The 57,671-nt window shown below is 66.8% G+C and carries 52 protein-coding genes and 2 tRNA genes (1 of these 54 running past the window's edge); 15 read left to right on the top strand and 39 right to left on the bottom strand.

The window, feature by feature from the left end; genetic code table 11:
* From A5736_RS11945 to A5736_RS11915, 7 genes are all read left to right on the top strand, one after another.
* Positions 1-25, top strand: the 3' portion of a protein-coding gene (locus A5736_RS11945; protein ID WP_076246348.1) for an acyl-CoA dehydrogenase family protein. 1,133 nt of this gene lie to the left of the window's left edge; 25 of the gene's 1,158 nt are visible here — the last part of the coding sequence; its start codon lies beyond the left edge, outside the window; the stop codon is at positions 23-25.
* Positions 26-32: 7 nt separating this feature from the next.
* Positions 33-1,139: an acyl-CoA dehydrogenase family protein gene (locus A5736_RS11940; protein WP_076246347.1), complete on the top strand. Its 1,107-nt coding sequence runs from the start codon at positions 33-35 to the stop codon at positions 1,137-1,139.
* Positions 1,140-1,143: 4 nt separating this feature from the next.
* Complete coding sequence (locus A5736_RS11935; protein ID WP_076246346.1) at positions 1,144-1,587, top strand: PPOX class F420-dependent oxidoreductase; 444 nt, start codon at positions 1,144-1,146, stop codon at positions 1,585-1,587.
* A gap of 51 nt (positions 1,588-1,638) precedes the next feature.
* Positions 1,639-2,697 (top strand): dihydrodipicolinate reductase, encoded by a 1,059-nt coding sequence (locus A5736_RS11930; protein WP_076246344.1) that lies wholly within the window; start codon positions 1,639-1,641, stop codon positions 2,695-2,697.
* A gap of 165 nt (positions 2,698-2,862) precedes the next feature.
* The gene (locus tag A5736_RS11925; RefSeq protein WP_083667353.1) at positions 2,863-3,321 is read left to right on the top strand and encodes an MmpS family transport accessory protein; all 459 of its coding nucleotides are present in this window, start codon (positions 2,863-2,865) and stop codon (positions 3,319-3,321) included.
* Positions 3,318-6,215: an RND family transporter gene (locus A5736_RS11920; RefSeq protein WP_076246343.1), complete on the top strand. Its 2,898-nt coding sequence runs from the start codon at positions 3,318-3,320 to the stop codon at positions 6,213-6,215. The genes A5736_RS11925 and A5736_RS11920 overlap by 4 nt, the downstream gene beginning before the upstream one ends.
* 36 nt (positions 6,216-6,251) lie before the next feature.
* Positions 6,252-7,139: a hypothetical protein gene (locus tag A5736_RS11915; protein ID WP_076246341.1), complete on the top strand. Its 888-nt coding sequence runs from the start codon at positions 6,252-6,254 to the stop codon at positions 7,137-7,139.
* Here A5736_RS11915 and A5736_RS11910 read toward each other — a convergent pair.
* The 10 genes from A5736_RS11910 to A5736_RS11865 form a co-directional block, all read right to left on the bottom strand.
* Positions 7,136-7,969, bottom strand: a complete 834-nt coding sequence (locus A5736_RS11910) for a DegV family protein (protein ID WP_076246340.1) — start codon at positions 7,967-7,969, stop codon at positions 7,136-7,138. The genes A5736_RS11915 and A5736_RS11910 overlap by 4 nt on opposite strands.
* A 5-nt stretch (positions 7,970-7,974) precedes the next feature.
* Entirely contained in the window at positions 7,975-8,712 is a 738-nt protein-coding gene (gene octT, locus A5736_RS11905) for a diglucosylglycerate octanoyltransferase (protein ID WP_076128307.1), read from the bottom strand.
* Positions 8,702-9,379: a glucosyl-3-phosphoglycerate phosphatase gene (gene gpgP, locus A5736_RS11900; protein WP_076128309.1), complete on the bottom strand. Its 678-nt coding sequence runs from the start codon at positions 9,377-9,379 to the stop codon at positions 8,702-8,704. The genes octT and gpgP overlap by 11 nt, the downstream gene beginning before the upstream one ends.
* Complete coding sequence (gene rsfS, locus A5736_RS11895) at positions 9,376-9,762, bottom strand: ribosome silencing factor (RefSeq protein ID WP_076128311.1); 387 nt, start codon at positions 9,760-9,762, stop codon at positions 9,376-9,378. The genes gpgP and rsfS overlap by 4 nt, the downstream gene beginning before the upstream one ends.
* Positions 9,759-10,379, bottom strand: coding sequence for a nicotinate-nucleotide adenylyltransferase (nadD, locus tag A5736_RS11890; RefSeq protein WP_369805166.1), 621 nt, complete (start codon positions 10,377-10,379; stop codon positions 9,759-9,761). Before nadD ends, rsfS begins: the two co-directional genes overlap by 4 nt.
* A gap of 80 nt (positions 10,380-10,459) precedes the next feature.
* Positions 10,460-11,908 (bottom strand): VWA domain-containing protein, encoded by a 1,449-nt coding sequence (locus A5736_RS11885; RefSeq protein WP_076128314.1) that lies wholly within the window; start codon positions 11,906-11,908, stop codon positions 10,460-10,462.
* A gap of 9 nt (positions 11,909-11,917) precedes the next feature.
* Complete coding sequence (locus A5736_RS11880; protein ID WP_076064394.1) at positions 11,918-12,793, bottom strand: MoxR family ATPase; 876 nt, start codon at positions 12,791-12,793, stop codon at positions 11,918-11,920.
* Between the two features lie 28 nt (positions 12,794-12,821).
* On the bottom strand, positions 12,822-14,069 hold the full coding sequence (locus A5736_RS11875) for a glutamate-5-semialdehyde dehydrogenase (RefSeq protein ID WP_076246339.1): 1,248 nt from the start codon (positions 14,067-14,069) through the stop codon (positions 12,822-12,824).
* Positions 14,070-14,136: 67 nt separating this feature from the next.
* A complete protein-coding gene (locus A5736_RS11870; protein WP_076246337.1) occupies positions 14,137-15,540 on the bottom strand; it encodes a mechanosensitive ion channel domain-containing protein in 1,404 nt (467 codons plus the stop codon).
* Positions 15,540-17,759, bottom strand: coding sequence for an adenylate/guanylate cyclase domain-containing protein (locus A5736_RS11865; protein ID WP_076246365.1), 2,220 nt, complete (start codon positions 17,757-17,759; stop codon positions 15,540-15,542). Before A5736_RS11865 ends, A5736_RS11870 begins: the two co-directional genes overlap by 1 nt.
* A 126-nt stretch (positions 17,760-17,885) precedes the next feature.
* On the opposite strand from A5736_RS11865, the gene A5736_RS11860 reads away from it, so the two are divergent.
* Complete coding sequence (locus A5736_RS11860; protein WP_076246336.1) at positions 17,886-18,752, top strand: ribokinase; 867 nt, start codon at positions 17,886-17,888, stop codon at positions 18,750-18,752.
* On the opposite strand, the gene A5736_RS11855 is transcribed toward A5736_RS11860, so the two are convergent.
* Positions 18,749-20,791, bottom strand: coding sequence for an NAD(+) synthase (locus tag A5736_RS11855; RefSeq protein WP_076128321.1), 2,043 nt, complete (start codon positions 20,789-20,791; stop codon positions 18,749-18,751). The two genes, A5736_RS11860 and A5736_RS11855, sit on opposite strands and share 4 nt — an antisense overlap.
* A gap of 58 nt (positions 20,792-20,849) precedes the next feature.
* Between A5736_RS11855 and A5736_RS11850 the strand changes: the two genes are divergently transcribed.
* The gene (locus A5736_RS11850; protein WP_076246334.1) at positions 20,850-21,389 is read left to right on the top strand and encodes a cysteine hydrolase family protein; all 540 of its coding nucleotides are present in this window, start codon (positions 20,850-20,852) and stop codon (positions 21,387-21,389) included.
* 35 nt (positions 21,390-21,424) lie between these two features.
* On the opposite strand, the gene A5736_RS11845 is transcribed toward A5736_RS11850, so the two are convergent.
* Positions 21,425-22,930 (bottom strand): NAD(P)/FAD-dependent oxidoreductase, encoded by a 1,506-nt coding sequence (locus A5736_RS11845; protein WP_076246364.1) that lies wholly within the window; start codon positions 22,928-22,930, stop codon positions 21,425-21,427.
* Between the two features lie 145 nt (positions 22,931-23,075).
* Here A5736_RS11845 and A5736_RS11840 point away from each other — a divergent pair, with 145 nt between their 5' ends.
* Positions 23,076-23,930: an NAD-dependent deacetylase gene (locus A5736_RS11840; protein ID WP_076246333.1), complete on the top strand. Its 855-nt coding sequence runs from the start codon at positions 23,076-23,078 to the stop codon at positions 23,928-23,930.
* A gap of 77 nt (positions 23,931-24,007) precedes the next feature.
* On the opposite strand, the gene A5736_RS11835 is transcribed toward A5736_RS11840, so the two are convergent.
* A complete protein-coding gene (locus A5736_RS11835) occupies positions 24,008-25,267 on the bottom strand; it encodes a cytochrome P450 (RefSeq protein WP_076246331.1) in 1,260 nt (419 codons plus the stop codon).
* Between the two features lie 93 nt (positions 25,268-25,360).
* Here A5736_RS11835 and A5736_RS11830 point away from each other — a divergent pair, with 93 nt between their 5' ends.
* A complete protein-coding gene (locus A5736_RS11830) occupies positions 25,361-26,011 on the top strand; it encodes a TetR/AcrR family transcriptional regulator (RefSeq protein WP_076246330.1) in 651 nt (216 codons plus the stop codon).
* A gap of 1 nt (position 26,012) precedes the next feature.
* On the opposite strand, the gene proB is transcribed toward A5736_RS11830, so the two are convergent.
* The 15 genes from proB to clpX form a co-directional block, all read right to left on the bottom strand.
* The gene (proB, locus tag A5736_RS11825) at positions 26,013-27,116 is read right to left on the bottom strand and encodes a glutamate 5-kinase (protein ID WP_076246328.1); all 1,104 of its coding nucleotides are present in this window, start codon (positions 27,114-27,116) and stop codon (positions 26,013-26,015) included.
* Positions 27,113-28,564 carry a GTPase ObgE gene (gene obgE / locus A5736_RS11820; protein ID WP_076246327.1) on the bottom strand — a complete coding sequence of 484 codons (1,452 nt, stop codon included), beginning with the start codon at positions 28,562-28,564 and terminating at the stop codon, positions 27,113-27,115. Before obgE ends, proB begins: the two co-directional genes overlap by 4 nt.
* A 42-nt stretch (positions 28,565-28,606) precedes the next feature.
* Positions 28,607-28,873 carry a 50S ribosomal protein L27 gene (rpmA, locus tag A5736_RS11815; protein ID WP_076128676.1) on the bottom strand — a complete coding sequence of 89 codons (267 nt, stop codon included), beginning with the start codon at positions 28,871-28,873 and terminating at the stop codon, positions 28,607-28,609.
* A gap of 14 nt (positions 28,874-28,887) precedes the next feature.
* Positions 28,888-29,199 carry a 50S ribosomal protein L21 gene (gene rplU, locus A5736_RS11810; RefSeq protein ID WP_076064380.1) on the bottom strand — a complete coding sequence of 104 codons (312 nt, stop codon included), beginning with the start codon at positions 29,197-29,199 and terminating at the stop codon, positions 28,888-28,890.
* A 188-nt stretch (positions 29,200-29,387) separates the two neighbouring features.
* Positions 29,388-32,171: an Rne/Rng family ribonuclease gene (locus A5736_RS11805; protein WP_076246325.1), complete on the bottom strand. Its 2,784-nt coding sequence runs from the start codon at positions 32,169-32,171 to the stop codon at positions 29,388-29,390.
* Between the two features lie 342 nt (positions 32,172-32,513).
* Positions 32,514-32,924: a nucleoside-diphosphate kinase gene (gene ndk, locus A5736_RS11800; protein ID WP_076128672.1), complete on the bottom strand. Its 411-nt coding sequence runs from the start codon at positions 32,922-32,924 to the stop codon at positions 32,514-32,516.
* 29 nt (positions 32,925-32,953) lie between these two features.
* Positions 32,954-33,355, bottom strand: coding sequence for a DUF4233 domain-containing protein (locus A5736_RS11795; protein WP_076246323.1), 402 nt, complete (start codon positions 33,353-33,355; stop codon positions 32,954-32,956).
* On the bottom strand, positions 33,352-34,800 hold the full coding sequence (locus A5736_RS11790; RefSeq protein WP_076246322.1) for a folylpolyglutamate synthase/dihydrofolate synthase family protein: 1,449 nt from the start codon (positions 34,798-34,800) through the stop codon (positions 33,352-33,354). Before A5736_RS11790 ends, A5736_RS11795 begins: the two co-directional genes overlap by 4 nt.
* Entirely contained in the window at positions 34,797-37,430 is a 2,634-nt protein-coding gene (locus A5736_RS11785) for a valine--tRNA ligase (RefSeq protein WP_076246320.1), read from the bottom strand. Before A5736_RS11785 ends, A5736_RS11790 begins: the two co-directional genes overlap by 4 nt.
* Before the next feature lie 26 nt (positions 37,431-37,456).
* Positions 37,457-38,716 (bottom strand): trans-acting enoyl reductase family protein, encoded by a 1,260-nt coding sequence (locus tag A5736_RS11780; RefSeq protein WP_076246319.1) that lies wholly within the window; start codon positions 38,714-38,716, stop codon positions 37,457-37,459.
* Positions 38,717-38,816: 100 nt separating this feature from the next.
* Positions 38,817-39,455, bottom strand: coding sequence for a transglycosylase family protein (locus tag A5736_RS11775; protein WP_076246362.1), 639 nt, complete (start codon positions 39,453-39,455; stop codon positions 38,817-38,819).
* A gap of 1,098 nt (positions 39,456-40,553) precedes the next feature.
* Complete coding sequence (gene mobA, locus A5736_RS11770) at positions 40,554-41,171, bottom strand: molybdenum cofactor guanylyltransferase (RefSeq protein ID WP_083667351.1); 618 nt, start codon at positions 41,169-41,171, stop codon at positions 40,554-40,556.
* A gap of 1 nt (position 41,172) precedes the next feature.
* Positions 41,173-42,255 carry a 2-oxoacid:ferredoxin oxidoreductase subunit beta gene (locus A5736_RS11765; RefSeq protein ID WP_076128662.1) on the bottom strand — a complete coding sequence of 361 codons (1,083 nt, stop codon included), beginning with the start codon at positions 42,253-42,255 and terminating at the stop codon, positions 41,173-41,175.
* A complete protein-coding gene (locus A5736_RS11760) occupies positions 42,252-44,213 on the bottom strand; it encodes a 2-oxoacid:acceptor oxidoreductase subunit alpha (RefSeq protein ID WP_139333272.1) in 1,962 nt (653 codons plus the stop codon). The genes A5736_RS11765 and A5736_RS11760 overlap by 4 nt, the downstream gene beginning before the upstream one ends.
* A 300-nt stretch (positions 44,214-44,513) precedes the next feature.
* The gene (gene clpX / locus A5736_RS11755) at positions 44,514-45,794 is read right to left on the bottom strand and encodes an ATP-dependent Clp protease ATP-binding subunit ClpX (protein ID WP_076057751.1); all 1,281 of its coding nucleotides are present in this window, start codon (positions 45,792-45,794) and stop codon (positions 44,514-44,516) included.
* 291 nt (positions 45,795-46,085) lie between these two features.
* On the opposite strand from clpX, the gene mmuM reads away from it, so the two are divergent.
* Complete coding sequence (gene mmuM / locus A5736_RS11750; protein ID WP_076246317.1) at positions 46,086-46,976, top strand: homocysteine S-methyltransferase; 891 nt, start codon at positions 46,086-46,088, stop codon at positions 46,974-46,976.
* Here the strand turns inward: mmuM and clpP2 are convergent.
* From clpP2 to A5736_RS11730, 4 genes are all read right to left on the bottom strand, one after another.
* Positions 46,973-47,608 (bottom strand): ATP-dependent CLP protease proteolytic subunit ClpP2, encoded by a 636-nt coding sequence (gene clpP2 / locus A5736_RS11745; RefSeq protein ID WP_076128655.1) that lies wholly within the window; start codon positions 47,606-47,608, stop codon positions 46,973-46,975. The genes mmuM and clpP2 overlap by 4 nt on opposite strands.
* A complete protein-coding gene (locus tag A5736_RS11740; RefSeq protein ID WP_076057754.1) occupies positions 47,605-48,195 on the bottom strand; it encodes an ATP-dependent Clp protease proteolytic subunit in 591 nt (196 codons plus the stop codon). The genes clpP2 and A5736_RS11740 overlap by 4 nt, the downstream gene beginning before the upstream one ends.
* 116 nt (positions 48,196-48,311) lie before the next feature.
* On the bottom strand, positions 48,312-49,718 hold the full coding sequence (gene tig, locus A5736_RS11735) for a trigger factor (protein ID WP_076128652.1): 1,407 nt from the start codon (positions 49,716-49,718) through the stop codon (positions 48,312-48,314).
* 31 nt (positions 49,719-49,749) lie between these two features.
* Positions 49,750-49,826: transfer RNA gene (locus A5736_RS11730), tRNA-Pro, on the bottom strand.
* Positions 49,827-49,959: 133 nt separating this feature from the next.
* Here A5736_RS11730 and A5736_RS11725 point away from each other — a divergent pair.
* Positions 49,960-50,030, top strand: a tRNA-Gly gene (locus tag A5736_RS11725).
* Positions 50,031-50,061: 31 nt separating this feature from the next.
* Positions 50,062-51,246, top strand: coding sequence for a serine hydrolase domain-containing protein (locus A5736_RS11720; protein ID WP_076128650.1), 1,185 nt, complete (start codon positions 50,062-50,064; stop codon positions 51,244-51,246).
* A 54-nt stretch (positions 51,247-51,300) separates the two neighbouring features.
* Here the strand turns inward: A5736_RS11720 and A5736_RS11715 are convergent, their stop codons facing one another.
* Genes A5736_RS11715 through A5736_RS11700 form a run of 4 tightly spaced genes read right to left on the bottom strand, consistent with a single transcriptional unit; the run spans position 51,301 to position 53,552 of the window.
* Positions 51,301-51,552, bottom strand: a complete 252-nt coding sequence (locus tag A5736_RS11715; RefSeq protein WP_076246316.1) for a hypothetical protein — start codon at positions 51,550-51,552, stop codon at positions 51,301-51,303.
* Between the two features lie 52 nt (positions 51,553-51,604).
* The gene (locus tag A5736_RS11710) at positions 51,605-52,408 is read right to left on the bottom strand and encodes an Fpg/Nei family DNA glycosylase (RefSeq protein ID WP_076246314.1); all 804 of its coding nucleotides are present in this window, start codon (positions 52,406-52,408) and stop codon (positions 51,605-51,607) included.
* A gap of 9 nt (positions 52,409-52,417) precedes the next feature.
* Entirely contained in the window at positions 52,418-52,897 is a 480-nt protein-coding gene (locus A5736_RS11705) for a ribose-5-phosphate isomerase (RefSeq protein WP_076246313.1), read from the bottom strand.
* Between the two features lie 31 nt (positions 52,898-52,928).
* Positions 52,929-53,552 (bottom strand): Rv2466c family mycothiol-dependent reductase, encoded by a 624-nt coding sequence (locus tag A5736_RS11700; RefSeq protein WP_076246311.1) that lies wholly within the window; start codon positions 53,550-53,552, stop codon positions 52,929-52,931.
* Between the two features lie 107 nt (positions 53,553-53,659).
* Between A5736_RS11700 and pepN the strand changes: the two genes are divergently transcribed.
* Positions 53,660-56,245 (top strand): aminopeptidase N, encoded by a 2,586-nt coding sequence (pepN, locus tag A5736_RS11695; protein ID WP_076246310.1) that lies wholly within the window; start codon positions 53,660-53,662, stop codon positions 56,243-56,245.
* Positions 56,246-56,255: 10 nt separating this feature from the next.
* Here pepN and A5736_RS11690 read toward each other — a convergent pair whose 3' ends face one another.
* From A5736_RS11690 to A5736_RS11680, 3 genes are all read right to left on the bottom strand, one after another.
* The gene (locus A5736_RS11690) at positions 56,256-56,723 is read right to left on the bottom strand and encodes a DUF5130 domain-containing protein (RefSeq protein WP_076128637.1); all 468 of its coding nucleotides are present in this window, start codon (positions 56,721-56,723) and stop codon (positions 56,256-56,258) included.
* Positions 56,710-56,937: a hypothetical protein gene (locus A5736_RS11685; protein ID WP_076246308.1), complete on the bottom strand. Its 228-nt coding sequence runs from the start codon at positions 56,935-56,937 to the stop codon at positions 56,710-56,712. The genes A5736_RS11690 and A5736_RS11685 overlap by 14 nt, the downstream gene beginning before the upstream one ends.
* A 65-nt stretch (positions 56,938-57,002) precedes the next feature.
* Entirely contained in the window at positions 57,003-57,650 is a 648-nt protein-coding gene (locus A5736_RS11680) for an HNH endonuclease (RefSeq protein WP_076246307.1), read from the bottom strand.
* Positions 57,651-57,671 lie beyond the last annotated feature (21 nt).

The following is a 57,671-nucleotide window of genomic DNA, read 5'->3' as shown; positions in this document are numbered from 1 at the left end:
CGCGTCCACCATTCTGGGATTGTGAGGCAGCCATGGACTTTCAGCTGAGCGACGAGCAGGCCCTGCTCCGCGACACCACGCGCGACCTCCTGTCGCGCAGCTACGATCCCGAGAGCCGCAACAAGATCATCGAGAGCGAGCTCGGCTGGAGCCGCGACGTGTGGAGCCAGCTCGCCGACACCGGGATTCTCGGCCTCGGGTTCGAGCCGGACGAGGCGGGCCAGATCGAGATCATGGTGGTGCTCACCGAGATCGGGCGACGGCTGGCACCCGAGCCCGTCGTGCACGCCGCCCTGGCACCCGGCGCACTGATCGCCGAACGCGGCAGCGACCCGCAAAAGCAGCTGCTGGACGAGGTTGCGGCGGGCCAAAAGTTGCTCGCGTTCGCCCATTTGGAAACCGGTCACCGGAAACCGACCGCGGCCGTCTCCACGCAGGCTGCGCGGCAAGGCGATTCGTGGACCCTGACCGGAACGAAGAACCCGGTCCCGGCCGGGGACTGCGCCGACGCCCTGGTGGTCAGCGCCGCATTGCCCGACGGCGGAACGGGATTGTTCGTCGTCGACGGTGATGCGGTCACCCGGCACCCCTATCCGACCTTCGACGGCCAGCGCGGCGCCCAGATCGAGCTGGACTCCACGCCCGCCGAGCCCCTCGGCGACGCGGCGGACGCGTCGACGGCCATCCTCGAGGCACTCGTCCGAATCCAGTCGGCGTTGTGTTGCGAAGCCGTTGGCGCGATGGAGGAAGCGCTGCGTCTAACCACCGATTACCTCAAGAGCCGCAAGCAGTTCGGCGTCACGCTCAACAAATTCCAGGCGCTCACCCAGCGCGCCGCCGACATGTACGTGTCGCTGGAGTTGGCCCGCAGCATGAGCTTCTACGCCGCGATGTCGATCGCCGACGGCAACCTCGACCCGGTGATCGCGTCGCGTGCCAAGCTGCAGATCGGCCGGTCCGCACGGCACATCGCGCAGGAGTCCATCCAGCTGCACGGCGGCATCGGCATGACCGCCGAGTATCCGGTCGCCCACTACGCGGCCCGGCTTACCGCGATCGAGCACACGCTGGGCTCCTCGCAGGACCACCTGCAAGTGCTCATCGACCACATCGCCGACTACGACTTGGTCCGGCTCTAGCGCCATGGCCGAGAAGCCGGAGCTGTCAGACAGGGTCGTCGAGTTCCTCTCGGCCGGCACCCGCACCGGGATGCTGGGTTACGTCGCGGCCGACGGCAGGCCGCTGGTCGCGCCGGTGTGGTTTGTCGTGGATATGGAGCAAGACGGTGGCGTGCTGGTGTTCACCACCGGCCGTGACACGTCGAAAGGCCGTGCCCTGGCGCGTGATTCGCGAGTCACCATCTGCGTCGACGACCCCCACCCGCCCTATTCGTTCGTACAGGTGCAGGGCGTGGCGACGACGACGGACAATCCCGGTGACGTGCTGGAGTTCACCACCAGGACCGGCGCGCGGTACATGGGCGCCGACCGCGCCGACGAATTCGGCCGCCGCAACGCCGTTCCCGGCGAACTCGTGGTGCGTGTGCGCCCGACCAAGGTGGTCGCCGGATTCGATATCAGCGACTGAACGCGACCGACCGCGACTGAGCGCGAAGCGCCTACGGCAAAGGAGCCCCCGATGAGCACCACCGGAGAAGACCGTCCATTGCGCGTGATCCAGTGGACGACCGGCAACATCGGGCGGCGATCGCTGCACGCCATCATCGGCAGGCCCGACATGGAGCTGGTCGGCGTCTACGCGCATGGGCAGGACAAGGTCGGCGTCGACGCCGCCAAACTAGCCGGCTGGCCGGAGCCGACCGGGGTGCAGGCGACCAACGACGTCGACGCGCTGCTCGCGCTGAGGCCCGACGCGTGTTGCTATAACCCGTTGTGGCCCAACGTCGACGAACTGGTCCGCCTGCTGGAATCGGGCGTCAACGTGTGCACCAGCGCGGCGTGGATCACCGGCGGCAAGCAGACGCCGCAGGACCGCAAACGCATCGAGGACGCCTGTCGCAAAGGTAATTCGACGATTTTCGGCAGCGGCGCGCACCCCGGAATGACGAACATGGTCGGCATGGTGCTGTCGGCCTCCTGCGAGCGCGTCGACGAGATCCGGATCACCGAGTCGGTGGATTGCTCGACCTACGAGTCGGCGGAAACCCAGACGGCTATGGGGTTCTCGCAGGATCCCGACACCCCTGGGCTGGCGGACAGCGTTCGCCGGGAAAGCGAGGTCTTCGCGGAGTCGGCGGCGATGATGGCCGATGCGATCGGCGCGAAGCTGGACAAGATGACGTTCGACGTCACCTTCACCGCGGCCACCGCAGATTCCGATCTGGGCTTCATGAAGATTCCCGCGGGGACGGTCGGCAGCGTCTATGGCTACCACCGCGGCTGGGAAGGTGACCGCAACGTCGTCAGCGTCGGATTCAACTGGATCATGGGCAGCCATGTGGTGCCGCCCAAGCCCCTCGAGCACGGCCACGTCATCCAGGTTTTCGGGCTGCCCAACATGCGCACCGTCCTGCACTGCCTGCCACCGAAGGATTGGACCGAGCCCGGGTTCATGGGTCTGGGAATGATCTACACCGCGATGCCGGTTACCAATGCAGTCCCGGCAGTGGTGGCCGCGAAGCCCGGCATCGCGACATTGGCGGACTTGCCGCCGGTGACGGGACGGGTTGCGCGCTAGACCGGTGCCACACCGGGCACACCCGGAGGAACGCTTCCGTCCTCTAAGGGTTAGCATACTTAGCCGAGCAAAGGTTCCTGGCGACAATGGACGTCGCCGATGACGGTGGTGAGCTTTCGGGCGGGACGGCAGGCCCGCCAGCGGTGAGCGGAAGGCGGTCTGGTGATGACTAGTCCAGGTTCAACGACCGGAGCGCTGACCCGCATATTGAAACGAGCCTGGATTCCGCTGCTCCTCGTCGCCGTTCTCGCTGTCTCGGGCCTGGTCGTGATGCGCCTGCACAAGATCTTCGGCTCGCAGGACCTCAACGCGAACGCCGGGGCCGGGATCGAGATCGTGCAGTTCAACCCCAAGGTCGTCGTCTACGAGGTGTCCGGCCCACCGGGCGCCACGGCCAACATCAACTACTGGGACGAGAACGCCAACACGCACCAGGTCAACGCCGCGCCGCTGCCGTGGTCCACCACGATTTCGACGACACTCCCCGCGGTCAGCGCCAACATCATGGCGCAAAGCGACGGCAGCAGCATCAGCTGCAAAATCACCGTGGACGGCGTCGTGCGCGAGCAGCAAAACTCCGACGGCCACAACGCCCAGACCTTCTGCCTGGTGAAGTCCGCATGAGCGACGTGAACAACAAGAGCCCGATGACCGCCGCGGACGCGGACACGGGCCCGATCCACGCCCAGAGCCCCGGCAAGCCCGCACGCGGCCACCGTCCGGCCCTCCCCCACACAATCCGCATCTTCGCGGTGCCCATCATCTTGGGCTGGGTCTTCGTGACGGTTCTGGTGAACGTCATCGTCCCCCGCTTGGAAGTCGTCGGCGAAGCGCACTCGGCGCCAATGACGCCACTGGACGCTCCGTCCATGAAAGCGATGATGCTGCTGGGCCACAACTTCCACGAATTCGATTCCAACAGCACCGTGATGATCGTGCTGGAAGGTCAGAAACCCCTCGGCGACGACGCGCATCGCTACTACGACAACCTGATCCGCCAACTGCGCCAGGATCCCCAACACATCCAGCACATCCAGGACTTCTGGGGAGACCGGCTAACCGCGGCGGGGGCGCAGAGCGCCGACGCCAAGGGCGCCTACGTCATGTTGAACCTCGCCGGCAACCAAGGCACGACGCAGGCGAACGAATCAGTGGACGCCGTGCGGAAGGTGATCGATCGCAATCAGGCGCCGCCGGGGGTGAAGGCCTACGTCACCGGTCCCGCCGCGCTGTCCGATGACATGCACCTCATCGGTAACGCGAGCCTGGCCAAGATCACCCTGTTCACCCTGGGCGCGATCGCGATCATGCTGCTGCTGGTCTATCGGTCCATCGTCACGACGCTGGTCCAGCTGTTCATGACGTTCGTCGCGTTGGCGTGTTCGCGGGGAGTCGTCGCGGTCCTGGCCTATCACAACGCATTCGGGCTGACCACGTTCGCCGCCAACATCCTGACCATGTTGGCGATCGCGGCGGGGACGGACTACGGGATCTTCCTCGTCGGCCGTTATCAAGAGGCGCTGCGCGCCGGCGAGGATCGAGAAACCGCGTACTACACCACATTTCGCGGGGTGGCGCCGGTCGTCCTGGGGTCAGGCCTGACGATCGCCGGGGCGACCTATTGCCTGAGTTTTGCGCGCCTGCCCTGGTTCAACACGATGGGCGCACCCGTCGCGATCGGCATGCTGGTCGTGGTGTTGGCCGGCCTCACGCTGGGACCGGCGGTCGTGTTCGTGGGCAGTCGCTTCCATTTCTTCGAGTCCAAGCGGGCGGTTAAGAGGGGTCGGCTGTGGCGGCGGGCGGGCACCGCGGTAGTGCGTTGGCCCGCACCGGTTCTGGCGATCAGCGCCGCGGTCGTGCTGGTCGGCATGGTCGCCCTGCCCAGCTATGTCACGAGTTACAACGACCGGTACTACCTGCCGACCTCGGCACCCTCCAATCTTGGGCAAGCGGCGGCGGATCGGCATTTCTCGCAGGCACGGATGAACCCCGACATGTTGATGGTCGAAGCCGACCATGACATGCGAAATCCGGCCGACATGCTGGTGTTGGACAGGGTGGCCAAGAACGTCATGCGCACGGTGGGCATCGCGATGGTCCAGGACATCACCAGGCCGCTGGGCATTCCGATCCAGCACAGCTCGATTCCGTTCCAGAACAGCATGCAGAGTCAGACGACGATGCAAAACATGGCGTTCCTCAAGGACCGCATGGCTGACATTCTCAAGATGGCCGACCTGCTGCAGGACCAAATCAACGTCACGCAGCGCCAATACGAAGTGTCGCAAGATCTTTCGAAGGCCGCCGACGACAGCGCAAGGACCACGGCAGAAACGTCGGAAATCACCGATACGTTGCGCAACCACATCGCGGATTTCGACGACTTCTGGCGGCCGATGCGCAGTTACTTCTACTGGGAAAAGCACTGCTACGACATTCCGCTCTGCTGGTCGACCCGGTCTCTGTTCGACTCGTTGGACGGCTTCGACCAGCTCGCCGAGAAGTTTCACGACCTCACGGCCGACATCCAGCACACCGCCACGGCCACACACGATCTGATGGCGCTGTTCCCCATGCTGATCGCGACGCTGAAGACGACCCGGGGAATCACGCTGACGTTGTACCAGACGTTCAAGGCGATGATCGATCAGATGGAGGCCATGAGCGATACCGCGATCGTGATGGGGCAGAGCTTCGACGCCTCCAAGAACGACGACTTCTTCTACCTGCCGCCGGAGGCCTTCCAGAATCCGGACTTCCAGACGGGCCTGCGAATGTTCTTGTCGCCGGACGGTAAGTCGGCGCGCTTCTTCATCACCCATCAGGGCGATCCGATGACCCCGGAAGGGATCTCGCGCGTCGCCGCGGAGCGGACCGCCGCGCAGGAGGGTCTGAAACAGTCCTCGCTGTCGGACGCCAAGGTTTATCTCGGCGGCACGGCCGCGACCTTCAAGGACATGCACGACGGCGCGAAATTCGACCTGATGATCGCGGTGGTGTCGGCCCTCACGCTGATCTTCATGATCATGCTGCTGCTCACCAGGAGCGTGGTCGCGGCGATGGTGATCGTGGGCACCGCGGCCAGCTCCATCGCGGCGTCATTCGGCCTGTCCGTGCTGATTTGGCAGGATCTGTTCGGCATCAAGATCCACTGGATCGTCGCGGCGCTATCGGTCATCATCCTGTTGGCCGTCGGGTCCGACTACAACCTGCTACTGGTGTCCCGGTTCAGGGAGGAGATCCATGGCGGGCTCAAGACCGGAATCATCCGGTCGATGGCCGGGACCGGCGGGGTGGTGACCGCGGCGGGTCTGGTGTTCGCCTTCACCATGGCGTCCATGCTGGGCAGCGACCTGCGGGTGTTGGGCCAGTTCGGATCCACCGTCTGCATTGGTCTGTTGCTCGACACGCTTATTGTGCGCACGCTGTTGATGCCGTCGATCGCTACCCTGCTGGGGCGTTGGTTCTGGTGGCCGCAGGTTGTCCATCCGCGAGGCGACAACGCGCGACGAACCTGACGCACTGGGCCGTTCGGTGCGGCTATTATCCCGACAATGGGAACGGTGGACCTTGCTGACTCCTGCGTCCTCTGGACTGGCTTCGACATATCGATCGTGGCCAGGACGTACGCGCAATTCACCGGCATCCTCGCCGGTTTCGCCTTTGTCGTCATAAATCTCGTGCTCGACCGCGCCTATCGGCGCCGCGGCGAGGGTCATTCGCCAGACCCGCGCGAGGTCGAGCATGACACCCAAGTGGGAATCGCACTGGTATGCGCGTTCCTGGGCCTATTTCTGACGACCCTGCGATATGGGTTGCTCGCCGGCGAGAGCGGTTGCGCCCTCACCAATGGCCGAGCCGGGTCCGTGGAAGTGCTGGCCGCCGTATCGTTCGGTGCGTCCATTTACATGCTGCTTTACGCGATTGTGCAGTTTATTTCGGGCACCGCGGGCGTCCTCGCCAAACACTGCGTATTTGTCCTCGCAGTCCTCGTGCCCCCGATTACCGTGTTCCTGGTTGAAGATACGATCATGCACCTCGCGCTCTCGCTGGGCGATCCGCGGACGCACCGGCCGCTTCAGCCGATGTGGGACTGGGCCAACAGGCTGTCGATTCCGATACCGCTGGCGATCATCATCGCGTGTGCCGCGTTGTGGTACATCGGAATTGGGAGGCGGCGTACGGAATCACCTCCCGGCGGCATTGCGCGGCGGATCCGAATTGCCGTCCCCTACATTACCGTCGCTGTCGTTGCGGCCGTAATCGTGCGTTCCATCATGGCGTTGCGTTATAAAGATCCGGCCGCGCATATCAGTGCTGCCGAAGCCTGGTTCTGGCTGGGCGTGCTCGTTGCCGCGTTGCTGGTTCAAAGCGCTGCGTTGTCATTTCAAAAAGGCGTGGAAGTGCCGTTTGGCGGCTCTGCGATTTCGGCCCGTGCCTAGCTCTCCGGCAATTCGAGGCACACCGCGACGGCTCCCGCACCGACGTGCAGCGCGAGCACCGGCCCCAACGGCGTGACGATCGCCGGTTCGCACTCCGGCAACCGCCGCGCCAGTGTCGCCGCCACCTCGCTCGCTCCGTCGGGGTTGGCGACATGGTGCACCGCCAACGCGGCACGACCATCGCCGACGATCCCGCAGACCCGATCGATCATCGTCGCGGTCGCGCTGCTGACCGTGCGCACCCGTTGGGCCAGAACGAGTTTGCCGTCGTCGACGCGCAGCAGCGGCTTGAGCGACAGCGCGGTGCCAAGCCACGCCGTGGCGCCACCGATCCGGCCGCTGCGCCGCAGGTTGTCCAGGCGGTGCACGACGATGAACGCGTGACTGCGGCCCACGGCCGAACTCGCGGCGGCCGCGACGGTCTGCAGGTCGCCGCCGGCCGCCGCGGCCCGTGCGGCGGCGAGCACCGCAAAGCCGGTGCCCATCGCGGCTGACCTCGAGTCGATGACCTGTATCGCCGGATCGAGGTCGGCCGCGGTTCGTTCGGCGTTGCCGTAGGTACCCGACAGCGCCGACGAGATATGCACCGCCACTACGCCGTCCCCGTCGCTGGCGGCAAGCGCCTCCTGGTAGACGTTGGCCAACTCGGCCGGCGTGGCGGCCGCGGTGGTGGCGTGCAGCTTGTAGATATCGTCTGGGATGTCGTCGAGGCCGTCGCGCAGGTCGTCGCCGTCGAGCAAGACGTGCAGCGGAACGACTCGTATCGACCACTTTTCGAGCAACTCGGCCGGCAGCCGCGACGACGCATCGGTTACCACCACCACGGACATGCGTGCTACCCGCGCGGTTTCTCGGTAGATACACCGGCTTCGGCCAGCGCCTTGAGCATGAGCTCCGCGACCGCCTGGTGGGCCTCGAAATTCCAGTGAATCCCGTCGGGGTTGCCGCGTCCACTCATAATGTGCTCGGCCACAGCGGCTTTGAGATCGACCAAGGGAACATCGTGGCTTTGCGCCCATTCGGTGATCGCCGCGGCGGTGCCCGCGCGACCGTGGTGGGCCTTGCCGTATGTCTGCGCGATGTGCACCGACGGCAGCGAGGCCACGATCGGGATCCCGGGGCGGTTGAAATCGATTGCGCCGCGGGTCTGTTCGAGGTATTCGGCGCTCAAGTGCGGCGGCAGCGCGGACCTGGCCATCGGTGAAAGCCGGGGCTGCAGCCAACCATAGCCGTCGCGGACCCAGCGCCGCAGCCACGGCGGCCGCACGTAGCGGATCAGCTCGCGCAGCGCGGTCGGCAGCACCGAGGGCAGTGAATCCATCCCGCCGGTGGCGAATATCACCGCCCCGGCCCGGGGCAGCGCCGCCCAGGCGCGTGGATCCTGGGTCGCCGCCCACCAGATGTCGCGGCATGTCCAGCCGATGCGGCCAATCAGCTCCACATCCCAATCTAGTTGCGAAGCAACGATATTGGGCCAGATACGCGAATCGTCGGAGGGCAACCCGCCGGTCGGGCCGTAGTAGGCCAGCGAGTCCGCGAAGACGAGCAGCACCGGACGTGTTTTAGAGGACATCGTTGGGCACCTGAGCCGAGGCGTTCCACACGTCGAGGCGCCAGCGGATGCTCTCGAGGTCGCGAACGTCGGAGTCGTCGGAATGGCCGGACAGCTGCACCCAACTCGCGTTGCCCATGCCGCCCAATACCGGCCAGCTCGAGACGGGAAGCTTCAGCAGCGCGGCCGACAACGCGGCGATCAGCCCGCCGTGGGCGACCAGCACCACCGGCCGGCCAGGCTCGCCCGCCCCGCCCCAATCCGGTTCGCCGGATACCAATTCGGCGATCAATGGCACACTGCGCGCGGCGACGTCGGCCCTGCTTTCCCCGCCGTGCGGTGCCCACGTCGCGTCCTCGCGCCACGCCAGCCGGGCGCCCGGCGCCTCGGCGTCGATCTGGGCGTGAGTCAGGCCCTGCCAGTCGCCCAGGTGGGTCTCTCGTAACCGCCGATCCACCCGAACCTGCAGCCCGGTCCGCTCCCCCAGCTTGATTGCCGTGTCGTAGGCGCGATGCAGGTCCGACGACACGATCAGCAGTGGCTGCAGCTTGCCCAGCACTTCGGCGGCGGCGACCGCCTGCGCGCGGCCCAGGTCGGTCAGCGCGGAGTCCAGTTGCCCCTGCATGCGGCTACCGGCGTTGAAGTCGGTTTGCCCATGCCGCAACATCACCAGGCGACGCACCCTCATCGCGCGCTCGCCGAGTCGTCGTTCTCGCCCAAATCCACCGGCACCACGGGGCAGTCGCTCCAGAGGCGGTCCAGCGCATAGAAGTTGCGGTCATCCTGATGCTGGATGTGCACGACGATGTCGCGGTAATCCAGCAGCGTCCAGCGGCCTTCCCGGGCACCTTCGCGCCGCGCGGGACGGTAGCCCGCCTTGCGCATCTTCTCCTCGACCTCGTCGACGATCGCGTTGACCTGCCGCTCGTTGGACGCCGAAGCGATGACGAAGCAATCCGTGATCACCAACTGGCCGGAGACGTCGATGACGACGACATCCTCGGCGAGCTTGGCCGCGGCCGCGCCGGCCGCCACCGTCGCCATGTCGATGGCTTCCGGGGTCGCGGTCATGCCGACCCCTCGGCGCCCGGCTTGCTATAAAGCCCGCGCTTCGAGACATATTGCACGACACCGTCGGGCATCAGGTACCACAGCGGGCGGCGCTGTTCGGCACGCTGACGACAGTCCGTCGACGAAATCGCCAGCGCCGGAATCTCGACCAGGGTCAGCGCGTCCTCGGCCAGTTCGCCCACGACACCGGTGATGTGGTCACGGCGCAGCTCGTACCCGGGCCGGCTGACCCCGACGAAGCGCGCCAGCTCGAAGAGCTCGTCCCAGCCCTGCCACGACAGAATGGAGGCCAGCGCGTCGGCGCCGGTGATGAAGTACAGCTCGGAATCGGGGTTCAGGGCGTGCAGATCGCGCAGCGTGTCGCGGGTGTAGGTGGGCCCGGCGCGGTCGATGTCGACCCGGCTCACGGAGAAGCGGGGATTGGAGGCCGTGGCGATCACCGTCATCAGGTAGCGGTCCTCGGCGGCCGACACGTGCCGGTCCTTCTGCCACGGCTGGCCACTGGGCACGAACACCACTTCGTCGAGATCGAACAGGTCGGCGACCTCGCTGGCAGCGACCAGGTGACCGTAATGGATGGGATCGAACGTCCCGCCCATCACGCCGAGCCTGCGCAGCTGCTTTTGCACGGTTTGCCAGCTTACTTGAGCGCGCGATCAGGGCCGATTCCGCAGCTCGCGGCCACGCTCGCCGGAATTCAGACGGGTAGCAGCTGGTCGATCACCGCGGCCAGCTGCTTGGCCGACCGGCACTCGTGCATCGTGATCACCTCTTGGTAGCGCGGCACCGCCGAGTCGCCGCTACCCCACAGGTGTTTGGGCTCGGGGTTGAGCCAGTGCGCGTGCCGGCTGGCGGTCACCATGTCGGTCAGCACGTCGATGGCCGGGTCGCGGTAGTTGGTGCGGCCGTCCCCGAGCACCAGCAGGGAACTGCGTGGCGACAGCACATTCGGGTGCGCCTGCAGGAACGAAACGAAAGCGTTGCCGTAGTCGGAATGACCGTCGCGGCTGTAGACGCCCGCCTCCCGGGTGATCCGCTGGATCGCCACGGCCAGGTCGGCTTCCGGCCCGAACATGTGGGTCACCTCGTCGGTGGTGTCGATGAAGGCAAAGACCCGGACGCGCGAAAACTGTTGGCGCAACGCGTGTACCAGCAACAGGGTGAAGTGGCTGAACCCGGCGACCGAACCCGACACGTCGCAGAGCACGACCAATTCCGGGCGCGCCGGTCGCGGTTTGGCTAACACCACGTCGATCGGCACGCCGCCGGTAGACATCGACTTGCGCAGCGTTTTACGCAGATCGATCGACCCGGCGCGGGCGCGGCGCCGACGCGCGGCGAGCCGGGTCGCGAGGGTGCGGGCCAGCGGAGCCACCACCCGTTGCATCTGGCGCAGCTGATCGCCGGAGGCGCGCAGGAACTCGACGTTCTCGGAAAGCTGTGGGATGCCGTACATCTGGACGTGGTCGCGGCCGAGTTGCTCGGCGGTGCGCCGCTTGGTCTCGGCGTCGACCAGCTTGCGCAGCTGCGTGATCCGCTGCGCGGCAAGCGCTTTGGCGATCTGTTCCTGGGTGGGCGTCGGCTCGTCACCGTAGGGGGCGAGGAGTCCGGCCAGCAGCTTGCCTTCCAGCTCGTCCAGCGCCATCGCCTTGAGCGCCTGGTACGACGAGAACGACGGGCCGCGGCTGGAACTGTATTTGCCATAGGCCTCCACGATCCGCGCGATCATCGCGACCAGGCGTTCGTCCATGTCGCCCAGCTCGGGATTCTCCGTGAGCAGGTCCAGCAGCATCTGGCGCATCGCCTCGACGTCGTCGGGTGGCAGGGAGTCGTCGGCCGGCGCGTCGCCGGCCTCGTCCTCGGTGACCACCGCGCGCGCCCCCAACGCCGGGGGAAACCACAGGTCGAACATGGCGTCATAGGTTTCGCGGTGATCAGGGCGGCGCAACACCGCGCAGGCGATACCTTCGCGCAGCACCTCGCGATCACCCAGCCCGAGGGTGGCCATCACCCGGCCCGCGTCCACCGTCTCCGAGGGGCCCACCGAAATTCCCTGTCCGCGAAGCGCTTCCACGAAGCCCACCAGATGGCCGGGCAGCCCGTGCGGGGCGAGCGGCCTGGTGGGGCGGATGCGGCGGACGGCCATCGGTGCTTCCTAGTTCAGCCGCAACTCGCCACTGGCGCGTTGTTGGTCGGATTGGTGCTTGAGGACCACGCCGAGCGTCTGGGCGACTACCGCGTCGTCGATGGTGTCCAGGCCCAGCGCGAGCAGCGTGCGGCCCCAGTCGATGGTTTCGGCGATGGACGGCACCTTCTTGAGCTGCATTCCGCGCAGCACACCGATGATGCGCACCAATTCCTCGGCGAGGTGCGCCGGCAGCTCGGGGACTCGGGACAGCAAGATGCGCCGTTCCAGGTCGGGGCTGGGAAAGTCGATGTGCAGGAACAGGCAGCGGCGCTTGAGCGCCTCCGACAGTTCGCGCGTGGCGTTGGAGGTGAGCAACACGAACGGCGCCCGCTCGGCCGTCAGTGTGCCCAGTTCCGGCACGGTCACCGCGAAGTCGGACAGCACCTCCAACAGCAGGCCCTCGATCTCGATGTCGGCCTTGTCGGTCTCGTCGATCAGCAGCACGGTCGGCTCGGTGCGCCGGATGGCGGTCAGCAGCGGCCGGGACAGCAGGAACTCCTCGCTGAACACGTCGCTCTTGGTCGCGTCCCAGTCTCCGGAGCCGGCCTGGATCCGCAGGATCTGCTTGGCGTGGTTCCACTCGTAGAGCGCCCGCGCCTCGTCGACGCCCTCGTAGCACTGCAGCCGGACCAACCCTGACCCGGTGGCCTGGGCGACGGCGCGGGCCAGCTCCGTCTTGCCCACTCCGGCCGGGCCTTCCACCAGAAGCGGCTTGCCGAGCCGGTCGGCCAGGAACACGGCCGTGGCCGTGGCGGTGTCCGGCAGATAACCGGTTTCGGCCAGCCGTCGCGAAACGTCGTTGATGTCCGCGAACAGCGGCACGGGCCGGGCGGGCACACTCACAATCTCAGTTCTCCTAAAGCACTGGCCGTCAGGCCGGACGGACGTGGCCGTCTCCCCACGCGATCCATTTGGTCGAGGTCAATTCCGGCAATCCCATCGGCCCGCGGGCATGCAGCTTCTGAGTGGAGATGCCGATCTCGGCGCCAAAACCGAACTGCTCGCCGTCGGTGAACGCCGTCGACGCGTTGACCATCACCGCCGCGGAATCGACGCCGTCGGTAAACCGTTGTGCAGCAGCCATATTGGTGGTCACGATGGCCTCGGTGTGGCCGGTGCCGTATTCGTTGATGTGAGCGATCGCGGCGTCGACGCCGCCGACCACCGCGACCGCGATGTCCATCGAGAGGTATTCGCGCCGCAGGTTCTCCTCGTCGGGGTCGAGATGCACCGTCACCCCGGCGTCTTGCAGCGCGGCCACCAGCCGCGGCACGGCCTCCGCGGCGATCGCGGCGTCCACCAGCAGCGTCTCGGCGGCATTGCAGACACTGGGCCGCCGGGTCTTGGAGTTCAGCAAGATCCGTTCCGCCAGCTCCAGGTCGGCGCCTTCGTGCACGTAGACATGACAGTTGCCGACACCGGTCTCGATCGTGGGCACCTGCGCGTCGCGGACCACGGCGTCGATCAGGCCGGCTCCCCCGCGCGGAATCACCACGTCGACCAGGCCGCGGGCCTGAATCAGGTGCGTCACGGTGGACCGGTCCGTAGCCGAAAGCAGCTGAACGGAGTCGGCGGGCAGGTCCTCGCTCACCAGCGAAGCCCGCAGCACCTCGACAAGGACCTGGTTCGACCTCGCCGCCGAGGAGCTTCCGCGCAGCAACACGGCGTTGCCGGATTTGAGCGCCAGACCGAATGCGTCGACGGTGACGTTGGGCCGGCCCTCGTAGATCATGCCGACCACGCCCAGCGGAACTCGCTGCTGGCGCAGCTGCAGCCCGTTGGGCAGTGTGTAGCCGCGCAGCACCTCGCCCACCGGGTCCGGCAGCCCCGCGACCTGGCGCAGGCCAGCGGCGATCCCGTCGACACGCTTGGAGTCCAAGGCCAGCCGGTCGAGCATGGCGGCCGGTGTGCCCGCGGCCCGGGCGGCCTCGATATCCTCCGCGTTTGCGGCCAGGATCAGATCGACGTGGGCGGTTATCGCCGCGGCGGCGGACTCGAGCGCCTGGTCCTTGGCTACCGTCGGCAACAACGCCAGGACACGCGAAGCGACCCGGGCGCGGCGGGCGGCATCGTGGACTTCTCGGCGCAAGTCGGGAAGCGACGGTGCTTGCAGACTCATTTAACCAGGGTATCGGTCGTTACCTGGGTGAGTTTGGCTGCCCCAGGTCCGCGCCCGGTGGCGCCGCTCACGCGACACGCTCACCGCGCCGGGCTTGGCGTACCTTGCTTTGGCGTTCTTCGAGGATGTGGCCAAAGTTCTGTAGTAGCAACGGTTCACGCATGACGAGATGCGCGAGATGTTCGCGATCGATCTCCAACGCGGTCACTTCCTCGAGCGCGTACGCGCTCGCGGTGTTCGGTTGCCGGGTCAGCGCCGTCAACCCGAGGAACGAGCCCTCGACGAGCGTGCTGATCGGCACCACCGACCCGTCGTCGGCGGTCGCGATGAGCTGAACGCGCCCCGCGACCAAGAACGTCATCCCGTCGGGCACCTGGCCGACGTATTCGACGGTTTCGTCGGCGCCGTACCGGACGAGCCTGGCGGAGGAATACAGCGAGCGCTGCTCGTCGGTGTTGAGCCGCAACGCCGGTGCCACCACGGTGCGCACCGCTTTCTCCACACGCTCGATGGTCGAGTAGTCGTCGTCGCAGTTGTCGAGGTGCAGCTCTTCCCGCCGTGCGGCGTACCAGATCCAGCGCAGAAACGTCGTTCGCGCGGCGCCGTCGTCGGCCGGTGAGCCCAACCGGATGGTCGTTCGGTATTCGCCGCCGCCGATCGGCACCGAACGCGGCACGCTGTCGCTCATCAGCTGCGGTAGCCCGAGTGCGACCCGCGACAGCATCGCGCAAACGCGGTCGGGCGGGTCCGCGACCGAAAATGTGGTCGTGATCGCCAATTTGTGGGAGCCGGGCGGGCGGCTGAGGTTCGTGAACGCCGTTGTGGCCAGCACCGCATTGGGCGTGATCCGCATCCCGCTGCCGGTGTCGATGTGCACGGCGCGCCAGTTCACTTCGATGACACGGCCGCGCACCGTCCCGGTGTCCAGCCAGTCGTTGATCCGGAAGGGCTGCTCGAACAGCATGAACAAGCCCGAGACGATCTGGCCGACGGAGTTTTGCAACATCAGGCCGATGACGACCGACGTCACACCCAGCGCCGTGAACAACCCGCCGATCCGGACACCCCAGATATACGACAGGATCAGCACCAGGCCCACACCGATCAGGGCGAAGCGTGCGACATCGAGGAAGATCGCGGGCAGGCGTTTGCGCCAGCTCTCTTCGGGCGCGGCCGCGAAAACGGTGGCGTTGAGCCCGGACAGCAGCAGCACCAGCACCAGGAAGCCGAACAGCGTGGTGAGCATCCGCACGGGGACTTCTCCGGCCGGGATCTGCGAAGCCTTGACGAGCAACAGCAGCAGCGCGCCCAGCGGCAGCAAGTAGTTACGCAGCAGGCTTACTTGCCTGGCCAGGTGGCTGTGCCGGCGGGCGAGCGTTTGCTGCAGCTCGGTAAGAATGATCAGCCCGAGCGGAAATCCGACCGCGATACCGATCGACCAGTAGAACCACGAGGAGTGAAACGTGTTCATCATCGCTCCGAGAGGCGGTACATCGGTTGGTCGGTTCCACCGACCGAAATCGTGCCGGCGGGCGTGAACTGGCGCACGTCTCGCATCGCTTCGTACACCTGGGAGCTGACGTAGATGCCGGGTTGGGGTGCGCCCCTGTGCATTTGGTAGGCCAGGCTTACCGCGGCCCCCCACATGTCGTAGACCAGGCTCGAGCCGCCGACCAGTCCGCTGATCACGTTGCCAGTGTTGATGCCGACCCGAAGGCCAAGCTCGTGACCGGTCTGGCTGTTGAACCGATCGATGATGCGACGCATTTCGACGGCGAAGTCCACGCTTCGGTGAATGCTGTCCAATCGCGGGGTGATCACACCGCAGGTGGCCAGGTAGCTGTTGTGGAACGTGCGGATCCGTTCCACGCCAAGGGTTTCGGCCGCCGAATCAAACTGGCGGAACAGATCTTCGACGATGCCGACCAATTCATGGCCCGCAAGATCGTTGGACAGCTCATCAACCCCGACAATGTCGGCAAAGATGATCGCGACGTCCTGATGCTTCTGCGCGATGGTCGCCTCACCATCGCGATAGCGCTGGACAACCGACTCGGGCATCAGCGTCAGCAGCAGGCGATTGTTTTCGTTGCGTTGCTCGTTGAGCAGCTCTTCCTTGATCGCAAGATTGCGACTCATTTCATTGAAAGCCGCAGTGAGCTCACCGATTTCGTCGTGTCCCCGTGCCGGAATGTTGATGTCGTAGTCGCCGGAGCTGATCTTTCGCGTGCCCTCCTCGAGGCGCCGGACCGGTCGCACCGCCGCCTGGGCGATGAACATCGACGCCACGCAGATGACGAAAACCAGCGTGGTGACCGCAATGACGAGGGTCTTACTGAAGTGGCCCAGCCGCGCGAAGGCGTCGGAGTCGTCGCGCGTTGCCAGGATCGACCAGTGCAGATCGGAGTTGGGAATGTCCAGCGGAGCGTAGGCTTCCAATTCCCGGTTGCCGGTGTAATCGGTGCCGGTGACGACTCCAGTTTCCCCGCGTTCGGCGGCGCGCAGACCGGCGCTTCCGACCGGCTGCACCAGCGTCGTGCCGCCCAACCGGATCGCCCGGTCCACGACGTCGGGCGGGGTGCCGGCGGCAATGGCCTCGCGCCGGTACTCTTGCGGGTCCTCCAGGAAAAGCCGCGAATCGGAACGCATCAAGTTGTCGGGGCCGGCCAGATACGTCTCGGTCGACGGGCCCATGCCGGCGGCTTGCCAATGTTTGTTGGCGGTCATGATCTGGTTGATCTTCGAGATCGGCAGCGGCAGCGCCATCACGCCGTCGATCTTGCCGTTCATGCCCACGGGCGACACCACCCACGCGGTCGGCGCGTCGAGCTGCGGCTGATAGGGCTGGAAGTCGGTGATCCAGACGAACTCTAGGTCGTTGGAGCGCAAGGCTTTTTCGTACGCTTCGCGCAGGTTTGATTCGCGATACGGGCCGGTCAGGATGTTGGTCCCGAGGTCGGGGCCTTTCATGACGCTGTACACGACGTTGCCCTGGAGGTCGATCAGCAGCGCGTCCTTATATTCGAAGCGGGTGACGATGTCTCGGAGGTAGAAGTCGAAGCGGGCATTGGCCGCCGTCCATGCGCTGCCGTCGCCGGCATCGGGCACTGGCAGCGAATCGGCGGTCGGCCGGGGCGGTGCGGTGTAGTGCGCCTGAAGGTATTTCTGCGAGGGCGAACTCGGCAGCACCGCGTTGACGTCGATCGTGCCGCCGGTCGTGCGTTTGATCGGCTGAATCATTTGAGTGTCGTAGTAATTGACGAGTTCCTGCTGCTGCGCGGGAGTGATCGTGGCGTTGGCCAATTGGTTAAAGCCCGCGGTAAGCGCCGCCGTTTCCTCGTTGATGCTGAATCCGCCGCTGTAGACGACCAGCGAATTCGTCACTTCCCGAAACAGCGCCTCCATCTGGCGCCGCTGCGACTCGCGCAATTCGATCAGCCGCTCGGCCTCCACCTGCCGCAACGCGCCGCGGCCGGTCAAGGCCCCGATGAGACCGATCACCGCGACGCCGAGGATGCCCGCGAGCAGCATCGCCACCAAGATCTTGGACTGGATGCCGAACCGGAAACGGCGCCACACAAACGGCCGCCGCGCGCCCCAGGGGGTCTTTTGGGCCGGGGCGGATTCCGGCGCGGTTTCCGTCGCCGTGTCGAGGGCCGGCTCGGTGTCTTTCAGCTCGCTAGACGTCAATGCCTTCCGCCTTTCTGGATTCGGCATCGCTAACGCAGCAGACTAGCGCGCGAAACTCAAGAAATTGGCGTTTGCACTAAGCGTTCAACGTCGAAACGCGGGACGGACGCGACTAACGTCGGTGGAATGGCACGCGTTTGTGTCGTCGGCAGCGTGAACATGGACCTGACGTTCGACGTCAATGCCCTGCCCCGGCCCGGCGAGACCGTGTTGGCGTCGTCGTTGACCTACGCGCCCGGCGGCAAGGGCGGCAACCAAGCGGTGGCCGCCGCTCGTGCCGGCGCAAGCGTGCAATTCGTCGGCGCCCTCGGTGACGATCCGGCCGCCGAACAGTTGCGGGCGCACCTCTCGGTCAATGGGGTTGGGCTCGACGGCACCATCGCGATACCCGGACCGAGCGGGACTGCGATCATCGTCGTCGACGCCGGCGCCGAGAACACCATCGTGGTGGCACCGGGTGCTAACGGACGGCTGACGTTGGCCGCCACCGCAGTCTCGGTGATCACCGGTTGCGAGGTGTTGTTGACCCAGTTGGAAATTCCGGTTCCGACGGCGGTGGCCGCCGCTCGTGCGGGGCGATCGGCAGGAGCCGTCGTCATGGTCAATGCCTCACCGGCCGGCCAGGACCAGAGCTCGCTGGCCGAGCTGGCCTCCGTCGCGGACGTGGTGATCGCCAACGAAGCCGAAGCCGACGAATGGCCTTGGCGCCCAACCCACTTGGTGACCACCTTGGGTGCGCGCGGAGCGAACTGCGTCAGCGCCGACGACGAGTTCTGCGTACCCGCCCCGGCCGTCAAAGCGGTGGACACCACCGGTGCCGGCGACGTCTTCGCGGGAGTACTGGCCGCGTGCTGGCCACGCAACTCGGGCGTGCGAGCCGAGCGGCTGCGCGCGCTGCAGCGCGCCTGTGCCGCGGCGGCGCTGTCGACACAGGTACCCGGCGCCGGCGACTGCGCACCGGATGCCGCGGCGATCGAGGCCGCGCTGCGCTAGTCCTCGGGGACTTCGCGCTCGATCTCGTCGAGCCAGATGCGCGCGGACATGTCCGACGGAGCACGCCAATCCCCGCGCGGTGACAGCGCTCCGCCGTGAGACACCTTGGGGCCGTTGGGCAATGCCGAGCGCTTGAACTGACTGAAAGAGTAGAACCGCTGCACGAAGACGCCCAGCCAGTGCCTGATCTCCTTGAGCGAATAGGACGGCCTCTTGTCCTCGGGGAATCCCGCCGGCCAGGTCCCACGCTCGGGGTCGCTCCACGCATGCCAAGCCAGAAACGCGATCTTCGACGGACGGAATCCGAAGCGCAACACGTGGAACAGTGAAAAGTCTTGCAGGGCAAACGGACCGACCTTCGCCTCGCTGCTCTGCAGCTCCTCCTCTTCACCGCTGGGCACGAGTTCCGGGGTGATCTCGGTGTCGAGCACCGACTGCAGCACCTCGCACACGTCAGATTCGAATTGCCCCGACGAGATGACCCAGCGGATCAGGTGCTGGATCAGGGTCTTGGGCACGCCGCCGTTGACGTTGTAATGCGACATCTGATCGCCGACACCGTATGTCGACCAGCCCAGGCCGAGCTCGGAGAGATCGCCTGTGCCCAGCACGATGCCGCCGCGCTGGTTGGCCAGCCGGAACAGGTAGTCGGTGCGCAGTCCGGCCTGCACGTTCTCGAAGGTGACGTCGTAGACCTTCTCGCCGCGCGAGAACGGGTGATCCATCTCCTTGAGCATCAGCGCCGCGGTGTCGCGGATGTCGATCTCGGAGAAGGTGACACCAAGCGCGCGGCACAGCTCGATCGCATTGCGCTTGGTGCGATCTCCAGTGGCGAAGCCGGGCAGCGTGAACGCCAGAATGTCGCTGCGTGGCCGCTCTTCGCGGTCCATCGCCCGCGCGGCGACGATCAGCGCATGAGTGGAATCCAGCCCACCGGAAATCCCGATCACGACCTTCGGGTAGTTCAGGGCACGCAGCCGCTGTTCCAGCCCCGCGACCTGGATGTTGTACGCCTCATAGCAATCCTGTTGCAGCCGTTCCGGATCGGCCGGCACGAACGGAAAGCGCTCGACCTCGCGCCGCAGCCCGATGTCGCCGGCCGGCGGGTCCAGCTTGAACCCGATGCGGCGGAACGATTCCGCCGACGCGCGATGGTGACGGCGGTTGTCGTCGAACGTCCCCATCCGCATCCGCTCGGCGCGAAGCAGTCCGGTGTCGACGTCGGCCACCGACCGTCGCTCCCCCTTGGGGAACCGCTCGGACGAGGCGAGCTGCACGCCGTTCTCCCAGATCATGGTCTGGCCGTCCCAGGCCAGGTCGGTGGTGGATTCGCCCTCCCCCGCGGCGGCGTAGACGTAGGCGGCCAGGCAACGCGACGACGCCGAGCGGGCCAGCAGGCAGCGGTCCTCGGCGCGCCCGATCGTGATCGGACTACCGGACAGGTTCGCCAGCACCGTCGCACCGGCCAGCGCCGCCTCCGCACTGGGCGGGATCGGCACGAACATGTCCTCGCAGATTTCGACGTGCAACACGAGGTCGGGCAGGTCGGAAGCGGCGAACAGCAGATCGGGACCGAACGGAGCCTCAATGTCGCCGAACCGGATGACGCCGCGCTCGTCGTCTCCAGGCGAGATCTGGCGACGCTCGTAGAACTCCCGGTAGGTCGGCAGGTACGACTTGGGCGCCACCCCAAGCACCGCGCCCCGGTGGATGACGACGGCGGTGTTGTAGATGCGCTGCCCGTAACGCAGCGGGGCGCCGACCACCAGCACCGGCAATAGATCGGCCGAGGCGGCAACGAGGTCGGACACGGCGGCTTCGACGTCGTCGAGCAAGAGGTCCTGCAGCACGATGTCTTCGATGGAGTAACCGGACAGCGTCAGCTCCGGGAAGACGGCCAGGGCCACGCCGTCGTCATGGCACTCGCGCGCCAACCGCAAGACCGACTCGGCGTTGGCCGCCGGATCGCCGATCGTGGTGTGGTGTGTGCACGCGGCGACCCGGACAAACCCCTGGCTATAGCAGTTGTAAAAGTCCATCGCCCTTCCATTGTCGCCTGGCCGGTGTCAATAAGCACGCGCCGGGTATCCCCAACAGATGAGCGACACCGCCGTCGTCGTCATCGACATGATGAACACCTATCAGCATCCCGATGCTGAAGATCTAGTACCCAATGTGGGCAAGATCATCGACCCGCTGGCCGATTTGGTCCGGCGCGCACGCGAATCCGACGACGTCGACCTGGTGTACGTGAACGACAACTACGGCGATTTCACCGCCCAGTTCTCCGACATCGTTCGCGCCGCGCTCGACGGCGCGCAGCCCGATCTGGTGAAACCGATCGTGCCGTCCGGGGATTGCCGCGTCATGACCAAGGTCCGGCACAGCGCGTTCTACGCCACGGCGCTGGCCTATCTGCTCGGCCGCCTCGAGACCGAGCGGTTGATCCTGACCGGCCAGGTCACCGAGCAGTGCATCCTCTACAGCGCGCTCGATGCCTACGTGCGGCACTTCCAGGTGGTGATTCCCACCGACGCCGTCGCCCACATCGACGCCGACCTGGGCGCGGCGGCGCTGAAGATGATGGAGCAGAACATGTCCGCCGAACTCACCACCGCGGCCGACTGCCTCGGCTGAGCCCGCCGCCGGAATGGCCTATCACCCGTCGAGACTCATCCACTGGCGGAGTGTGGCGCGCTGAGCGGCTGCCGGCGTTCGGCCGGGGCACGGCCGAAGACCATTGAGTCCTCGATGCGCTCGAAGCGCCTGCTGAGCACGTCACTCAAAAAGTTGTGGCTCACCTTCCACGGCCGACGCGTGCCGGATTTCGGGTGCACATGTCGACCACGCTTCACGTAACCCGATTCCAGATGGAACGTCGGCTGCTCAGGCATCTCCGTGTCGCCCAGGTGCGGATATGCATGGGTGTAACCGCGAGAGTTCATGTACGCCAATAGATTTGCGACGGACCGTGCAGTCAGGTCGGCGCCCAACGTCCAGGACGCGTTGATGTAACCAAAGCTCCAGGCCATGTTCGGAACATCCTCGAGCATGTGTCGCCTGTACAGGAAGTGCTCGTGGGGATCGATCTTCTCTCCGTCGACGCTGACGGTGACGCCGCCCAGCGCTTGCAACTGCAGCCCGGTCGCCGTGATAACGATGTCGGCTTCGATTCGCCGCCCCGACTTCAGCGCGATGCCGGTGGCGTCCAAATGATCGATGTGGTCGGTCACCACCTCCACCTTGCCGTCACTGATCACCTTGTACAGGTCACCCTCCACGATGAAGCACAAGCGCTGATCCCACGGGTCGTACGGCGGCTTGAAGTGGGTGTCGATCGGATAGCCAGCGGGCAGATTGCGCTCCGCGATGCGGCGCAGCGCCCGCTTGCTGAATTCGGGCGTCTTGCGCGCGACAACCCACATCAGCTGGGCGACGAATGCGTTGCGCCACCGAACGATCCAGTGAGCGACCCGCAGCGGCAACGCTTTCCGCAGCGCAATCGCCGTCGGCTCCTTCTTCACCGCCGAGATCATGTAGGACGGCGTGCGTTGCAGCATCGTCACGTGCGCCGCTTTTTCGGCTAACGACGGGATCAGACTGACCGCCGTAGCGCCGCTGCCGATGACCACGATCCGCTGACCGGCATATTCGAATGATTCTGGCCAGTGTTGCGGGTGGATCACCTCTCCGGCGAAGTCCGTAATACCTGGGAACGTCGGGTTATAGGGGCAGTCATAGTCGTAATAGCCGGTCCCGAAGAACAGAAATCGGCATCGGTACGTCTTTTCGGCGCCGTCCCGCCCGGTCTGCACCGTCCAGGTGTCGGTGTCGGAGCTCCAGTCGGCCGAACGCACGTACGTGTCGAATCGGATGTGCTCGTCGATGTGATGCTTGCGCGCCGTCTCGTCCAGATACTCCCAGATATGGTCACCGTCGACGATCATCTCGGGCCGTGTCCAGGGCTCCCACGGAAAGCACAGCGTGTAGATATCGCTGTCGGAACGCACGCCCGGATAACGGAACAGGTCCCACGTTCCGCCGACTCGCGCGCGCCGTTCGAGGACCGCATAGCTCAGCTGCGGGTTGCGCTCGTGTATGCGGTAGGCAGCACCGATGCCCGAGAATCCAGCGCCGATGATCAGTACGTCGAAGTACTCGGCGACATTCGGACCCATGTCACCCACCATAAGCCGAGGTCAGTATCGACGCCATCATCCCGTCGTGGCTGACCCACCGCCGCGAGGGTCAGCAGAATGCCGGCGCTGGCAGCGTGTCGGTGTACAGACGCGCACGCTCGCGCAGGGTGGTTACCCTTGAGCCGTGGACGCTCCCGAGCTGGTCGCGCTGTTGGCGGGACGCCGGGTCGCGGTGCTCACGGGCGCGGGGATATCCACCGACTCGGGCATTCCCGACTACCGTGGTCCCGACTCGCCGCCGAGCAATCCCATGACCATCGGCCAGTTCAGGTCGGATCCGGTGTTCCGGCAGCGATACTGGGCGCGCAACCATGTCGGCTGGCGGCATATGGATGACACGCAGCCCAACGCCGGGCACCGCGCGTTGGCCGCGCTGCAACGCGCCGGCGTGGTGACCGGAGTCATCACCCAGAACGTCGACCTGCTGCACACCAAGGCCGGCAGCGTGAACGTGGTCAACTTGCACGGCACCTACGCCCAGGTGATCTGCCTGAGCTGCGGCTACACCATGAGCCGTGCCGCGCTAGCCGAACGACTCGAGGCGCTCAACCCCGGATTCATCGAGCGCGCCGAAGCCATCGGCGGGTTGGCGGTGGCGCCCGACGCCGACGCCGTTGTCGCCGATACCGCGTCGTTCCGCTACCTCGACTGCCCGCGCTGCGCCGGCATGCTCAAGCCGGACATCGTCTACTTCGGCGAGAGCGTGCCCAAAGATACTGTCGCCCAGGCTTACTCGGTGGTCGATCACGCCGAGGTGCTACTGGTCGTGGGCTCGTCGCTGACGGTGTTCTCCGGCTACCGGTTCGTGCGGCACGCCGCCGCACTGGGCATACCGGTCGCGATCGTCAACCGCGGCCCCACCCGCGGCGACGACCTAGCCACCGTCAAGGTCGACGGCGGGTGCTCGGAACTGCTGACGCTGCTGGCCTCCGAACTAGGGCGGGAACTAGGAGGGACGCTGTTAGCGCCGAGCCTGTAAATCTGCAGAAGAAGTTCGAGTGAGGGTCTGCAGATTTACAGGCTCGGCGTGGGGCCTCGACGAACTCTTGCAAACGATCAGAAGGTGCAGGGCATGCTGCGCACGGCGTGGATGAAATTGCCTGCCACGTAGTTCGGATCGCCCGCCTGGATGTCGGGCAGCTGCCGGAGCAGCTCGCCGAAGATGGCGCGCAGCTGCGCGCGGGCCACATGAGCCCCGAGGCAGAAGTGCACTCCGCCGCCGCCGAAGCCGACGTGCGGGTTGGGGCTGCGGCTCAGGTCCAACCGCTCGGGGCGGTCGAAGACCTCGGTGTCCCAGTTGCCGGACGGATAGAACATGACCACCTTCTCCCCCGCCAGGATGGTCTGGCCGCCCAGCTCGAAATCCGTTGCGGCCGTGCGGCGGAAGGTCATCACGGGCGAGGCCCAACGGACGAATTCCTCGACCGCGGTGCCGATCCGGTTATCGAAATCCTCGAGCAGCCATGCCCTCTGGTCTCCGAAGTCGGTGAGTGCCTTCATGGCATGGCTCGTGGTCTGGCGGGTGGTGTCGTTGGCCGCCACGGAAAGCAACACGAAGAATGCGGCCACGTCGGCATCGGAAAGCCGATCGCCGTCCACCTCGGCGTGCACCAGGCCGCTGATCAGGTCGTCACCGGGATGCTCACGGCGCTCGGCGGCAAGCGCGCCGGCCACCTGATGCACGTAGATCTGGTTCTCGAACAACACCTCCATCGGGGTGCGGCCGTCGAGGAAGTCCGGGTCGGCCCACGACACCATGGCATCGGTGGCGCGGGCCATGTGCTCACGCTCGGATTCCGGGATCCCGACCATGTCCGACAGCGTGCGGATGGGCAATTCCTTGGCGCAGAGGTCGACGAAATCTGCGCCGCTGCCGGCCGCACGCAGTTCTTCGACGATGGTCTTGGCGTTCGCTTGGATCGAATCCTCGATGCGACGGACCTGCCGCGGGGTGAACGCGGCGCTGACCAACTTCCGCAGCTTCGTGTGCCGCGGCGGGTCCATTGCGAGGAACGACTGCGACGCTTCGAGCAGCTCGACCGGGATGCTCTCGAACATCACGCCCTTGCCGGACAGGAACGCCTCGTTGTTGCGGCTGACCGTGACGATGTCCGCGCGCCGGGTGACGGCCCAGTAGCCGGGATCGTCGGGATCGGGCATTAGGGCGTCCTCGACCGGCGGATGCCAGCTCACCGGACGCTCGGCCCGCAACACGGCGAACGAGCGCTCCCGGTCCGCCGCGGTGGTGGACCAAAACGCACGGGAGGACAGATCGATGGTGTCGTAGGCGCGGGCAATGGCAGGCGTAGCCGTCATGGGGATCCTCCAACGAACCGAAAGCCGTTCAACGACGATATGCCTAGACACTTTGTCTAGTCAATATGTCGAACAGTCGGCTATGCTCGGTAAATGCCGTCGGTCACCCGAAAGCCGCAGGCCAGGCGCGAGCACACGCGCCAGCAGCGGCGCGAGCAGATGGAGCGCCGGCTGCTCGATGCGACCGAGCGGCTGATGCGCGACGGCGCCAGCTTCACCGAGCTCAGCGTGGACCGACTAGCGACCGAGGCGAGCATGTCGCGGGCGAGCTTCTACATCTACTTCGAGGACAAGGGCCACCTGCTGCGCCGGCTCGCCGGGCAGGTATTCGCGGACCTCGCGGAGGGCGCCGAACGGTGGTGGAGCGTGGCGGGGCGGCACGATCCCGACGACGTGCGCGCGGGGATTTCCGCCATCATCGAAAGCTATCGCCGTCATCAACCGGTGCTCGTCGCACTGAACGAGATGGCCGCGTACGACCCCTTGGTCGGCGCTACCTATCGCAATCTGCTGACCGCGATCACCGGGCGGTTGGCCCGTGTCATCGAAGACGGCCAGGCCGACGGCTCTATCCGGCGCGAGCTGTCCGCCGCCACGGCGGCGAGCGCGCTGACGTGGATGGTCGAACGGGCGTGCCAGCAGAATCTTCCGAGCGCCCCGGCCTCCTACGACACGGACCTGGCCGCGACCTTGACCGAAATCATTTGGGGTGCATTGTATCTCACGCCCATGCCAGCAAAATGAGCTAGACGGTCACCAAATCGTCGGCGTGCACCGCGGGGCGGCGCAGCTCGCCGGGTAGGTCGGACGTGGACCTGCCCATCATGGTGGCGAGTTCGGCCGCGTCGTAGGCGACCACCCCGCGGGCCACCATGGTCGCGTCCGGTCCGTGCAACTCGACGACATCCCCGGCGTAGAACCGGCCCGACACCGAGGTGATACCCGCGGCCAGCAGCGAGCGGCGTTGGTGCGCCACCGCGCGCACCGCCCCCTCGTCGAGGCTCAGCGTGCCGGTCGACTCCGCGGCATAGCGCACCCAGAATCGGCGGGCCGACATCCGGGCGGGACGCGCGGCGAACACGGTTCCGGTCGAGGCGTCGGTGAGCGCCGTCGCGGCGTCGGTCGCCGCGGCCAGCAGCACCGGAACCCCCGCGTCGGCGGCCAGCAGCGCCGACGACACCTTCGACGCCATCCCCCCGGTGCCCAGGTGGCTGCCCGGGCCGGCGACCACGCCGTCCAGGTCCGCCGACCCCGCCACCTCGGGAATGAAGCGCGCCCCCGGCACCTTGCGGGGATCGGATTCGTAGAGGCCGTCGATGTCGGAGAGCAGCACCAAGGCCTCGGCGCCGACCAGGTGGGCCACCAGCGCCGAGAGCCGATCGTTGTCGCCGAACCGGATCTCGTTGGTGGCCACCGTGTCGTTCTCGTTGACGATCGCCACCGCATGCAGCGCGCGCAACCGATCCAGAGTGCGCTGCGCGTTGGTGTGCGAGGCGCGGATGGAAATGTCGTGCGCGGTCAAAAGCACCTGTCCGACCGTGCGGCCGTAGCGCGCGAACGCCGCGCTCCAGGAATTCACCAGTGCAACCTGCCCGACGCTGGCGGCCGCCTGTTTGGTCGCCAAATCCTTTGGGCGACGGGCCAATCCGAGCGGATCGATGCCGGCGGCGATGGCGCCGGAGGACACGATGACGACGTCGGTGCCCGCCTTCATGCGCGCCTCGATCGCGTCGGCCAGTCCGGCCAACCGCCCGGCGTCGAACACTCCCGACGGCGTGGTCAGTGCGTTCGTCCCCACCTTGACGACCAGACTGCGGGCGGTCCGGATGGCTTCTCGCTGCGCGCTCACGAGGCCCCACCTTCGGGACCGTGCTCGCGCCGCTGGCGTCGGGCGGCCTTGCGCTCCGCGGCGCCCACCCGTTCGGTGCGTTCCAGCCGCGCATCGGTGCCGCGGCCTGACAGCGCGACCTGTTGACCGGCCGGGGTTTGCGGCTCCCAGTCGAACGTCATCTCGCCGATGGTCACCGCGCATCCCGGCTGCGCGCCCAGCCGCAGCAGCTCCTCCTCGACACCGAGGCGTGCCAGCCGGTCGGCGAGATAGCCGACCGCCTCGTCGTTGTCGAAATTCGTTTGACCCACCCACCGCTCAGGGCGCGCGCCGGTGACGGTGAAACCGCCGTGCCCGTCGGGCTCGACGGTGAAGCCGCTGTCGTCCACCGGCACCGGGCGGATCACCGGGCGCCGCACTACCGGCGCCGGTCGCGATGCGTTGTACTCCGAGATCATCGACCAGAGCCCAAAGATCAACGGCTGCAACCCTTCCCGGGTTGCCGTTGATACCAGGAATACCGGCCAGCCGCGCGCGGCGACGTCGTCGCGGACGAACTCGGCTAGCTCACGAGCCTCCGGCACGTCGATCTTGTTGAGCACCACCGCCCGCGGTCGTTCGGAGAGGTCGACCAGCGCCGGATCCCCTTGCAGCGTGGGCGTATACGCCGCGAGCTCGGCCTCCAGCGCGTCGATGTCGGAGACGGGGTCGCGACCAGGTTCCGCGGTCGCGCAATCGACGACGTGAACGAGCACCGCGCAGCGTTCGATGTGCCGGAGGAAATCCAGGCCCAGACCGCGGCCCTGCGATGCGCCCGGTATCAGGCCCGGCACGTCGGCGACGGTGAATGCGTGCTCGCCGGCGGAGACCACGCCCAGGTTGGGAACCAGCGTGGTGAACGGGTAGTCGGCCACCTTGGGCTTGGCCGCCGAGATCACCGACACCAGCGAGGACTTTCCGGCGGACGGGAATCCGACCAAGCCGACGTCCGCGACGGTTTTGAGTTCGAGGGTGAGGTCGCGGGCCTGGCCGGGCTCGCCGAGTAGCGCGAAGCCCGGGGCCTTGCGGGCGCGCGAGGCGAGTGCGGCGTTACCCAGGCCGCCGCGGCCACCGGCGGCGGCCTCGAAGCGGGTGCCCGCCCCCACCAGGTCGGCGAGCAGCCGCCCGTTTTCGTCCAGCACGACGGTGCCGTCGGGCACCTTGACTTCCAGGTCGGAGCCGGCGGCGCCGTCGCGGTTGTTGCCCATCCCCTGCTTGCCCGACGGCGCGGTGACGTGGGGATGGAAATGAAAGTCCAGCAGGGTGTGCACCTGCGGGTCGACGATCAGGACGATGCTGCCGCCGCGGCCGCCGTTGCCGCCGTCGGGTCCGCCCAGCGGCTTGAATTTCTCCCGGTGGACCGACGCGCAGCCGTTACCGCCGGAACCCGCCCGCGCGTGGATGACGACTCGATCGACAAACCGAGGCATCGGCGGTCCTCTCAGCTACCCGCATGCACGGGCGCGGCGACCTCAGTCGGTGGTCTGCCCGGCCGCGACGATGTTGACGGTCTTGCGGCCGCGCTTGACGCCGAACACGACCGCACCGGCCGCCGTTGCGAACAACGTGTCGTCACCGCCGCGGCCCACGTTGGCGCCGGGGTGAAACTTCGTGCCGCGCTGGCGGACGATGATTTCGCCGGCCTTGACGACCTGGCCACCGAACCGCTTGACGCCCAGCCGCTGCGCGGCCGAATCGCGACCGTTGCGCGAGCTCGATGCGCCCTTCTTGTGTGCCATATCTGTCGCCTCCGCTACTTGATCCCGGTGACCTTCAGGACCGTCAGCTGCTGACGATGTCCCTGACGCTTGTGGTAGCCGGTCTTGTTCTTGAACTTGTGGATGCGGATCTTGGGGCCCTTGGTGTGCTCGAGCACCTCACCGGTCACCGCGACCTTGGCCAGCGCGGCGGCGTCGCTGGTGACCTTGGCGCCGTCGACGACGAGCGCGACCGGCAGCGAGACCTTGGCGCCCGGCTCGGAGTCGAGCTTCTCGACCTTGACTACGTCTCCGACGGCGACCTTGTACTGCTTGCCGCCGGTCTTGACGATTGCGTAGGTCGCCATCGTGGGTGCACCTCTGTTTACTCGTGGGCACGCGTCACCGGTTGCGTGCGCGTGGTGGGTCTGGGTCACGGGAGGCTGGCGCGCGGGCCTCATCTCTCCCGCTGTCGTCGGCCCGGCAGGCCTGACGACAACTGTCCAAGGGTACGTGACCAGCGGCTACAGGGTCAAACCGGCTCGCCTGACCGGGGTCAGTCCACGTGGATGGGCGGGCCGGCCGGCCTACCCGCCGCGCGGCGCCGGCGCGGGCGTCCCGCGACCAGCCCGGGTTCCCCCCCGCCCGTCTCGGCGTCGGAGTCGTCGTCGGAATCCTCGACGTCCAAGTCCTCGTCGTCGAGGTCGAGATCCTCGTCATCGTCGTCGAGGTCCTCATCATCGAGATCCTCGTCGTCGAGCTCGTCCTCATCGTCGTCGTCGGAGTCCTCGTCGGCCTCGTCGGCCTCGTCGGTCTCGTCGATGTCCTCGACGTCCTCGTCGGAGTCCTCGAACTCAGCCCGGTCGGCGTCCTCGAGGTCGGCGGGAACCTTTTCCTCGGTCCGCTCGTCGATATCGGTGGTGGTTTCCGTGTCCTCGTCGGATTCGCCGGTTTCGCCGTCGCCGCGGCCGGCCGCCATCGCTTTGAACATCGGGTGCTCGCCGGGAGCGTGTGCGGGCACCTTGGCCACCGCGGGCTCATCGGATCGACTCTTCTTCGACCGCTTGCCGCGCCGACCGCCGGACTCGGACTTGCGCCCGCTCGTGGGGGCCGAATCGACCGGGTCGCCGTGCACCAGGAGCCCGCGCCCGGCGCAGTTCGGACAGGGCGTGGTGAACGCCTCGATCAGCCCGGTTCCCAATCGCTTGCGGGTCAGTTGCACGAGGCCCAGCGAGGTCACCTCGGACACCTGGTGGCGGGTGCGGTCGCGGGCCAGCGACTCGGTGAGCCGGCGCAGCACCAGGTCGCGGTTGGACTCCAGCACCATGTCGATGAAGTCGATGACCACGATGCCGCCGATGTCACGCAGCCGCAGCTGGCGGACGATCTCCTCGGCCGCCTCGAGGTTGTTCTTGGTGACCGTCTGCTCGAGGTTGCCCCCGGACCCGGTGAACTTCCCGGTGTTGACGTCGATCACGGTCATCGCCTCGGTCCGGTCGATGACCAGCGTGCCGCCCGACGGCAGCCACACCTTGCGGTCCAGCGCCTTGGCCAGTTGCTCGTCGATGCGGTGCACCGCGAACACATCCGGTCCGGGCGAATCGTCCGGCCCGGTGGCGGGCTCATACTTGGTGAGCTTCGAAACAAGTTCCGGGGCAACGGAATTCACGTACTCATTGATCGTGTTCCACGCCTCGTCGCCGGAGACGATGAGCCCGGCGAAATCCTCGTTGAACAGGTCGCGGATGACCTTGACCAAGACATCGGGCTCTTCGTAGAGCGCCACCGCGGCGCCGGCCGCCTTTCCCTTGATCTCGGTCGCCTTGGCCTCGATCTGCTCCCAGCGCTCCTGCAAGCGGGTGACGTCCTTGCGGATGTCCTCTTCCTTGACGCCTTCCGACGCGGTACGGATGATCACGCCGGCGTTCGACGGCACCACCTCCCGCAAGATCTCCTTCAGTCGCTGGCGTTCGGTGTCGGGCAGCTTGCGGCTGATCCCGGTCGACGACGCGCCCGGCACGTAAACCAGGTAGCGGCCCGCCAGCGACACCTGCGTGGTCAGCCGTGCGCCCTTGTGTCCGACGGGGTCCTTGCTGACCTGGACGACGACATAGTCGCCGGGCTTGAGCGCTTGCTCGATCTTCCGGTCGGCGCCACCCAGTCCCGCGGCTTCCCAATTGACCTCTCCGGCGTAGAGCACGCCGTTGCGGCCGCGGCCGATGTCGACGAAGGCCGCCTCCATCGACGGCAACACGTTCTGCACGATTCCGAGGTAGATGTTGCCCACCAGGGACGCCGAGGCGGCCGAGGTGACGAAGTGCTCGACGACGATGCCGTCCTCGAGCACCGCGATCTGCGTGTAGCGCGCGCCCGGGTGCGGCGGTTCGGTGCGGACCCGGTCGCGCACCACCATCATGCGTTCGACGGCCTCGCGTCGCGCCAGGAATTCCGCCTCGGTCAGCACCGGCGGGCGGCGGCGCCCGGCATCGCGGCCGTCGCGGCGTCGTTGCCGCTTGGCCTCGAGTCGAGTCGAGCCGTTGATGCCCTTGATCTCGGTGCCGGACGAGCCGTTGGAGTCGTTGTCGTCGGCCTTGCCGGAGCGTGGGGCCCGCTCGTGTACGACGGTGTTGGGCGGATCGTCGGGTGACGGTCCGTCGTCATTGTCGTCGCCCGAACCCGACTTGCGGCGCCGGCGGCGCCGGCGGCGCCGGTTGCCCGCCTCGGACGAGCCGTTCTCGTCGTCGCCGATGTTGTCGTCGTCGGAGTCGTCGGAGTCCTGGTCGTCGTCGTCCGAGTCGGAGTCGGAAGAGTCCCTGTCGGACTGGTTGTCGGACCCACCCTGTTCGCCCCGGCCACGCCCACGGCCCCGGCGGCCGCGGCGCCGGCGCCGGTTGGCGGGCCGGTCGGCCTGATCGTCCTCGTCGTCGTCCGCGTCGGAGTCGTCGGAGTCGGCAGCGTCGTCGGCGCTCCTGTCGTCGTCACCCCGCTCAATCGGTTGCGGCGCGACAAACAGCGGCATGTAGTGCGGCCGGTCCACGGGATCTGAGCTCTGCAGCATCAGCCGGGATTCGGGCTCCTCCGCCGGTTCGCCGACCGCGGCGGACGCCGTGGCCTCCGGTTGGGCGGCGGCCAGCAGATCGCGGACCCGGATCGCGTCGTCGCGGTCCACGGTCGAATGGGCGCTACGGATCCGTCCATCCAGCGCGTTGAGCGCGTCCAGCACCTGCTTGCTGGTGGTTCCCAGCGTTCGTGCCAGCGAATGGACTTTTAAGCTTTCCGGCAGTTCCTCGTGCTGGATCGGCTCGTGTGATGGGTCTGAAGGTGGTGCACCGTTTACCACGTAGTCTCCTCAAGCCCCCGGGCGCGTCCTTTCGACGCGGCCACGCGAGGGCTTCGCTATGGGCCCGGGTCCACTTCCCCCGGACTTGTGATGGTCTCGCCCCGGGCGGCTCAGGTAAGAACTCGCTCGGCGCCGTGCTGAATGTCGGCCTGACATGCCGCGCAACACCACGGGTTCGCGATGGTCGCGCTTGTCTAAGTCTTCATTCGGGTGTCCGACGCCGGTCCGGCGACGTTCACCCAACTATAAGTATCCCACATCACGGCCCGGGTCCAGCGGCACCCGACTTCGGCGCTCCGCAAACCCACCCTGATCCCCCCGCGGCCCGCTATCGTCGCCTGGCTAAACGCCGGGAAACCACAGCGCGATCTCGCGCTTGGCCGAATCGGCCGAATCGGAGCCGTGCACCAGGTTGAACTGCGTTTCCAGCCCGAAGTCGCCGCGGATGGTGCCGGGCGTGGCCTGGTCGACCGGGTCGGTTCCCCCGGCGAGCTGGCGAACCGCCGCGATCGCTCGCGGGCCCTCCACGATTGCCGCCACCACCGGACCCGAGGTGATGAACTGCAGCAACGACTCGAAGAACGGTTTGCCCTCGTGCTCAGCGTAATGCTGGCTCGCCAGCTTCGCGTCGATGTGTCGGAGTTCGAGCGCGGCGATGGCGAGACCTTTGCGCTCGATGCGGCCGATGATCTCGCCGACCAGCCGCCGCTCGACGCCATCCGGCTTGATCAGTACCAGGGTCCGTTCCGTCACGGCGGACAGCGTACAGAATGCGGCGGCGATCAGTCGGGTGGCGGCTGGCCCTGCGGCTGTCCGTATTGCTGCCGCCGCCTGACCTCGGCCCGCAGGTAGGCGATCAGCAGCCACACACCGGCGAACAGCAAACCGATGAAGCCCACGCCGGGGTAGATCAGGAACCCGGCGACCAGCACCGCTTGCACGCCCAGGTTCACCCAAATCGCCCACGGTCGGCGCTGCAGCCCGGTGAGCAGGATCAACAGCGCGGCCAGGCCGATCAGGTAGCCCAGCGATACCGGGTTCAGGCCGCCGCCGACGGCGCCGACCACCGGGATCGCCAGCAGCACCACGATCGCTTCCAGAAGCAGGGTCGCGGCCATCACCGCGCCGAAGCTCCTCCATGGGTCTGCGGGTGGCACGGGTCCCTGCGGGCTTGGGGCGGTCATTGCGGATCGCGACCGAATAAGGTGCGCGCGGCCCCGGCCGTGACGACCGAGCCGGTGATGACGATCCCGGTGCCGGAGAACGCGCCCGCTTCGGCGTCCCCGAGCGCGGCCGCGTCGTCGACCAGGGCGGTAGCGACCTCGATGGCGTCACGCAGGTCCTCGGCCGTCGTCACGCGCTCCGGGCCGAACCGCGCCCGGGCCGCCACCGCCAGCGATTCGACGTCCAGCGCCCGCGGCGACCCGTTGTGGGTCACCACGACGGAGTCGAACACCGGCTCCAGCGCGGCCAGGATGCCGTCCACATCCTTGCCCGTCAGCACGCTGAGCACGCCGACGACGTAACGGAATTCGAACTCGTCGGCGAGCGCCTGCGCTAGCGCGGCCGCCCCGGCCGGGTTGTGCGCGGAGTCGATAAACACCGTCGGCGCGCTGCGCATGCGTTCCAGCCGGCCGGGACTGCGGACCGCCGCGAAACCGGCCCGGACGGCGTCGATGTCGAGCTGACGCTGCGCGCCGGCGCCGAAGAACGCCTCGACCGCCGCCAGGGCCACCGCCGCATTGTGCGCCTGATGTGCGCCGTGCAGCGGCAGGAAGATGTCGGAGTACACCCCGCCAAGGCCCTGCAGCCGCAACACCTGCCCGCCGATCGCCACCTGGCGATCCAACACCGCGAACTCGGAATCCTCCCGGGCGACCGCCGCGTCGGCGCGCACGGATTGGGCCAACAGCACTTCCATCGCCTCGGGCGCCTGCCGCGCGATGACCGCGACGGTGTCGGGCGCGCCGTCGGGTGCCTTGGTGATGATGCCCGCCTTTTCGCCGGCGATTCCGCGGATGTCGTCGCCCAGATAGTCGACGTGGTCGATGTCGATCGGCGTGATGACGGCCACGGGCGCGTCGATCACGTTGGTGGCGTCCCAGCGTCCGCCCATGCCCACCTCGACGACCGCGACCTCGACGGGTGCGTCGGCGAACGCGGCGAACGCCATGCCGGTCAGCACTTCGAACTTGCTCATCGCCGGCCCGCCGGCGGCCTGCGATTGCTCGTCGATCATCTGCACGAACGGTTCGATCTCCCGATACGTCGCCACGTAACGCGCGGGGCTGATGGGTTCGCCGTCGATCGCGATGCGTTCGACCGCCGACTGCAGGTGCGGGCTGGTGGTTCGACCGGTGCGCCGGTGCAACGCGGTGAGCAGCGCATCGATCATCCGCACCACCGAGGTCTTTCCGTTGGTGCCCGCGACGTGGATCGACGGGTAGCCGCGCTGCGGCGAGCCGAGCAGATCCAGCAGCGCGGTGATCCGGGTCAGGCTCGGCTCGATCTTGGTCTCGGGCCAGCGCTGGTCCAGCAGGTGCTCGACCTGCAGCAGGGACGCGATCTCGTCCGGTGTGGGCGCCATGGCGTCGGTGTCGAAGCGTCCCGGTCCCGGCGACTCGGTCATTGCAGCCCGGCCAGCCTGGCGGTGATCCGTTCGGTTTCCTCTTGGGCCACCCGCTGGCGGTCGCGGATCTTGCCGACCACCTGCTCGGGAGCCTTGGCCAGGAAGTCGTCGTTGGCCAATTTCGCGGCGGTGGATGCCAGCTCCTTTTGCGCTGCGGCCAAATCCTTTTCGAGACGACGGCGCTCGGCCGCCACATCGATGGTGCCCGACGTGTCGAGTTCGAGCATGTCTGTGCCGGACCCTTGGCGGACCTCCAGCGACGCCGACGGGGTGAAGTCGGGCCCCGGCGCGGTCAGCGAGGTCAGGGCCATCACCTGTGCGCTCAGTTCTCCCCCACCACTCAGGCGTGCCGACACCTTCTGCCGATCGGCCAGCCCTTGATCGCTGCGGAACCGCCGGATCTCGGTGACAAGCTTCTGCAGGTCGCTGATCCGTTGTGCGGCAACCGGATCCAGCGCGATACCTGAGGGCTTCGGCCATTCGGCGATGACCAGTGACTCCTGGTTGGTCAGGGCCTGCCACAGCGCCTCGGTGACGAATGGGATGACCGGGTGCAGCAACCGCAGCAGCGTGTCGAGTACCGCCGCCAGCACGGCGGTCGTGTGGGCGAGCCCTTCGGAAAGCTGCGTCTTGGCCAATTCGACATACCAGTCGCAGAATTCGTCCCAGGTGAAGTGATAAAGCGACTCGCAGGCCCGGCTGAACTCGTAGCCGTCGAACGCCGAATCGACTTCGGCGCGAACCTCTTCCAGCCTTCCCAGGATCCAGCGGTCGGCGTCGGTCAGGTCCGCAAGGTCGGGCAGCGTCGCCGGGCTGGCGCCGTTGAGCAGCGCGAACCGTGTCGCGTTGAACAGCTTGGTGACGAAACTGCGCGACGCCCGGACGTGATCCTCGCCGACGGCCAGGTCACTGCCGGGGCTGGAACCGCGCGCGAGGGTAAACCGCAGCGCGTCGGCCCCGAACTTTTCCACCCAATCGAGGGGGTCGACGACGTTGCCCCGCGACTTGCTCATCTTGCGGCCGAATTCGTCGCGGATCAGCCCGTGCAGGAACACATCGGTGAACGGAACCTGCGGGCCGCGGCTGCCGCCCACGGTGATCGCGTCGTCACCGCCGACGAAGGTGCCGAACATCATCATCCGCGCCACCCAGAAGAACAGGATGTCGTAGCCCGTCACCAGAACGCTTGTCGGATAGAACTTTTCCAGTTCGGCGGTCTTCTCCGGCCAACCGAGCGTCGAAAACGGCCACAGCGCGGACGAAAACCAGGTGTCCAGCACGTCGGGGTCCTGCGCCCAGCCATCCGGGGGTGTGTCGTCCGGGCCGACGCACACCTGTTCGCCGTTGGGCCCGTACCAGATCGGGATGCGGTGGCCCCACCACAGCTGTCGCGAGATACACCAGTCGTGCATGTCGTCGACCCAGCCGAACCAGCGCGGTTCCATGCTGGCGGGGTGAATCACGGTGTCCCCGTTGCGCACCGCGTCGCCGGCGGCCTTGGCCAGCGATTCCACCCTGACCCACCACTGCAGCGACAGACGCGGTTCGATGATTTCGCCGCTGCGCTCCGAATGCCCGACGCTGTGCAGGTACGGCCGCTTCTCCTCGACGATGCGGCCCTGCGCGGCCAGCGCCTCCCGCACCGCCACCCGCGCCTCGAAGCGGTCCATGCCGTCGAACTCGGTTCCGGTGTCGACGATAAAGGCCTTGGTGTCCAAGATGTTTGGCATCGGCAGCTCGTGGCGCAGTCCGATTTCGAAGTCGTTGGGATCATGCGCGGGCGTGACTTTGACCGCCCCGGTGCCGAATTCGGGATCGACGTGGTCGTCGGCGACGACGATGAGTTGCCGGTCGATGAACGGGTGCGGCAATGTGGTGCCGACCAGATGCCGGTAGCGCTTGTCGTCGGGATGGACGGCGATCGCGGTGTCGCCGAGCATCGTCTCGACCCGGGTGGTGGCGACCACGATGTGTGGCTCGTCGTCGTCGAGTGACCCGTAGCGGAACGAGACCAGCTCGCCCTCGACCTCGTCGTAGACGACCTCGATGTCGGAGATCGCCGTCTGCAGGACCGGCGACCAGTTGACCAACCGCTCGGCCCGATAGATCAGTCCGGCGTCGTAGAGCCGCTTGAAGATGGTCCGCACCGCGCGGGACAGGCCGTCGTCCATGGTGAACCGGTCGCGACTCCAATCCACCCCGTCACCGATACGGCGCATCTGGCCACCGATGGCGCCGCCCGACTCGCGCTTCCAATCCCAGACCTTGTCGATGAACAGCTCTCGACCGAAGTCCTCCTTAGTCTTGCCGTCCACCGCGAGCTGTTTTTCCACCACGCTCTGGGTCGCGATACCCGCGTGATCCATGCCCGGCTGCCACAGCACCTCATAGCCCTGCATGCGCTTGCGGCGCGTCAGGGCGTCCATCATGGTGTGTTCCAGCGCGTGACCCATGTGCAGGCTGCCGGTCACGTTCGGCGGCGGCAGCACTATCGAGTACCCGGGTTTGGTGCTGGCCGAGTCCGCCGCGAAGTAACCGGCGTCCAGCCACTTCTGGTAGATCGCGCTTTCCATCGCGCCCGGCTCCCACGACTTGGGCAGGTCGGCTCCGGAACTAGGACTGGCGGTCACCGGTCAATTCTAGGGATCGGCGCGGGTCACCCAGCCAGCCGGTCGACCCGCAACGACACACCGGCGTCCGGGAACCGCGCCAGCAGGGCATCGCCCATCGCGGCCGCCGGGGTCAGCACGCCCCGCAGGTCCGAGAGCTTGTCGCGATCGAACGCAAGTGCAAGTGCGCTCTCTCCCAACAACACCGAGGTCGCCTTGTAGCCGGGGTCCCCGCGCTGCTCCATTCTCGCCACATAGCGAGCGCCGCCGGTCGTTGTGGTGTACGTCTCAACCTTGTAGTAGCCGCGCTCCCGGGCCTCCGCACTGGGACCGGTCCCCGGCTCGGGCAGGACCCGCTCCACCAGGCGACGCGGCAGCAGCCGGAAGTAGCGGCTGCCCATCGCGAACATCGCGTTGCCGATGCCGCCGAAGACAGCCGACGCCACGGGCGCGACGGCCGACGACCCGAGGCTCATGTTCTCGTCGTAGCGGAAACGCCTGCCGTAGGCCCAGTCCAACAATGCGTTGCTGCGCCGCACGATCCGGGTGTTCGTGGGCGCCATCAAGAATCCCGCGGTCCACACGCCGGATAGTTCCGGCGCGAGGTCCCGGCCACGGCGCGACGGCAGGTCGGGCTGCCGGCCGAGTTCGGGCTCCGCGCCGCGGTCGGTGCTCAACGTGTAGGGGTCGGCGAGCTGGCGGCGCGCGTCGGGGTCGCTCGAGGCGGTGTGCAGGACTTCCAGCAGCGACGCGTAGGTGCCGCCGGAGAATCCGCCCCGCAGAGAGCGGACGACGAAGTGGGTGTCGCCGAGCTCGCCGGCGCCGTCTGCCTGCGCCGCGAGATGCAGCGCATAAACGGTCAGATCTGACGGGATGGAATCGAAGCCGCAGGCGTGCACGATTCGGGCGCCGGTGTCGGCCGCTTGCTTGTGGTACAGGTCGATGCTCTGTCGCATGAACGGCGGCTCGCCGGTCAGGTCCGCGTAATCGGTGCCGGCCGCGGCGCACGCGGCCACCAAGGGCAACCCGTAGCGGGTGTAGGGCCCGACCGTCGTGACGACGACTCGCGTCCGGGCGGCCATCTCCCCCAGCGACGACGGCGAGGCGGCGTCGGCGCTCAGGGTCGGCCAGTCCCGCGCGGATGCGCCGAGGGTGTCCCGGACGGCGCGCAGCCGGTCCGGTGACCTGCCGGCCAGCGCGATCCGGGCCTCACCGCCGGCGCGTGCCAGATACTCGGCGGTCAGCTTCCCCACAAAACCCGTCGCGCCGTACAACACGATGTCGAATTCGCGCGGCGTTGCGGTCACGGGCCCGACGCTACCCCGACCCGCAGATAAGTAATGCCGGGCCTTGGGCCCGGCATTACTTATACGTGCGACGGCGAGGCCGTCAGTTTTCGGCAGTCGGTCAGCCGCGGCGGCCGCAGACCGGCCAGGCGCCGATGCCCTGCGAGTGCAGAACGTTCTCGGCCACCCGGATCTGCTCCTCACGGCTGGCGCTGGACGGGGAGCCCGACCCACCGTTGGCGTGCCACGTGCTCGACGTGAACTGCAGGCCACCGGAGAAGCCGTTACCGGTGCTGATGCCCCAGTTGCCACCCGACTCGCACTGCGCGATCGCGTCCCAGTTCACGCTGTAGGCCTTGTGAGCCGGGGGCGCGTCCGGAGCCGGAGGTGGCGGAGCGTCCGGAGCCGGAGGCGGCGGTGCATCCGGCACCGGAGGCATCGGCGGGTTGCCGTCGAAGCCCGCGGGGGCGGGCGGCGGCGGAACCTCAGGCGCCGCGGGCGGCGGCGGAACGTTCGGGTCGAAGCCGGCCGGCGCGTCAACGGGCGCCAAGGCCTCCGGCACCGCGGGCGGCGGCGGAACGTTCGGGTTGAAGCCCACAGGGGCCGCGGCGTCGGGAGCCGGAGGCGGGGGCGCGTCAGGGCCCTGCCCGGTCGGGGGAACGTTCGGGTCAAAGCCCATCGGCTCCGCGTGGGCGGACGGCATCGTCACGAGCGTGCCCGTGATCGCGGCGAGGATGAGCGTCTTACGGACGTTCTTCAATATCGTTCCTTTCGCGGTGCGCGCGCGCCAAAGCAAACCCACAGCCGTGGGTTTGGGGGGTGCAGTTGTCCAAGCGGAAAAGTGCTTCGGGACGTGCCGTCTCGTTCGGGCACGACAGCGGGACTGGTCTGGCCGGCGAGCTATCGCCCACCGACCGCGGGACGGCTGTCGCCGACCGCAGCCCCGCTCACACGCGGGTCCGTGGATTCAATTTTTCGGTACTTTCCGTCACCCGTTTCGGGCTACCAGGGACCGTACGAGAACCGATTGCATTCGTCATCTCGAGAGAACGTGCATCTCAGTTTGATAACGACGTGATCACGGCGCGATAGCACAAATAATTTTGCAGGTCAGCAACCATTTATTCGACCCCATCCGACCATGATCGCTACCCGGTTCCCGTGAGCCGAATCACGTACATTTTGTGAGCTGGCACACGATTTGCGGCGATGCGCCGGCGCGCGTCGCAGGGACGAGCCGCGCAGGGTACACGGCGACCAAGCCCAATTGGCGCCCGACACGCGCGACTTGACAAGATTCGGACATATGTAACTTCGAAAGCCGAAGTGCCTCAGCCTAATTGGTCGGCTCATGCTAGCGCGGCGGAAGACCACGGGCAAGTGCTTGCACCGACGTCGCCCGGTCCGCCGCATCGTTGGCATTTACACGACTTACCCACTGCCCCAGTGTTTTTGGCGACGTTCGTCGATCCGGCCCCCAGCCACGGCTACGGTCCGACACGAGTTGACGAGAAGGCGTGCTCCCGGATCGACAATTTGCGCTGCGCAATTTGCCGGCCTCACTCGCGGCGCCGGACTGCCGCGTCGGGCGGGGCCGAACTCAACCTGGTACGATGTACGTCGGGGGTCATGCCAAACCGCCACTGCGCCAACGTATTACGGCGACATTCAGGAATGGTGTGACGATCGGCTTTTAGAAGTGTTCGGATACTAACTAGAGGCAATAGTTTCTAACCGGCCGATATTGCCGATTCAAGAATTCAGAGCCATTTGTCAAACCCAAGTTAAGCAATTGTGTCGGCGAAATGAAATAAGCGCACCGATTACGCGGCGCATTCTTTCGAGCTGTCGGCTCGCGTCAGGCTCCGGACCGCACCAGGGCACGCAGGTCAGCGTCGCTGTTGACATTGGTCAACGGACGCGAATCCGATGTGACGATTCGCTGCGTGTCCGAAACGTCAACCAGGGCACGCATTTTGCGCTCACCGGCGGCCACCAGCGCCTCGGCCCGGGCGGCGAGATCGGTCCGGTACACCGCGGCCAGAAAATGATCCCGGCCGTCCCACGGCAACACGACTTCCGCGTTGGTCTCCAGCGCGCGGCGGGCGAGGTCATCGATCAGTTCAGCGCTCAACAGCGGCATGTCCACGGCGCAGATGAAAGCGAGGCGGGTGCCCGCGTCGGAGGCGGCGCGCAGTGCGCGCGCGGTCGCCGGCAACGGCCCCTGGCCGCCCAACTCGTCGCGGATGATGCGGGCCTGCAGTGCGGGCAGCGGTTGTCCCTGCGCGGCCATCACCAAAACTGGTTCGCAGCGCTGCGCGAGGATGCCGACAACGTGCTCAACCATCGTGGTCGCACCGGCGCCCGAAGAACCCGGGAAGGGCAGGGTTGCTTTGTCGCGGCCCATCCGCCGCGACTCGCCTCCAGCGAGTACTACCCCGGCCAGTGAGACTGCGTCGGGCACGAGCTGGGCCACCTTAGTCGACGGTCCAGGTGTCGCGCCCGCGCAACAGTGACTGCAGCGCAGCGGTATCGAACGGCTTGGACGACTGGGCCGCACGAACCTGGGAGCGGGCCGCGTCGTCGTAGGTGGGCCTGTTGATGTTGCGGAAGATGCCCAGCACCGTGTGCTCGAGGTTCTGGTCCGACAACCGCGACAGCGCGTACGCGTAGGCCGAGTCGTCGGCCTGCGCGTCGTGCACGACGATCTCCTCGACGGCCACGTCGGCGGTCTTGGCCACCTCGAGGCTGAAGCCGGACTTCACCACGCAGTATTCGCCGTTGGCGCCGAAGACAATCGGCTCGCCGTGGCGGACGTTGATCACCCGCTCCTCGGCGCCCTCCTTGCGCAGCGCGTCGAACGAGCCATCGTTGAAAATCGGGCAGTCCTGCAGGATTTCGACCACGGCGGCGCCGCGATGCTGGGCGGCAGCCCGCAGGACCTCCGTCAGCCCGTTGCGGTCGGAGTCCAGTGCGCGGCCGACGAAGGTCGCTTCGGCGCCCAGCGCCAACGACACCGGGTTGAACGGGTGATCCAGCGATCCCATCGGCGTGGACTTGGTGACCTTGCCGACCTCGGACGTCGGCGAGTACTGCCCCTTGGTCAGGCCGTAGATCCGGTTGTTGAACAGCAGGATCGTGATGTTGACGTTGCGGCGCAGCGCGTGGATCAGGTGGTTGCCGCCGATCGACAGGGCGTCGCCGTCGCCGGTGACCACCCACACCGACAGGTCCTCGCGGGCCAGGGCGAGCCCGGTCGCGATGGCCGGGGCCCGGCCGTGGATGGAGTGGAACCCGTAGGTCTCCAGGTAGTACGGGAACCGGCTGGAGCAGCCGATGCCGCTGACGAAGACGATGTTCTCCCGACGCAGCCCCAGCTCGGGCAGGAAGTTGCGGATGGTGTTGAGGATGACGTAGTCGCCGCAGCCCGGGCACCACCGGACCTCTTGATCGCTGGTGAAGTCTTTGCCCTTCTGCGGCTGATCCGTCGTGGGCACGCCGTCGTTCTTCGTCAACCTCGGCGTCAACCCGAGGTCTGTGCCCGCTAGGTCGCTCGTCATTCGATAGCTCCCGCTCCAACTGTTGCTGCCGCCATTCTGGCGACCATCGTCTTATCGTGCTCGATTTCGGCCAATGTTCCGCCCAGCGCGGCGCGGATGACGCGCCCGATCTCGTCGGCCAGGAACGACACGCCCTGGACCTTGGTGACCGATTGCACGTCGACCAGATACTTGCCGCGCAGGATCAGCGCCAACTGCCCCAGGTTCATCTCCGGCGCGACCACCTTCGGGTAACGCCGCAGCACCTCGCCGAGGTTCGCGGGGAACGGGCTGAGGTAGCGCAGGTGGGCGTGCGCGACCTTGATGCCCTTGCGCCGCGCGCGACGGCAGGCTTCGCCGATCGGGCCGTAGGAGCTGCCCCAGCCGATCAGCAGCAGCTCGGCGTCTCCGGTCGGATCGTCGACTTCCAGGTCGGGGACGGAGATGCCGTCAATCTTGGCCTGGCGCAACCGGACCATGAGGTCGTGGTTGATCGGCTCGTAGGAGATGTTGCCGCTGCCGTTCGCCGCTTCCAAACCGCCGATGCGATGTTCCAGTCCGGGTGTGCCCGGAACGGCGAACTGACGCGCCAGGGTTTCCGGGTCGCGGTTGTAAGGCTGGAAGGGTTCGTCGGGCTTGGCGAAGATGTGCTTGATCGGCTCCAGCGAGCCGACGTCCGGAATCCGCCATGGCTCAGAGCCGTTGGCGATCGAGCCGTCGGACAGCAGGATCACCGGGGTGTGGTACGACACCGCGATGCGCACCGCCTCGAGCGCGGTCTCGAAGCAGTCGGACGGCGACCGCGGAGCCAGGACCGCCACCGGCGACTCCCCGTTGCGGCCGTACAACGCCTGCAGCAGGTCGGCCTGCTCGGTCTTGGTGGGCAGCCCGGTCGACGGTCCGCCGCGCTGCACATCGATGACCAGCAACGGCAACTCGGTCATCACGCCCAGGCCCAGCGCCTCGGACTTCAGCGAAATCCCCGGTCCCGACGTGCTGGTGACGCCCAGCGCCCCGCCGTAGGAGGCGCCGATCGCCGCACAGATGCCGCCGATCTCGTCTTCGGCCTGGAAGGTGATCACGTTGAAGTTCTTGTGCTTGGACAGCTCGTGCAGGATGTCCGAGGCCGGCGTGATCGGATAGCTGCCGAGCACCACCGGGATGCCGGCCAGCTGCCCGGCCGCCACGATGCCGTAGGCCAGCGCGGTGTTGCCCGAAATCTGCCGGTATTCACCGGCCGGCAACGTCGCGCGGGAGACCTCGTAGGTGGTGCCGAACGCCTCGGTCGTTTCGCCGTAGTTCCAGCCCGCCTTAAGGGCGAGCACGTTGGCCTCTGCGATGTCGGGCTTGCGGGCGAACTTCTCCCGGATGAATTTCTCGCTGGCCTCGATTGGGCGCCCGTACATCCACGACAAAAGGCCAAGGGCGAACATGTTTTTCGCGCGTTGGCCGTCTTTCTTCGACGCGCCGATCGTCTCGACGGCCCCAAGGGTCAAGTTGGTCATCGCGACGGAGTGCACGACGTAGTCGTCGAGCTCGTCGGACTCCAGCGGGTTGGTTACGTAGCCGACCTTCGTCAGGTTGCGCTTGGTGAATTCGTCGGAGTTCGCGATCACCATTCCGCCGCGCGGCAGGTCGCCGATGTTGGCCTTCAGCGCCGCGGGGTTCATGGCGACGAGCACGTCCGGTCGGTCGCCGGCGGTCAAGATGTCGTAATCGGCGATCTGAATCTGGAACGACGAGACGCCGGGCAGCGTGCCTGCGGGGGCGCGGATCTCCGCGGGGTAATTCGGCTGAGTCGCCAGGTCGTTTCCGAAAAGCGCTGCCTCCGACGTGAACCGGTCGCCGGTCAGCTGCATACCGTCGCCGGAGTCCCCGGCGAAGCGGATGACAACTTGTTCCAGCCGCTGACGGTCGGACCCGTTATGACGGATCTCGCTATGAGAATCTGATCCGGCTCCGCTGCCGTTCGGATCCACGTCTCCGCCCTCCATTTGTCAATCGGATAGGCACTCCACTGGAGCTTTAGGGTACGCGCCGATGGAGTGACTCCCGTGCCCTGAAGCTTGTGTGTCACTGGTAGTACCAATTATGGCACCGGTTTTCGGCGAGGATGACCGTCTCATATCCCTCGCACGCAGCGGGTTTGGGGCCAATGCCGAAGTCAGCGGGGTGCTACTGATGGGTACGACGCAAACTGTGTTGTTCGTCACGTCGGTGGGGTTCCGCGAAGCCATGACCGGCAAACCGCCGGGCGCCATGAATGTTGAACTGGTGGCCTACGCGCTCTTGTCGCGACGCTCGGCGCGCGAAGCCTTGCGCGGCACGATCGTCGGCAACACGTTGTCCTGCACGGTTTCCTTCGTGACGACGACCTTGGCGACGTCGTCGCGGCTCGGGATGTCGTACATCACCGGCAGCAGGACTTCTTCCATGATGGCCCGCAGCCCCCGCGCGCCCGTGCCGCGGTGGATGGCCTGATCGGCGATCGCCTCCAGCGCGTCGTCGGTGAACTCCAGCTCGACGCCGTCCATCTCGAAGAGCCGGGTGTACTGCTTGACCAAAGCGTTCTTCGGTTCGGACAGGATCTTCACCAACGACTCCATGTCCAGGTTGGTGACGGAGGCGACGACCGGGAGGCGGCCGATGAATTCGGGGATCAGACCGAACTTGATCAGGTCCTCGGGCATCACGTCGGCGAAGTGATCGGTGGTGTCGATCTCGGCCTTGGAGCGGACCTCGGCGCCGAAGCCCAGCCCGCGCTTGCCGACCCGCTCGTAGATGATTTTCTCCAGGCCGGCGAACGCACCCGCGACGATGAACAGCACGTTGGTGGTGTCGATCTGGATGAACTCTTGGTGCGGGTGCTTGCGGCCGCCCTGCGGGGGAACCGACGCCTGCGTGCCCTCGAGGATTTTCAGCAGGGCCTGCTGCACGCCCTCCCCCGAGACGTCGCGGGTGATCGACGGGTTCTCGCTCTTGCGCGCGATCTTGTCGACCTCGTCGATGTAGATGATCCCGGTCTCGGCGCGCTTGACGTCGTAGTCGGCGGCCTGGATGAGTTTCAGCAAGATGTTCTCGACATCCTCACCGACATAACCGGCTTCGGTCAGCGCTGTGGCGTCGGCGATGGCGAACGGCACGTTGAGCATCTTGGCGAGCGTCTGGGCGAGGTAGGTCTTGCCACAGCCGGTCGGTCCGAGCATCAGGATGTTGGACTTGGTCAGCTCGACCGGCTCGTACCGGGAGTCACGACCCTTCTCGCCCGCCTGGATCCGCTTGTAATGGTTGTAGACCGCGACCGCCAGCGTCCGCTTGGCGGTGTCCTGCCCGATGACGTATCCCTCCAGGAATTCCCGGATCTCGGCGGGCTTGGGCAGTTCGTCAAGCTTGACGTCGTCGGCGTCGGCGAGCTCCTCTTCGATGATCTCGTTACACAGATCGATGCACTCATCGCAGATGTACACACCGGGGCCAGCAATGAGCTTCTTGACTTGCTTTTGGCTCTTCCCGCAGAACGAGCACTTCAGCAGGTCACCGCCGTCTCCGATGCGCGCCATGGTGCTTAAGTGCCTACTTCCTGTTCGCCGTTCGTCGTGCTGTGCCGCATGTAATCCCCGACGCTACCCGCTTGCTCGGGCCCCTCGCGACCGTTAGCGCCGAATCGCGTCGGTGGTATTCAATGCTGTCCGTCTGAATGAAACATATAGCCCGATGACGCCGGTCACTCGTCAAAGACGCGCATAGCGTGTCTTTGGCGTGTCGCGGTCGTTACCCGACCGAGGCTTGTGCGCCCCCGAACCCGGTGGTTTTCTGGCTGACCACCAGGCAACCCACCCTACAGTGGCGGTGTGGGTTTGGCTGTGGGATTTACCTGGCCCAGCGAATCCGTGCTGATCAGTGATGGCGGCCTGGCCACCGAGCTGGAGGCGCGCGGTCACGACCTGTCCGACCCGCTGTGGTCGGCGCGGCTGTTGGCCGATGACCCGGAGCAGATCGTCGCGGTCCACGCGGCGTACTTTCGCGCCGGTGCGTCGATCGCGACGACCGCCAGCTACCAGGCTTCGTTCGACGGTTTCGCGGCCCGCGGGATCGCCCGCGGCGCCGCCGTCGCGCTGCTGCGTCGCAGCGTCGATCTCGCCAAGACCGCGCGTGACGCCGCGGCTGCCGAGAACCTTTGCGTCGCCGCCTCGGTCGGACCGTACGGCGCGGCGCTGGCCGACGGATCCGAGTATCGCGGCCGCTACGGCATGTCCGTCGCGGCGCTGACGCGCTGGCATCGTCCCCGGCTGGAGGTCCTGGCCGGCGCCGGAGCCGACGTGCTCGCCCTGGAAACGGTGCCCGATGTCGACGAGGCCGAGGCACTGGTGAACCTGGTGCGCTCGGTCGGCGTGCCGGCCTGGCTCAGCTACACCATCGACGGGACGAAGACCCGCGCCGGACAACCGCTCGCCGACGCGTTCGCGGTGGCGGCCGGCGTCGACGAGATCGTCGCGGTCGGCGTGAATTGCTGTGCGGCCGACGACGTTCTCGCCGCCATCGCGATCGCCGACATCGGCAAGCCGATCATCGTCTACCCGAACAGCGGCGAGCGTTGGGACGGCCAGCGTTGGACCGGGCCGCGCAGCTTTTCCGCGCAACGCGCCGCGCAGTGGGCGGCGGCCGGGGCGCGCATCATCGGCGGATGCTGCCGAGTGGGGCCGGCCGATATCGCGGAGTTGGCGACCGTCCTCGACCGTTAGGCCGTTTGAGCCGAAAGCTTCCGGTACTCCAGGACGGTGTCGATGATCCCGTAGTCCTTGGCCTCTTCCGCGGTCAGGATCTTGTCGCGGTCGGTGTCCTTACGGATCACCGAGGCGTCCTTGCCGGTGTGGCGGGCCAGGGTGGTCTCCATCAGCGTGCGCATCCGCTCGATCTCGGCGGCCTGGATCTCCAGATCGGAGAACTGGCCCTGGATGACACCCTGAAGAGACGGCTGATGGATCAGCACCCGCGCGTTGGGCAGCGCCATCCGCTTACCCGGCGTCCCGGCCGCCAGCAGCACCGCCGCCGCCGAAGCGGCCTGACCCAGACACACCGTCTGGATGTCGGCGCGCACGTACTGCATCGTGTCGTAGATCGCCATCAGTGAGGTGAACCCCCCACCCGGGGAGTTGATGTACATGGTGATGTCGCGATCGGGATCCAATGACTCCAGCACCAGCAACTGGGCCATGATGTCGTTCGCCGACGCGTCATCGACCTGGACGCCGAGGAAGATGATGCGTTCCTCGAAGAGCTTGTTGTACGGGTTGGATTCCTTGACGCCGAAGCTGGAGTGCTCGATGAACGACGGCAGGATGTACCGCGCCTGGGGTTGGATCTCGGGATTCATTGGGCTTCTCCGTTGGTGAGGTGTGCGGCGCGGGTGATGATGTGGTCGACGAAGCCGTACTCGAGGGCTTCCGCGGCGGTGAACCACCGGTCGCGATCGGAGTCGGTCACGATGCGCTCGACCGGCTGACCGGTGAACTCGGCGATAAGCCTAAACATTTCCTGCTTGATCAGCGTGAACTGCTCGGCCTGGATGGCGATGTCGGCCGCGCTGCCGGTCACCCCGCCCAGCGGCTGGTGCATCAGGATCCTGGCGTGCGGCAGGGCGTAGCGCTTGCCCTTGGTGCCCGCGGCGAGCAGGAACTGACCCATCGACGCGGCCATGCCCATCGCGTAGGTGGCGATGTCGCACGGCGCCAGGACCATGGTGTCGTAGATCGCCATCCCGGCACTGATCGATCCGCCGGGTGAATTGATGTAGAGCGAGATGTCTTTGGTCGAGTCCTCGGCGGCGAGCAGCAGAATCTGCGCGCACAGCCGATTGGCGATCTCGTCGTTCACCTCCGAACCGAGGAAGATGATGCGCTCGGTGAGCAAGCGCTCATAGACCGAGTCCGTGAGGTTGAGACCCTGCGAGTTCGAACGCATGTCAGTCACGACTGGGTTACCTGCTTTCTCGAAATCCGTATGCACCGACACTAACCAACCGAGCCCACTGCGCGCTGGCCACGCACCCATCGAAACGGGCGCGTTCGCTCACAGCGTCATTTCTCGGCTTCGTCCGAGGCCTCGGCCGCGTCCTCGGGCGCGTCGTCGCCGCCCTCATCCGTGGCCTCCTCTGCGGCCTGGTCGCGCTTGCCGAAGAACTCGCTGGTGTCGATCGCGTTGCCCTCGGTATCGCTGACCGTCGCCGCCTCGACCGCCGCGGCGATGGCCAGCCCGCGCCGCACGTCGGCGAACATGGCCGGCAGCTGATTGTTCTCCTGGAGATAGGCGAACAGCTGCTGCGGCTCGATGCCGTATTGCCGAGACGTCATCACCAGTCGCTCGGTCAGGTCGTCCTGCCCGACCTGGACCTCCAAGTCGTCGGCCAGCGCATCCAGCAGCAGCTGCTTGCGCAGCTCGGTCTCCGCGGCGTCGCGCGTCTCGGCCTCGAACTCCTCACGCGACTTGCCCTGGGCCGCGAGCACCTCGTCCAACTTGGCTTGGTCGTGGTCCAGGCCGTGCAGCGCGCCGTGCATCGCGTTGTCGAATTGGGCCTGTACGACCGCCTCCGGCAGGGGCACGTCTACCTGCTCGAGCAGAGCGTCCAGCGTGGCGTTGCGGATCTGGTCGGCCTGCTGGGCGCGCTTGAGCCGGGCCACCTGGTCGCGGAGGTTGGACCGCAGCTCCTCGATGGTGTCGAATTCGCTTGCCAATTGGGCGAACTCGTCGTCGGGCTCGGGCAGTTCGCGTTCCTTGACGGACTTGACGGTGACGGTGACCTGCGCGTCCTTTCCGGCATGCTCACCGGTCGCCAGCTGCGCGGTGAACTCCTTGGACTCGTCGACGGACAAACCGACGACGGCCTCGTCGAGGCCGGCGATGAGCCGGCCGGAGCCGACCTCGTGGGACAGTCCCTGCGCGGCGGCGCCCGGAACGTCCTCGCCGTCGACGGTCGCCGACAGGTCGATCGAAACGAAGTCTCCGTCGGCCACCGGCCGGTCCACCCCTTTCAGGGTGCCGAACCGGGCGCGCAGCGACTGCAGTTCGGCGTCGACGTCGTCGTCGCTGACCTCGATCGGATCCACCGACACCTGCAGCGCGCTCAGGTCCGGGAGGGTGATCTCGGGCCGGATGTCGACCTCGGCGGTGAACGCCAGCTCCTGGCCGTACTCCTTCTTGGTCACCTCGATGTCGGGCTGGCCAAGGGGATGGACTTCCGACTCCGCGACGGCCTGCCCATACCGGGCGGGCAGCGCCTCGTTGACGACCTGGTCGAGCATCGCCTCCCGGCCGAAACGGGCCTCCAGCAACTTCGCGGGCGCCTTGCCGGGCCGGAAACCCGGTAGCCGCACCTGCCTGGCCAGCTCCTTGTAAGCCCGCTGGAAATCGGGCTCGAGCTCGGTGAACGGCACTTCGACATTGATGCGCACCCGGGTGGGGCTCAACTGCTCGACACTGCTCTTCACGGGGTGTGCTCCTCGGTGGTCGTTTGCGGTCTGGTCGGGGTGACAGGATTTGAACCTGCGGCCTTCCGCTCCCAAAGCGGATGCGCTACCAAGCTGCGCTACACCCCGCGCTGACCTCGCGATCCTACGGCCCGGCGGCGCCGGCTTCGCAGCGACCTCACGACCTCACGGTGCGATAACAGACCCGCTTCGATTAGATTTGATGTTCGTCGCCAGATACAGTCTCGCTCGACTTATATATGCGGGCGTAGCTCAATGGTAGAGCCCTAGTCTTCCAAACTAGCTACGCGGGTTCGATTCCCGTCGCCCGCTCTGCTGGGCAACTGCTCGACAGAAAGGCGCCATGAGCGACGTCGATATCAAGGGCTCATGCGCGCCGGACTTCGTCGGCGTACGCGACGCGTTTGCGCGCAACTTCGCGATGCGCCACGAGGTCGGCGCGGCCGTTGCCGTCTGGGTCGACGGCGACCTCGTCGTCAACCTCTGGGGCGGCTCGGCCGACGCGGCGGGCACCCGCCCGTGGCGGCAGGACACCCTGACCACCGTGCTCTCGGGCACCAAGGGCCTTTCGTCCACGTGCGTCCATCAGCTTGCCGACCGCGGCGAGCTGGACCTGCACGCGCCGATAGCGCGCTACTGGCCCGAGTTCGCGCAGGCGGGCAAGCAGGACATCACCCTGGCCATGGTGATGGGCCACCGGTCCGGCGTGATCGGGCCGCGCACCCGAATGCTCTGGGAGCAGGTCGCCGACTGGGACTTCGTCTGCGAGCAATTGGCCGCCGCCGAACCCTGGTGGGAGCCGGGCACCGCCCAGGGCTACCACATGACCACCTTCGGTTTCATCGTCGGCGAGGTGTTCCGCCGGATCACCGGTCGCACGATCGGTCAGTACCTGCGCACCGAAATCGCCGAACCGCTCGGCGCCGACGTCCACATCGGCCTGTCCCCCGCCGAACAACGCCGCTGCGCCGAGCGGGTCAACAAGCCCCACGCCCGCGGCCTGTTGGCCGACGTGCAGGCCCCCGGCTACCCGACGAGCCTGGCCGAACACCCCAAAGCGGGATTGTCGATCTCGATGGGTTTCGCGCCCGACGACGAACTCGGCTCGCACGACCTGCAGTTGTGGCGCCAGCTCGAGTTCCCCGGCACCAACGGTCAGGTGTCGGCGCTGGGACTGGCCACGTTCTACAACGCGCTGGCGCAAGAGAAGCTGCTCAGCCGGGAGCACATGGACCTGGTCCGCGTGTGCCAGGGCGGCTATGAGACCGATCTGGTGCTCGGACCCCGCGTCGCCGATCACGGGTGGGGCCTGGGGTACATGCTCAACCAGCGCGGCGTGAACGGCCCCAACCGTCGGATCTTCGGCCACGGAGGGCTGGGGGGCTCATTCGGCTTCGTCGATCTGGAGCACCGCATCGGCTACGCGTATGTGGCGAATCGCTTCGACGCCACCAAATCCAATGCGGACCCGCGCAGCCTCGCGCTCAGCAACGAGGTCTACGCGGCGCTGGGAGTCACCGCGGACTGACGCGTCCGAAAAACGCGCCCCGCCGTATCGACGGGGCGCGTTTGGTTGTGCGGATCACGGGTGCCACGCCGGGGGCGGTGGCGGCGGCGGCGCTTCCCAAGGACGCTCCGGCGGCGCCGCGCGCCAGTCATGGCAGTTGTTCCAGTCCCAGTTGTTGCCCCAGCCCGGGTCCCAGAATTCACCCGGGCACCATTGCGGGAAGGGCCCCGGCTGCGCCTGGGCTTGGGTCGTGGCGCCCACTCCAGCCAGCCCCAGGCCGACGATCAACGCGAAAAGCGTTGCAGTTGTCCGCGGAATTGTCTTCACGACGCCACCCTTACCCTTTCGAGAGGAAGTCCAACCAGTAGACGCCGAGCGGTCATGTTTGACAAGTGGGGCACCAGAACACGTTTCGGCCCTCCAGCACCGCGGTGCGGATCGGATCCCCGCTCACCCGGCAGGGTTCACCGGCACGTCGGTACACGTATGTCCGCGGCCGCCCTTGCCGGTAGGACGGTGGGCCGTGATCGTGTTCGGGCCGCACCACGATGATCTTGCCGCCGCGCAAGCCGACCTTCATCAGCGCAACCAAATCGGTCCACGCCGCGTCGAATTCGGCCTCGCCGATCTTCTGGCCGGGCCGGAACGGGTCGATGCGGTGGCGGAACAGCAACTCGCTGCGGTAGACGTTGCCCACGCCCGCGATAACCGTCTGGTCCATCAACAGCGCGCCAATGGGCCTGCGGGACTTCGCAATTCGGGCCCACGCCCACGACGGGTCGGCGTCAGCGCGCAGCGGGTCCGGACCGAGCTTGGCGACCACATCCGCGACCTGCGCCTCGTCGATCACCTCGCACACCGTCGGGCCGCGCAAGTCGGTGCCGTAGTCGGCGCCGACCATCCGCATCCGCACCTGGCCCACCGCATCCGGGAGCGTGCCGTCGGCGGGGCGTTCCCATTCGGTGAATGTGCCATAGAGACCGAGGTGCACGTGCACGATCGGGCCGCCGGCGTAATGATGAAACAGGTGCTTGCCCCAGGCGCTGGCGCGGCGCAGCACCCGACCGTCGACGACGGCCGAATCGGCGAATCGGCCCTGCGGGCTGGACACCGCCACGGGTGCGCCGCGGAATCGACGCTGATGCAGCCGCGCCAACCGGTGCAGGGTATGCCCTTCGGGCACCGGACTCTCTCAGCCCTGGGCGCCGGGCACCGGCGGCGCTTGGTGAGTGCGTTCGTATTCGGCGAGAATGTCGATACGCCGTTGGTGGCGTTCGGCTTTCGACCACGGCGTGTTCAGGAAGGCGTCCACGATGGCCAACGCCTCGGCAACGGTGTGCATGCGGCCACCGATGCCGATCAACTGCGCGTTGTTGTGTTCCCGGGCCAGCGTCGCGGTCTCGACGCTCCACCCCAGCGCGCAGCGTGCCCCGGGCACCTTGTTGGCCGCGATCTGCTCGCCGTTGCCCGATCCGCCCAGCACGATGCCGAGGCTGTCGGGGTCCGCCACCGTGCGCGTCGCGGCGGCGATGCAAAACGCCGGGTAGTCGTCGTCCGCGTCGTAGGTGAACGCACCGCAGTCGATCGGCTCATGCCCGGACTTCTCGAGGTGGGCGATGATCTGTTGTTTTAGCTCGAATCCCGCGTGGTCAGAGCCGAGGTAAACGCGCATGCCCGCAATCCTTACACAGGCGCGCGCGGGGTCAGTCGAACTGGGGCGGCTCGGTGCGGGTCCGCTTGAGCTCAAAGAAGTGTGGGTAGGACGCGAAGGTCACCGAGGCGTCCCACAGCTTGCCGGCCTCCTCGCCGCGCGGGATCTTCGACAGGACCGGCCCGAAGAACGCCACCCCGTTCACGTGGATGGTCGGCGTCCCGACATCGTCACCGACCGCGTCCATCCCGGCATGGTGACTCTTGCGCAGCGCGTCGTCGTAGGCGTCGCTCTGCGCGGCCTTGGCAAGCTCGGCGGGCAGATCGGAGTCGGCGAGGGACAGCTTGATGACCTCTTCGAGGTCTTTGTTGTCCTCGTTGTGAATCCGAGTACCCATCGCCGTGTACAGCCGGCCCAGCGCGTCCGCACCGTGGGCCTGCTCGGCGGCGATCGCCACCCGCACCGGGCCCCAGGCATGCTTCATCATTTCGCGGTATTTGTCGGGCAGGCCTTCGCGGTTTTCGTTGAGTATCGCCAGGCTCATGACGTGGAAGTTCACCTCGATGTCGCGAACCTTCTCCACCTCGAGGATCCAGCGCGACGTGATCCAGCACCACGGGCACAGCGGATCGAACCAGAAATCGGCTTGGTTTTTCACGGGTGCCTTCTCGGGCATTGCGCAGTCCTCTCGTCAACGGTTAGAACACCGTTCAGCACAACCGTAGTCGCCGCTCGCCTGTTCCCGCTCTGCGGCGCCGGGCCCGCACGCTTTAAGTTGGACGCGTGGCCCTACCTAACCTCACCCGGGACCAGGCCGTCGAACGCGCCGGCCTGATCACGGTCGACAGCTACCAGATCAACGTCGATCTCACCGACGGTTCCGTCGCCCCCGGCGAACGCACGTTCCGGTCCACCACCACCGTGGTGTTCGACGCGCTCGCCGGCGCCGACACGGTCATCGACATCGCCGCCGAGGTCATCCGCAGCGCCACCCTCAACGGCCGCGAACTGGACGTGTCCGGCTACGACGAATCGACCGGCATCGCGTTGAACGGACTCGCCGACCGCAATGTCGTCGTCGTCGACGCCGATTTCCGCTACTCCAACACCGGCGAGGGACTGCATCGCTTCGTCGACCCGGTGGACGACGAGACGTATCTGTACTCGCAATTCGAAACCGCCGACGCCAAGCGCGTGTTCGCCTGCTTCGACCAGCCCGACCTCAAGGCCACGTTCGCCATGCAGGTGACCGCGCCGAAGCATTGGAAGGTGATCTCCAACGGCGCGACCACCGGCGTCGCCGACGGCGTGCATACCTTCGCCACCACCCCGCGGATGAGCACCTATCTGGTCGCGTTGATCGCGGGGCCGTACGCGGAGTGGAAGGACGCCTACACCGACGAACACGGCGAGATCCCGCTGGGCATCTACTGCCGCGCCTCGCTGGCGCCGTACATGGACGCCGAGCGGTTGTTCACCCAGACCAAGCAGGGCTTTGGCTTCTACCACAAGAACTTCGGCCTGCCGTATGCGTTCGGCAAGTACGACCAGCTGTTCGTGCCCGAATTCAACGCCGGCGCAATGGAAAACGCCGGCGCGGTGACGTTCCTCGAGGACTATGTCTTTCGCAGCAAGGTCACCCGCGCATCCTATGAGCGGCGCGCCGAGACGGTGCTGCACGAGATGGCGCACATGTGGTTCGGGGACCTGGTCACCATGTCGTGGTGGGACGACCTGTGGCTGAACGAGTCGTTCGCGACGTTCGCGTCGGTGTTGTGTCAAAGCGAGGCCACCGAATTCACCGAGGCCTGGACGACTTTCGCCACCGTCGAGAAATCGTGGGCATACCGTCAGGACCAGCTGCCCTCGACGCACCCGATCGCAGCGGACATCCCCGACTTGGCCGCGGTCGAGGTGAACTTCGACGGAATCACCTATGCCAAAGGCGCATCGGTGCTCAAGCAGCTAGTGGCCTACGTCGGACTGGAGCACTTCCTGGCCGGGCTGCGCGACTACTTCCGCACCCATGCGTACGGCAACGCCACGTTCGGCGATCTGATCGCCGCGCTGGAGAAGGCGTCCGGCCGCGACCTGTCGACCTGGGGCCAGCAGTGGCTGAAAACCACCGGGCTTAACACGCTGCGCGCGGATTTCGACCTGGACGCCGACGGCAGGTTCACCCGGTTCGTGGTGCAGCAGGGCGGCGCGGCGCCGGGCGCGGGCGAGACGCGGGTGCATCGGCTGGCGATCGGAATCTACGACGACGACGGGTCCGGCAAGCTAGTGCGGCTACACCGGGAGGAAATCGACGTCGATGGCGCCGACACGGAAGTTGCTGCGCTGGTTGGTGTTTCGCGCGGCAAGCTGATTCTGGTCAACGACGACGACCTGACCTATTGCTCGCTGCGGCTGGACCCGCAGTCGCTGCGGACCGCGCTGGAACGCATCGGCGACATCACCGAGCCGCTGCCACGCTCGCTGGTGTGGTCGGCGGCGTGGGAGATGACCCGCGAGGCCGAGCTGCGCGCCCGTGACTTCGTGGCACTGGTATCGCGCGGCGTGCACGCCGAAACGGAGGTTGCGGTGTTGCAGCGGCTGCTGATGCAGGCGCAGACGGCGCTGACCTCCTACGCCGACCCGGCCTGGGCCCACCAGGACGGCTGGGCGCAGTTCGCCGACCGGCTGCTGGAGTTGGCCCGCGCCGCGGAGCCCGGATCGGATCACCAGCTCGCGTTCCTCAACGCGCTGTGCACGTCGGTGCTGTCCCCTCGGCATGTCGAGACGCTGGCCGACCTGCTCGATCGCGACCCCGACGAACTCGGGTTGGCCGGCCTGCAGATCGACACCGACCTGCGCTGGCGCATCGTGATCGCGTTGGCCACCGCCGGCAAGATCGACGCCGACGGGCCGGCGACACCGTTCATCGACGCCGAGGTTCAGCGCGACCCCACGGCGGCCGGCAAGCGCCACGGCGCCCAGGCCGCCGCCGCCCGGCCCCAACCGCAGGTCAAGGAGCAGGCGTGGACCACGGTGGTCGAGGACGACACCCTGGCCAACATCACGGCCCGCTCGATGATCGCGGGCATCGCGCCGCCGGGACAGCATGAGCTGCTCAAGCCGTTCACCGAGCGCTACTTCGACGCCATCCCCGGAGTGTGGACGCGACGTTCCAGCGAGGTCGCCCAGACCGTGGTGATCGGGTTGTACCCGCACTGGGATATCAGCGAGGAGGGTGTTGCGGCCGCCGACCGGTTCCTGCAGGCCCCGGAGTCCGAGGTGCCGCCGGCGCTGCGCCGGCTGGTGCTGGAGGGCCAGGCGGGGATCAAGCGTTCGCTGCGGGCCCGCCGCTTCGACGGTTCCGCGGGCTAGCAGCGAGCGGTCAGGCGGGCGATATTCCGGCGCTGAGCACGCGGATCGCGCTGACGAGCCCGTCGACCAGGTTCCCCTGCTTGAACGCCGACGCCGCGGCGGCCACTCCCAGCGGCGCGGCCGACTCGGCGCCGCGCCCGCGAACCTGGGCGCCGTAGACGACCTCGATGACGGACTGGTCGGGTGAGACCGCGAGCAAGACCGCGTTGTTGGGCGTGGGGACCTTGGCCAGGATTTCGCGGGCCCGAGCGGCGGTGTCGCTGCCCAGGTCGCCGAGATAGATGGCGAACCGCGCCATCGAGGACCGCGACGCGTATTTCAGCGCGTCGTCGATGGCGACGAGGTCTTTGATCGGGAACGGGTAGTGCACCGACACCGTCCCGGGCTCGGTCACCCCCGAGATGCGTCCGCTGGTGGTGATCACGAAGCCCTTGGGCAGCTCGGCGGGCTCGATCGTCGCTACTTCACCACGTGCCACTGGCGCCACCCCCAACCGAGAACTCCGACGTGCCATGCCCGCCGTGCTCGCCGCCGACGGCTTCGTCGGTGGCGGCCCACAGGATGGGCGGATGTGTCCACGGCTCCGACATCTTGTACGTCGCCGGGTGCGGACCCTTGTGCGACCAGATCAGCCCGACGAGCACGATCACCAGCGATAACGGGATCCCGATGAACAACAGATGGATCTGCATAACGCTCACGACGCAAACCGTATCCCACGGCGCGACGAACCGACGCACTCAGGACCCAAGTTGGGTCAGGCGGCGCCTTCACCGAGGTATCGAGCCCAGGCGGGATCCAATTCCTTGACGGTGGACAGCAATCGCCAGTGCTGTCCCGTGGGCGGCACCGGCGCGCGTCGCAGCGCCCAGCCGAGCTCGGTGAGCAGCTTGTCGCCCTTGCGGTGGTTGCACGTCGAGCAGCACGCGACGCAGTTTTCCCAGGAGTGGTCGCCGCCGCGGCTGCGTGGCACCACGTGATCGACGGTGTCGGCCTTCGCCCCGCAGTAGGCGCAGCAGAAACGGTCGCGGTGCATCAGTGCGGCGCGGGTCATCGGGACGCGGGCGCGGTACGGCACCCGGACGTAGGTGCGCAACTGGATCACCGACGGCACCACGATTGACCTGGTCGCCGAGTGGATCACCGGTCCGGCGGGATCGTGGTGCACGACGTCGGCCTTGCCGCAGATCACCATGACGATCGCCCGGCGCATCGGCAGCGCGGTCAACGGCTCGTAGGTGGAATTCAGCAGCAGGACCCGCCGACGACTCCAGATCGACGCGCTCTCGTGGCGGGTGGGCGGGTGGGTATCGACGCTGTGCAGAGGCAACACGGATGGGGGCCCGGTCAACCCTGCCGCGGCACCGGAACTGCGGTGGCTGCGGCGTCTCTTGCCATGCGCCATAGATCCTCCGCGGATAGTCCA

The organism is Mycobacterium sp. SP-6446, assembly GCF_001954045.1.
GTDB lineage: Bacteria > Actinomycetota > Actinomycetes > Mycobacteriales > Mycobacteriaceae > Mycobacterium.
Note: the sequence above shows the minus strand (reverse complement) of the source record. Positions and strands in the feature narration are given on the sequence as shown.

Excerpts from the sequence above, each read along its gene's own strand:
- A5736_RS11855 (WP_076128321.1), bottom strand. The coding sequence starts at position 20,791 with ATGGACTTTTACAACTGCTATAGCCAGGGGTTTGTCCGGGTCGCCGCG.
- A5736_RS11845 (WP_076246364.1), bottom strand. The coding sequence starts at position 22,930 with ATGGGTCCGAATGTCGCCGAGTACTTCGACGTACTGATCATCGGCGCT.
- A5736_RS11935 (WP_076246346.1), top strand. The coding sequence starts at position 1,144 with ATGGCCGAGAAGCCGGAGCTGTCAGACAGGGTCGTCGAGTTCCTCTCG.
- A5736_RS11885 (WP_076128314.1), bottom strand. The coding sequence starts at position 11,908 with ATGGCCGTCCGCCGCATCCGCCCCACCAGGCCGCTCGCCCCGCACGGG.
- A5736_RS11830 (WP_076246330.1), top strand. The coding sequence starts at position 25,361 with ATGCCGTCGGTCACCCGAAAGCCGCAGGCCAGGCGCGAGCACACGCGC.
- A5736_RS11790 (WP_076246322.1), bottom strand. The coding sequence starts at position 34,800 with ATGACCGAGTCGCCGGGACCGGGACGCTTCGACACCGACGCCATGGCG.
- A5736_RS11875 (WP_076246339.1), bottom strand. The coding sequence starts at position 14,069 with ATGAGTCTGCAAGCACCGTCGCTTCCCGACTTGCGCCGAGAAGTCCAC.
- A5736_RS11680 (WP_076246307.1), bottom strand. The coding sequence starts at position 57,650 with ATGGCGCATGGCAAGAGACGCCGCAGCCACCGCAGTTCCGGTGCCGCG.
- A5736_RS11915 (WP_076246341.1), top strand. The coding sequence starts at position 6,252 with ATGGGAACGGTGGACCTTGCTGACTCCTGCGTCCTCTGGACTGGCTTC.
- A5736_RS11925 (WP_083667353.1), top strand. The coding sequence starts at position 2,863 with ATGACTAGTCCAGGTTCAACGACCGGAGCGCTGACCCGCATATTGAAA.
- rsfS (WP_076128311.1), bottom strand. The coding sequence starts at position 9,762 with ATGACCGCGACCCCGGAAGCCATCGACATGGCGACGGTGGCGGCCGGC.
- A5736_RS11835 (WP_076246331.1), bottom strand. The coding sequence starts at position 25,267 with ATGACGGCTACGCCTGCCATTGCCCGCGCCTACGACACCATCGATCTG.
- A5736_RS11930 (WP_076246344.1), top strand. The coding sequence starts at position 1,639 with ATGAGCACCACCGGAGAAGACCGTCCATTGCGCGTGATCCAGTGGACG.
- A5736_RS11700 (WP_076246311.1), bottom strand. The coding sequence starts at position 53,552 with ATGCCCGAGAAGGCACCCGTGAAAAACCAAGCCGATTTCTGGTTCGAT.
- A5736_RS11685 (WP_076246308.1), bottom strand. The coding sequence starts at position 56,937 with ATGCAGATCCATCTGTTGTTCATCGGGATCCCGTTATCGCTGGTGATC.
- rpmA (WP_076128676.1), bottom strand. The coding sequence starts at position 28,873 with ATGGCACACAAGAAGGGCGCATCGAGCTCGCGCAACGGTCGCGATTCG.
- A5736_RS11720 (WP_076128650.1), top strand. The coding sequence starts at position 50,062 with ATGAGCGACGTCGATATCAAGGGCTCATGCGCGCCGGACTTCGTCGGC.
- clpP2 (WP_076128655.1), bottom strand. The coding sequence starts at position 47,608 with ATGAATCCCGAGATCCAACCCCAGGCGCGGTACATCCTGCCGTCGTTC.
- A5736_RS11705 (WP_076246313.1), bottom strand. The coding sequence starts at position 52,897 with ATGCGCGTTTACCTCGGCTCTGACCACGCGGGATTCGAGCTAAAACAA.
- gpgP (WP_076128309.1), bottom strand. The coding sequence starts at position 9,379 with ATGAGGGTGCGTCGCCTGGTGATGTTGCGGCATGGGCAAACCGACTTC.
- octT (WP_076128307.1), bottom strand. The coding sequence starts at position 8,712 with ATGTCCTCTAAAACACGTCCGGTGCTGCTCGTCTTCGCGGACTCGCTG.
- A5736_RS11850 (WP_076246334.1), top strand. The coding sequence starts at position 20,850 with ATGAGCGACACCGCCGTCGTCGTCATCGACATGATGAACACCTATCAG.
- A5736_RS11740 (WP_076057754.1), bottom strand. The coding sequence starts at position 48,195 with ATGCGTTCGAACTCGCAGGGTCTCAACCTCACGGACTCGGTCTATGAG.
- A5736_RS11920 (WP_076246343.1), top strand. The coding sequence starts at position 3,318 with ATGAGCGACGTGAACAACAAGAGCCCGATGACCGCCGCGGACGCGGAC.
- A5736_RS11765 (WP_076128662.1), bottom strand. The coding sequence starts at position 42,255 with ATGACGAGCGACCTAGCGGGCACAGACCTCGGGTTGACGCCGAGGTTG.
- rplU (WP_076064380.1), bottom strand. The coding sequence starts at position 29,199 with ATGGCGACCTACGCAATCGTCAAGACCGGCGGCAAGCAGTACAAGGTC.
- A5736_RS11795 (WP_076246323.1), bottom strand. The coding sequence starts at position 33,355 with ATGACCGCCCCAAGCCCGCAGGGACCCGTGCCACCCGCAGACCCATGG.
- A5736_RS11910 (WP_076246340.1), bottom strand. The coding sequence starts at position 7,969 with ATGTCCGTGGTGGTGGTAACCGATGCGTCGTCGCGGCTGCCGGCCGAG.
- A5736_RS11940 (WP_076246347.1), top strand. The coding sequence starts at position 33 with ATGGACTTTCAGCTGAGCGACGAGCAGGCCCTGCTCCGCGACACCACG.
- obgE (WP_076246327.1), bottom strand. The coding sequence starts at position 28,564 with ATGCCTCGGTTTGTCGATCGAGTCGTCATCCACGCGCGGGCGGGTTCC.
- clpX (WP_076057751.1), bottom strand. The coding sequence starts at position 45,794 with ATGGCGCGCATCGGAGACGGCGGTGACCTGCTGAAGTGCTCGTTCTGC.
- A5736_RS11860 (WP_076246336.1), top strand. The coding sequence starts at position 17,886 with ATGGCACGCGTTTGTGTCGTCGGCAGCGTGAACATGGACCTGACGTTC.
- A5736_RS11870 (WP_076246337.1), bottom strand. The coding sequence starts at position 15,540 with ATGAACACGTTTCACTCCTCGTGGTTCTACTGGTCGATCGGTATCGCG.